The 57,671-nt window shown below is 46.2% G+C and carries 43 protein-coding genes and 1 riboswitch (2 of these 44 cut by a window edge); of the genes, 12 read left to right on the forward strand and 31 right to left on the reverse strand.

Features of this window, described 5'->3' with window-relative positions; translation table 11 throughout:
• The 11 genes from MHI14_RS17675 to MHI14_RS17725 form a co-directional block, all read right to left on the reverse strand.
• Nucleotides 1-118, reverse strand: the start of a protein-coding gene (locus MHI14_RS17675; protein ID WP_341130905.1) for a DUF5107 domain-containing protein. It extends 3,221 nt beyond the left edge of the window; 118 of the gene's 3,339 nt are visible here — the first part of the coding sequence; the start codon lies at nt 116-118; the stop codon falls past the left edge of the window.
• Between the two features lie 173 nt (nt 119-291).
• Nucleotides 292-1,002, reverse strand: coding sequence for a trehalose operon repressor (treR, locus tag MHI14_RS17680; RefSeq protein WP_091031114.1), 711 nt, complete (start codon nt 1,000-1,002; stop codon nt 292-294).
• Nucleotides 1,003-1,129: 127 nt separating this feature from the next.
• The gene (locus tag MHI14_RS17685; RefSeq protein ID WP_341130906.1) at nt 1,130-8,635 is read right to left on the reverse strand and encodes a fibronectin type III domain-containing protein; all 7,506 of its coding nucleotides are present in this window, start codon (nt 8,633-8,635) and stop codon (nt 1,130-1,132) included.
• 155 nt (nt 8,636-8,790) lie between these two features.
• The gene (locus tag MHI14_RS17690; RefSeq protein ID WP_133384569.1) at nt 8,791-9,813 is read right to left on the reverse strand and encodes an SDR family oxidoreductase; all 1,023 of its coding nucleotides are present in this window, start codon (nt 9,811-9,813) and stop codon (nt 8,791-8,793) included.
• 97 nt (nt 9,814-9,910) lie between these two features.
• Entirely contained in the window at nt 9,911-10,336 is a 426-nt protein-coding gene (locus tag MHI14_RS17695) for a cupredoxin domain-containing protein (RefSeq protein WP_165980157.1), read from the reverse strand.
• A 205-nt stretch (nt 10,337-10,541) separates the two neighbouring features.
• Nucleotides 10,542-11,501, reverse strand: coding sequence for an EamA family transporter (locus MHI14_RS17700; protein WP_341130907.1), 960 nt, complete (start codon nt 11,499-11,501; stop codon nt 10,542-10,544).
• A gap of 107 nt (nt 11,502-11,608) precedes the next feature.
• A riboswitch (purine riboswitch) is annotated at nt 11,609-11,719 on the reverse strand.
• A gap of 147 nt (nt 11,720-11,866) precedes the next feature.
• Entirely contained in the window at nt 11,867-14,086 is a 2,220-nt protein-coding gene (locus tag MHI14_RS17705) for a DEAD/DEAH box helicase (RefSeq protein WP_341130908.1), read from the reverse strand.
• The gene (locus MHI14_RS17710; protein ID WP_091031127.1) at nt 14,083-15,426 is read right to left on the reverse strand and encodes an ATP-binding protein; all 1,344 of its coding nucleotides are present in this window, start codon (nt 15,424-15,426) and stop codon (nt 14,083-14,085) included. Before MHI14_RS17710 ends, MHI14_RS17705 begins: the two co-directional genes overlap by 4 nt.
• Nucleotides 15,427-15,432: 6 nt before the next feature.
• The gene (locus MHI14_RS17715) at nt 15,433-17,010 is read right to left on the reverse strand and encodes a TerB N-terminal domain-containing protein (RefSeq protein WP_249910870.1); all 1,578 of its coding nucleotides are present in this window, start codon (nt 17,008-17,010) and stop codon (nt 15,433-15,435) included.
• 210 nt (nt 17,011-17,220) lie between these two features.
• Nucleotides 17,221-19,761 (reverse strand): diguanylate cyclase domain-containing protein, encoded by a 2,541-nt coding sequence (locus tag MHI14_RS17720; protein WP_341130909.1) that lies wholly within the window; start codon nt 19,759-19,761, stop codon nt 17,221-17,223.
• Nucleotides 19,762-19,885: 124 nt separating this feature from the next.
• Nucleotides 19,886-20,482 (reverse strand): biliverdin-producing heme oxygenase, encoded by a 597-nt coding sequence (locus MHI14_RS17725; protein ID WP_133384566.1) that lies wholly within the window; start codon nt 20,480-20,482, stop codon nt 19,886-19,888.
• A 349-nt stretch (nt 20,483-20,831) separates the two neighbouring features.
• Between MHI14_RS17725 and MHI14_RS17730 the strand changes: the two genes are divergently transcribed.
• From MHI14_RS17730 to MHI14_RS17745, 4 genes are all read left to right on the forward strand, one after another.
• Complete coding sequence (locus tag MHI14_RS17730) at nt 20,832-21,629, forward strand: Nif3-like dinuclear metal center hexameric protein (RefSeq protein ID WP_341130910.1); 798 nt, start codon at nt 20,832-20,834, stop codon at nt 21,627-21,629.
• Nucleotides 21,630-22,148: 519 nt separating this feature from the next.
• Nucleotides 22,149-22,574: a DMT family transporter gene (locus MHI14_RS17735; protein ID WP_017688761.1), complete on the forward strand. Its 426-nt coding sequence runs from the start codon at nt 22,149-22,151 to the stop codon at nt 22,572-22,574.
• 35 nt (nt 22,575-22,609) lie between these two features.
• Nucleotides 22,610-23,308, forward strand: a complete 699-nt coding sequence (locus tag MHI14_RS17740) for a Crp/Fnr family transcriptional regulator (RefSeq protein ID WP_341130911.1) — start codon at nt 22,610-22,612, stop codon at nt 23,306-23,308.
• A 14-nt stretch (nt 23,309-23,322) separates the two neighbouring features.
• Complete coding sequence (locus MHI14_RS17745; protein WP_341130912.1) at nt 23,323-23,829, forward strand: DMT family transporter; 507 nt, start codon at nt 23,323-23,325, stop codon at nt 23,827-23,829.
• An 81-nt stretch (nt 23,830-23,910) separates the two neighbouring features.
• Here MHI14_RS17745 and MHI14_RS17750 read toward each other — a convergent pair whose 3' ends face one another.
• The 4 genes from MHI14_RS17750 to MHI14_RS17765 all read right to left on the reverse strand — a co-directional run bounded on the left by MHI14_RS17750 (nt 23,911) and on the right by MHI14_RS17765 (nt 29,127).
• Entirely contained in the window at nt 23,911-24,630 is a 720-nt protein-coding gene (locus MHI14_RS17750) for a YebC/PmpR family DNA-binding transcriptional regulator (protein WP_249911804.1), read from the reverse strand.
• A 278-nt stretch (nt 24,631-24,908) separates the two neighbouring features.
• Nucleotides 24,909-26,630 (reverse strand): assimilatory sulfite reductase (NADPH) hemoprotein subunit, encoded by a 1,722-nt coding sequence (cysI, locus tag MHI14_RS17755; protein ID WP_341130913.1) that lies wholly within the window; start codon nt 26,628-26,630, stop codon nt 24,909-24,911.
• Between the two features lie 53 nt (nt 26,631-26,683).
• Complete coding sequence (locus MHI14_RS17760) at nt 26,684-28,519, reverse strand: assimilatory sulfite reductase (NADPH) flavoprotein subunit (protein ID WP_341130914.1); 1,836 nt, start codon at nt 28,517-28,519, stop codon at nt 26,684-26,686.
• A gap of 218 nt (nt 28,520-28,737) precedes the next feature.
• A complete protein-coding gene (locus MHI14_RS17765) occupies nt 28,738-29,127 on the reverse strand; it encodes a winged helix-turn-helix transcriptional regulator (RefSeq protein WP_133384562.1) in 390 nt (129 codons plus the stop codon).
• Between the two features lie 177 nt (nt 29,128-29,304).
• Here MHI14_RS17765 and MHI14_RS17770 point away from each other — a divergent pair, with 177 nt between their 5' ends.
• Nucleotides 29,305-29,865 carry an NAD(P)H oxidoreductase gene (locus MHI14_RS17770; protein WP_133384561.1) on the forward strand — a complete coding sequence of 187 codons (561 nt, stop codon included), beginning with the start codon at nt 29,305-29,307 and terminating at the stop codon, nt 29,863-29,865.
• A 191-nt stretch (nt 29,866-30,056) separates the two neighbouring features.
• Here MHI14_RS17770 and MHI14_RS17775 read toward each other — a convergent pair whose 3' ends face one another.
• Together MHI14_RS17775 and MHI14_RS17780 are read right to left on the reverse strand one after the other, a co-directional pair.
• Complete coding sequence (locus MHI14_RS17775) at nt 30,057-35,261, reverse strand: S-layer homology domain-containing protein (RefSeq protein WP_341130915.1); 5,205 nt, start codon at nt 35,259-35,261, stop codon at nt 30,057-30,059.
• 474 nt (nt 35,262-35,735) lie between these two features.
• Nucleotides 35,736-37,292 (reverse strand): ABC-F family ATP-binding cassette domain-containing protein, encoded by a 1,557-nt coding sequence (locus tag MHI14_RS17780; RefSeq protein WP_017688769.1) that lies wholly within the window; start codon nt 37,290-37,292, stop codon nt 35,736-35,738.
• A 197-nt stretch (nt 37,293-37,489) separates the two neighbouring features.
• Here MHI14_RS17780 and MHI14_RS17785 point away from each other — a divergent pair, with 197 nt between their 5' ends.
• Complete coding sequence (locus tag MHI14_RS17785) at nt 37,490-37,963, forward strand: SET domain-containing protein (RefSeq protein WP_091031152.1); 474 nt, start codon at nt 37,490-37,492, stop codon at nt 37,961-37,963.
• A 231-nt stretch (nt 37,964-38,194) separates the two neighbouring features.
• On the opposite strand, the gene MHI14_RS17790 is transcribed toward MHI14_RS17785, so the two are convergent.
• The 7 genes from MHI14_RS17790 to MHI14_RS17820 all read right to left on the reverse strand — a co-directional run bounded on the left by MHI14_RS17790 (nt 38,195) and on the right by MHI14_RS17820 (nt 44,977).
• Nucleotides 38,195-38,815, reverse strand: a complete 621-nt coding sequence (locus MHI14_RS17790; RefSeq protein ID WP_341130916.1) for a DUF1349 domain-containing protein — start codon at nt 38,813-38,815, stop codon at nt 38,195-38,197.
• 45 nt (nt 38,816-38,860) lie between these two features.
• Nucleotides 38,861-40,207 carry a dihydrolipoyl dehydrogenase family protein gene (locus tag MHI14_RS17795; protein WP_341130917.1) on the reverse strand — a complete coding sequence of 449 codons (1,347 nt, stop codon included), beginning with the start codon at nt 40,205-40,207 and terminating at the stop codon, nt 38,861-38,863.
• 50 nt (nt 40,208-40,257) lie between these two features.
• Nucleotides 40,258-41,772: an osmoprotectant update ABC transporter permease/substrate-binding subunit OpuFB gene (gene opuFB, locus MHI14_RS17800; RefSeq protein WP_341130918.1), complete on the reverse strand. Its 1,515-nt coding sequence runs from the start codon at nt 41,770-41,772 to the stop codon at nt 40,258-40,260.
• The gene (locus MHI14_RS17805) at nt 41,765-42,739 is read right to left on the reverse strand and encodes an ABC transporter ATP-binding protein (protein ID WP_289392284.1); all 975 of its coding nucleotides are present in this window, start codon (nt 42,737-42,739) and stop codon (nt 41,765-41,767) included. Before MHI14_RS17805 ends, opuFB begins: the two co-directional genes overlap by 8 nt.
• Before the next feature lie 224 nt (nt 42,740-42,963).
• Nucleotides 42,964-43,824, reverse strand: a complete 861-nt coding sequence (locus MHI14_RS17810; protein WP_341130919.1) for an ergot alkaloid biosynthesis protein — start codon at nt 43,822-43,824, stop codon at nt 42,964-42,966.
• Complete coding sequence (locus MHI14_RS17815; RefSeq protein ID WP_249910883.1) at nt 43,811-44,260, reverse strand: nuclear transport factor 2 family protein; 450 nt, start codon at nt 44,258-44,260, stop codon at nt 43,811-43,813. The genes MHI14_RS17810 and MHI14_RS17815 overlap by 14 nt, the downstream gene beginning before the upstream one ends.
• 132 nt (nt 44,261-44,392) lie before the next feature.
• Entirely contained in the window at nt 44,393-44,977 is a 585-nt protein-coding gene (locus MHI14_RS17820; RefSeq protein WP_076327883.1) for a TetR/AcrR family transcriptional regulator, read from the reverse strand.
• Between the two features lie 167 nt (nt 44,978-45,144).
• Here MHI14_RS17820 and MHI14_RS17825 point away from each other — a divergent pair, with 167 nt between their 5' ends.
• The 4 genes from MHI14_RS17825 to MHI14_RS17840 all read left to right on the forward strand — a co-directional run bounded on the left by MHI14_RS17825 (nt 45,145) and on the right by MHI14_RS17840 (nt 47,871).
• A complete protein-coding gene (locus MHI14_RS17825) occupies nt 45,145-45,474 on the forward strand; it encodes an iron-sulfur cluster biosynthesis family protein (RefSeq protein ID WP_341130920.1) in 330 nt (109 codons plus the stop codon).
• Nucleotides 45,475-45,960: 486 nt separating this feature from the next.
• Nucleotides 45,961-46,734 carry a M15 family metallopeptidase gene (locus MHI14_RS17830; RefSeq protein ID WP_341130921.1) on the forward strand — a complete coding sequence of 258 codons (774 nt, stop codon included), beginning with the start codon at nt 45,961-45,963 and terminating at the stop codon, nt 46,732-46,734.
• Between the two features lie 66 nt (nt 46,735-46,800).
• Complete coding sequence (locus MHI14_RS17835; RefSeq protein WP_341130922.1) at nt 46,801-46,971, forward strand: hypothetical protein; 171 nt, start codon at nt 46,801-46,803, stop codon at nt 46,969-46,971.
• A gap of 267 nt (nt 46,972-47,238) precedes the next feature.
• A complete protein-coding gene (locus tag MHI14_RS17840) occupies nt 47,239-47,871 on the forward strand; it encodes a nitroreductase family protein (RefSeq protein ID WP_076214767.1) in 633 nt (210 codons plus the stop codon).
• A 48-nt stretch (nt 47,872-47,919) separates the two neighbouring features.
• Here the strand turns inward: MHI14_RS17840 and MHI14_RS17845 are convergent, their stop codons facing one another.
• On the reverse strand, nt 47,920-49,080 hold the full coding sequence (locus MHI14_RS17845) for a leucine-rich repeat domain-containing protein (protein ID WP_341130923.1): 1,161 nt from the start codon (nt 49,078-49,080) through the stop codon (nt 47,920-47,922).
• A 165-nt stretch (nt 49,081-49,245) separates the two neighbouring features.
• On the opposite strand from MHI14_RS17845, the gene MHI14_RS17850 reads away from it, so the two are divergent.
• Complete coding sequence (locus MHI14_RS17850) at nt 49,246-49,704, forward strand: AraC family transcriptional regulator (protein ID WP_133384551.1); 459 nt, start codon at nt 49,246-49,248, stop codon at nt 49,702-49,704.
• A gap of 318 nt (nt 49,705-50,022) precedes the next feature.
• Here MHI14_RS17850 and MHI14_RS17855 read toward each other — a convergent pair whose 3' ends face one another.
• The 3 genes from MHI14_RS17855 to MHI14_RS17865 all read right to left on the reverse strand — a co-directional run bounded on the left by MHI14_RS17855 (nt 50,023) and on the right by MHI14_RS17865 (nt 54,358).
• Entirely contained in the window at nt 50,023-51,267 is a 1,245-nt protein-coding gene (locus MHI14_RS17855; RefSeq protein WP_289392273.1) for an aminopeptidase, read from the reverse strand.
• Between the two features lie 229 nt (nt 51,268-51,496).
• Nucleotides 51,497-53,089, reverse strand: a complete 1,593-nt coding sequence (gene mbcS, locus MHI14_RS17860; protein WP_341130924.1) for an acyl-CoA synthetase MbcS — start codon at nt 53,087-53,089, stop codon at nt 51,497-51,499.
• A 264-nt stretch (nt 53,090-53,353) separates the two neighbouring features.
• Nucleotides 53,354-54,358: an aldo/keto reductase gene (locus MHI14_RS17865; RefSeq protein ID WP_091031170.1), complete on the reverse strand. Its 1,005-nt coding sequence runs from the start codon at nt 54,356-54,358 to the stop codon at nt 53,354-53,356.
• 201 nt (nt 54,359-54,559) lie between these two features.
• Between MHI14_RS17865 and MHI14_RS17870 the strand changes: the two genes are divergently transcribed.
• Entirely contained in the window at nt 54,560-55,405 is an 846-nt protein-coding gene (locus tag MHI14_RS17870; RefSeq protein ID WP_341130925.1) for an AraC family transcriptional regulator, read from the forward strand.
• Between the two features lie 69 nt (nt 55,406-55,474).
• On the opposite strand, the gene MHI14_RS17875 is transcribed toward MHI14_RS17870, so the two are convergent.
• The 3 genes in view from MHI14_RS17875 to MHI14_RS17885 are tightly spaced (at most 35 nt apart) and all read right to left on the reverse strand, a layout consistent with a single transcriptional unit that may run on beyond the window.
• Nucleotides 55,475-55,873 (reverse strand): Asp23/Gls24 family envelope stress response protein, encoded by a 399-nt coding sequence (locus MHI14_RS17875; RefSeq protein ID WP_047842725.1) that lies wholly within the window; start codon nt 55,871-55,873, stop codon nt 55,475-55,477.
• A gap of 29 nt (nt 55,874-55,902) precedes the next feature.
• The gene (locus tag MHI14_RS17880) at nt 55,903-56,982 is read right to left on the reverse strand and encodes an AI-2E family transporter (protein WP_091031174.1); all 1,080 of its coding nucleotides are present in this window, start codon (nt 56,980-56,982) and stop codon (nt 55,903-55,905) included.
• A gap of 35 nt (nt 56,983-57,017) precedes the next feature.
• Nucleotides 57,018-57,671: the end of a sensor histidine kinase gene (locus MHI14_RS17885; RefSeq protein WP_091031231.1), read on the reverse strand. Its footprint extends 804 nt past the window's final position; the window shows 654 of its 1,458 coding nt (coding positions 805-1,458); its start codon lies beyond the right edge, outside the window; it ends in the stop codon at nt 57,018-57,020.

A 57,671-nucleotide genomic window follows, 5' to 3' on the forward strand; every position in this document is an offset into this window, starting at 1 on the left:
GGTAGATTCTCTTTTCAAGAAACATCGGATTTTTGTCCGGTTTACCTGTACCATAGGTTGGAATATCTCTGGTTTCTTCCCATATGCGAACATTTGATGTCGCTGTCACGTGATTCAATTCGCTCACTCCTCGGCCTCGTATATATTGTGATCATACGCTCCGACATGCAGGAAGAACATTGACATTAAGCGGTTCTTGATGGACGATCTTCGGATTCCCATATAACCAAAGAGAGTACCTATCCACTGAATAATGCAGTGAAAGGTACTCTCTGATCGTTCTTGATTAACTTATCTGCGACGCGCAAAATCCACAAATCTGAACTTGTCCGGTCGATGCCTCGATTCCGTATACTGAAATTGACTGGCATCCTCCAGGTACACTTGGCTCCTCACCACAACCACATTATGGAACCCTTCAAGGTCAAGCAGTTCCCTGTCCTCAGCGGTGGGTTCTTCCACCAAAATCTCTTTTTTGGCAAACGAAATGGAAAGCCCCAGCTCTTGCTCAATGTACTCATAGATGGAATCATTACAGATCTCTTTACTGAGCCCAGGAACAAGCCGCTGGCTAATGTAATCTTTGTCCAGTATGACATGCTCTCCATCCACTTTGCGAACACGTCTGATCGCCCAGACCTGTTCATTCAGACCAAAGTTAATATTCTTATGCAACGCCTGATCCACTTGTTGCTCCTCGAAAACCTTCACATACGTTTGAGCGCGATGTCCCATTTTTTTGGCTAATTCCTTGAAGCTAACTAGACCTGAGATGGGAAAATCGATCTTGCGTATGTCCAGTACAATCGAGCCCTTGCCTTGAATCTTCTGAATGTAACCTTCTTCGTACAACATTTTCAATGCTTTGCGAATAGTCTCTCGAGACGTTTGATAACTTTCCGATAGATCCAGTTCCGATTGAAGCAGCGTCCCTGCCTCAATCTCTCCGGTCCGAATACGATCTGCAATATCTTCATATATCCGGATAAATTTATTATTCATTATTCATCACCATTGTTCATTACCCTTTTTTTATCATATTGGCAACCATTATAGCATTAAAAACCAATCAAGCGGTAATGTCGTTACTAGCGATGCTTGCAGTATCACATGTAAGAATCAATTCAATTTAGATATGACGATCAAACGCTGACGCTTTCTTCACTTGATCTGTACGGTTCTCATCCATGACTTGAATCAGCTTATTTAAGCGGAAGATCAGCGCTGCAGCTTCGGATCTGCTCAAATGCTGCATGGGACGGAAGCTGCCATCTTCATATCCGGTAATCATGTACAAACCCGCAAGTTCCTGCACTTCTTCTTGGGCCCAATATGATACATCAGTCTGGTCGGTAAACGCTCTTGGGGAAGTAAGCGGTTCCGGTCTGATTTTACGAACAACATTTGCTATAATCTTAGATGCCTGTTCACGTGTTACCAGTGCATACGGAGCGAATTTGCCGTTCCCCATCCCTTGAACCATCTCATGATGAACGGCTGCCTTAATCTCAGGAGCGAACCAATCATCATCGTTTACATCCTGAAATCCATGGTGTTCATTAACCATTGTGTCCACCCCCATCAAACGCACGATCAATGCGGTGAACTCTGCACGCGTGATCGGACGGCGTGGTTCGAAGCGAGTTTCACTTACACCTTGAATGATATTTTGTTCCGCCAGCCAGGTGATCTGGTCTTTATTGAATGTTTGGCTGATATCAATAAATTTGATATTTTTTTTCGCAGGTAACTCAGGTTGCTCATCAGAAGGTTCAGGTTGTGAACTCACCTCATCGGCTTTTACCGAAGTACCTGCTGGATTTGAAGCTGTACCACTACCGCTCCAAGCGGATGGTGGATACGGAAAAGTCATGGCTGCGGCCCGTTTGCTTTCACTTTTCTCACCTGCTGAATTCTCCGTCCATACTTCCACCTCATAATGCTGCTCGGCATTCAGCCCTGACCATACATGACTACGCTCGGTGCCACGGTAGATCTCACGATCTTTATGGGTGATCACAATCACCTCATTCATGGAATCCAGTTCCCAAGTTAGCTTAATCGTATTAGTACCTTGCGCTATGGCTGCTACTGTCAGTTCCTCGGAAGGCAACGTCTCGAATTCCGGAACCTGGAGTGCCTCACCCTCCCCTGCCTCATTAAATGGAATGATTGCAAAGTCAGTATAACGCTCTGCACTGATTAATTCAGACACATGTATTGATGTCTCCGTTGTTGTTCCCACAAGCTCTTCATTTCGATAGATTCGATAACCCGCAGCACCGGGAATCAGTTCCCATACGATGTCTGCACCATACATGGAACGTCCCTCTACTACAGGAGGTGAAGCAGCACTACCGGGCAAAGTCATTGCATGAAGGTAATAACCACCATCACTACTGCCCGACGCATTCATGGTCTTCACTGTATAGGTATAGTTCACGCCCGGTTCAAGTCCCTTGTCGTCATAGAACAGTTCATCTGCAGGAACACGAGCAACCTCCACACCGTCACGCTCAATGATGAACTGCTCGGCACCTTCGACCCGGCTCTGTTCCAATATAAGACGAATGTGGTCCTTCGCCGAATGATACTCCACTTTGACCGGAGCTGCTGGCTTGGTCAGGACAGAATACATGAGCTTCTCCGATGTATCTCCCTGATCATTCTCTGTGTAGATTTGAATCGGGTACTGCTTACCTGCATCCAGTTGATCAATAATAAACTCTTTTTGTTTGCCTCGGTATACTTCTGTACCATCCAGCAATACAACAAATGTTTCGTTCCCAAATGGGAAGTCCCATTCCAGTTTGGCGTGATCTGTCTCGGGGTATATCTTCATTTCCAGTGAATCCACATGAGGCACGGTGTAAAAAGGAGTCACGGTCATTGGGCTTCCTGAACCAGCCGTATTATAAGGAATAATCTGTACCTGATCATATCGGGTTGCACTCTCCAAATGAGTTAATTTCACCTCTGTGATATCCCCTTCTTCTATAGTGGTGAACATCTGATCTCCGATACGTATGGTATATCCCTCCGCCCCTTGTACCTTAGGCCAAGAGATCAATCCCTCCTTTTCCCCAATCATGCTTGCATGTAAAGGTTCATTAATGGTCGCGGGCAACGTGCGCAAGTGAACTTCGAAACCGGAATCACTCTCCCCCGTTGCATTTGATGTTTTGATGGTATACGTGTAATGCTCGCCTGGTGTCAGTCCATTATCTTCAAATGAAGCTTGATCTGCTGGAACCTTAGCGACTTCAACACCATCCCGCATAATGACGAATTGCTCTGCTCCCCGTGTGGAGCTTCCAGTCAGGTCCAGTACCGCAGTCTGATCTGTGATGTGTGTTATGCCTGCCGTCTGAGGTGAGATGGGCTTCGTTAAAACCTGAATCTGAATAGGTTCAGACCGATGACCATCTTCATTAATCGCAACAAGTTCGAATTCATACACTGTGCCATCCAGCATGCTATTGAGATGTACAGACGGTTCAGACACGCTCTGTACATCTCCCGTTATCCGATTACGAATCTCATATGCAGCCGCTCCCTTAACAACATCCCAAGCCAGATCCACCGCATGTGTTCCGGCTTTCACTGTTATACTTTCTGCAACCAATGGCAACGTTTGAGTCATTACACTGAAAGTAAGCGGCCCACTCGTTCCACTCGCATTGACTGCCCGAATTACATAAGTGTATTTCGTTCCTGGCGACAGATCCTTGTCTACAAATTGGGTTTCACTAGAATCCATCTGAGCGATCTCTCTTCCATCCCGTTCAATGACATAATGATCTGCCCCTTGGACACCAGTGTTACTGAAATCCAGACCTAGGCTGTTTTTTGCCACATCATATACTGCAACCTTAGCGGGTTTCTCAGGCAAAGTCAGTAGAGATACATCCGTCGCTTCAGAACGAGTCCCCTGTCTGTTTGTCGCCCATAGTTGATAGCGATGCCACGTTCCATCCTGGAGTCCTGTAATCGTTGCTTCATTCTCCATTCCCCTATAAATCTCCTTGCCATTCTGCTCAATCACGTATTCAGCGGCACCTTCCACGACAGACCAAGAAACTTTTGCACGATGAACTCCTGGATCAACAAGTACTTCGGCAGGCGGCGCAGGTTTGGACAATTGAATGAGCTGAGCTGTTTCACCTGATCCAGAAGCATTCACAGCCTGAACTTCCAAAGCGTACTCTGTACCTGGCAACAATTCCTCAGCCGTGTAGGCCAGTTCTGATGTTCTGCCCACTTCTGTTCCATTGATTTTCACAATATAGAGATTCGCCGTATCTACAGCTTGCCATGCAAGTCCCATACTTGTCTCATCAGTCGATGTGACATTTAGTCCTTCCGGCCTGCTAGGTAGCGTAAGAATTGTACTACTGGTGGATGCACCGTACCCGGCAGCATTGCCCGCCTGTACTTCATAGGTATACTCACGACTGCTTGACAGGTGGTGAACTGCGAGTTGTGTATCTGATATCTCATGGCTCTGTCCATCGATGACCACCCGATATTTCGTTGCCCCAACGACAGGCTCCCAGCTCAAGATTGCTCCCTGTTCAGTTACTTGAACAACGTGAAGTCCCGATGGGCTCTCCGGTAGCGTTGTTCCTGATACCGAACTGCGCATCCCTTGTCCACTTCCGTTCACCGCTTGAACAGCCAGTTGATATGATGTTCCCGAATCCAGGCTCGCAAAGACCCATTCTTGGGTTCCGACAGGAACCGTTCCGGACTTCTCTCCATTCAACCATAACTCATAACGATCGGCTCCTCGTACTGCATCCCAATTCAGACGAAGGCTCGTTGTGGAAGCATCCGATACGTGTAAGCTGGTCACCTGCCCAGGTAACGTCTTGAACAAAGGTAATCCTGCCAAGGGCCCTGGTCCTGTCTCGTTTCCGGCAATTAACGCATAGCTGTACTCCGTGCCACTATCCAGACCTGAATCCAGATACTCCGTCTGCTCTCCTTCATATATAGCTGTTCCATCACGAGAAAGACCATAATATGTTGCAGAAGTCACCGTATCCCACGTTAATGAAATATCATGCTCCCGAATCTGAACGGCCATAAACTCACCGGGCATTGCCGGCAGTGTGAGAAATCCGGTCCTACTGCTACCACCTGCGCCACTTTCATTCATTGCCGTTACCGAAATGTTATGAATGGTTCCTGGAACGAGGTTGCTGACGTAGGGAAGGCTACCCGGATCAGATACCGTCTGATCAAATACGGTGGCACCGTCCGAAGTAGTCGCGATGATGCGGTAAGCATCTGCTCCTCGTACTGAATCAAATTGAATTTCGGCCAAATTGGGTTGCGAATCTACTTTTCGAACGCGCAACGTTCCGGGAGCTGCCGGGATAGTTAATACTTGAGCGATTACTGCATCACTTACTCCGGTATGGTTTCTCACTCTAACTTCATATTCATAGACCTGACCACCACTTAGAGAGTGATCGATTATACTGTGGTTAGGATAATCCAGTGTCCATGACTGTCCTGTTGTTTTATTCGTTATCTCATACTGATATCCATCGGTATACCTTTCCCCAGTTGGCAAATCCACTGTAAGTTCAGCTGAAGTCTCAGCGATCTGTGTCGTTTTCACATGAGTCGGTTGCTGGGGCTTGCGTTGAATATGGTAAGGTGATGATGTTGTCTCATATGTATTCCCTGCTCTGTCCATGGTTTTCGCATGGATGTACCATATACCTTCCGATTCGATGGATATTTTATGCTGGTCAGAGCGGGCTTCAAGCCAATGCTCCGGTGATTCTGCACTGTTCGTAACTTGATAGAATCGTTCCAGTTCCTGAATGCCTGAGTGGGCGTCGGCATACTGAATGGTAGTGGATATATCCATGTCCGTCCAGCCATGTCCGTTCGGAGCAAATGTTATCGTTGGAGCCATCTGATCCACATAGGCGATTCGACTCACTTCCTTGCTCACATTACCAACGGTATCTCTTGCTCGGGCCCGAATGGTGGTAGCGCCGTTTGTACTAACTGTACCGCTACTTCCTGTCATATACGGGGCATCATTCATGCTGTATTCATAGGATATCGCTTGTTCATCCACACTTCCAGCGATAGTGAATTGCACATGTTCTTTACTCCATCCAGAAGGACTTAAACTAATCACCGGCTCGGTTGGAGCTGTCTTGTCAATTCGAACTGTAGCCTGAGCGGATGTGCTTATATTGCCTACACGGTCAATTGAGCGTGCATATACGATCGTTTCTCCCTCATCGGTAACCGTCACTTCACCCGTATAATCGATCCAGGGACCTTCTTTGTTAAGTCGATATTGACTCTTGGCAAGCCCACTGCCCGCATCTTCACCACTGTTTATCGCAAAAGTTACATCCTGATTCGTCCAATCCTCTTCACTTAACGTAATCGTTGGTTGCTCAGGCCCAGTCTTGTCGATTCTGGCTGTTGCCGAAGTGGAAGCACTGACATTGGCGGCCCGATCAACACTTTGTGCGTAAATCTCGGTTATCCCTTCTTCACTGAGTGTAAGAGGGGTCTTGTAGTCTATCCATTCTCCCTCGCTTCCCAGCTTATACTGTGTCAGACCAATGCCACTTGCTTCGTCCGTACCTTCCGTTAATGTCACGATTACCGCCGCTTTTGTCCATTCGGGCGGATTCAACGAGATAACAGGTGGCGTTGGTGCCGTCCGATCTACCCTGGCTGTCACAGCCGTTTCCTGTCCTGTATTACCAAACGCATCAATACTGCGTGCCATAACAGTTGTGTTGCCTTCACTGCTTACGGTAAACGGAGTACTGTATTCACGCCATTCTCCTGTCGGACCGACTTTAACTTCAGTCTTTTGAGTTCCGCTCAAGGCATCTTTTCCCTCTTCAACCGTAACGAGAACATCTTCCTTGGTCCATGAGGATGGAGTGACTGTAACAGACGGAGCAGTTGGACCCGTCGTATCTTTAATCATCTCTCCAGCGGATATAAACGGGGTCTGTATCCCTTCACCATTCAGTGCCGCCACAAAAACTTCATATTTTCCGTCCGCGAGTCCGGTCAGGGCAAACGCTGTACGTGTGGAAGTTGTTGTTCCCGTTGCAAGGACTTGCCCGCCTGGACTGCGTATTTCCGTTTTATAATGCGTACCTGCAGGATTTCCATTATTACTCCAACTCGCTGTAACGGAGTTGCCTGATTGTGTTACAGCCGCAGCAGCGGGTGGATTGGCCAGTGTATACTTGGAAGCTGGACTGGAGTAACCCGTATAGGAACCACTTGAATTTTTGGCCCGTACGGCAAAAGAATAACTGGTATTCGGAGTAAGCCCAATCACCTGCCGACTGTTTGATGTACCTGTGTCCACGATCTGATTTGTCGTCATATTCTTCAGTTCATACGTAACGGATGCATCATTCGCCTTCTTATCCCAATTCACCGTCAAGCTATTAGGGTTAACCAATGTATATGTCGGCGTTCCGGGCACAACAAAACTTCTTACCGTAAAGTTAACGGTGCCTGCTGAGGACACCCCACCTTTGTCATCCATGACCCATACTTGTAATGTGTGTGTGCCATCTGGCAGGGTGTCAGGCAAAGTGTAATTGGTGTTGAAAGACTGATTAGAACCCGTTGCGGTCATCTGGGTCAGAATGTTCTCGGACCCACCATCTATGGACCATTTCACGGTCAACTGGTCGCCTACATCCGTATCTCGCGTTGTACCAGAGATCTGAAGTTGCTCGCCTTTGTAATAGGTTTGACCCGAAGAGGGTGCTGTTAAGGTAAATGAAGGTGGAGCATTTTTGGGGCCAATCCCCACAATGGTTGAAAATTTGCGTGAAGCCTGATTTGCTGTTGACTTGGCGTCCCACCAAAATTGTGCAGCTGTATCACTCGCCGTAACGGTCTGGCCTGGAGTGAACGCTGAAGGTGAAGACCCTCCCGTGAGCTGGGCGCTGTCTGGACTGCTGTACTGGCCCATATATATACGATCTGCATTCACAACATTGTACGTATTGGCATAAAAAGCCGTGACCTGAACACCGCCGCTGTAATTGCGCCATCCATTCTCGATGACTTCAAACGGAGATGCATCATTGCCATTCACCATCGTATCCCAATAAAATGTTCCACCCAAATTCAGTGCCGTTCCACTACGATTGATAGCTTCCAGTTCAACCTTCATGTACCCACCTTGTGAGGTAGCATTAACGATAGATACACGCAAAATATATTCCACATTGTCCTTTTGCCGGGACATTTCAATCACATTATTGTTAATTCGGTAATAATTCAATGGCAACGTTTTGAAGTTCACGGGTGATCCATTATGGTCGATAATCGTAGATACATTCCCTGTATCGCCACCGTAAAATACATTTGTGTTTGGTAGTAATACAATTCTGTATTTGCCATCACTGTTCATCTCTACTTTCACCTTGGATGACTGTACAGCCTTCATGCTGGACGTGTCGGATACAATCCCGATTGTTTCAACCGTTTCAGCCATTACCGTGGCTGCACCCCATTCAAGCAACAGGGCTTGAGGTGATAATAACGCAAATGCCAGTACCACTTTGGTTAACTGTTCCGCTTGTTTCTTCACACGTTTTCCTGATTTCTTCAACGTCTACTCTCCTTTTTGGCACACAAAAAAGGGAGGCCCCCCAACAAAGGAACGATGTCCTAAGTTGGGGTGCCTCCCCTAACAAGTGTCATTTTTTCTTGATTATAACGATTAAGCGCATGAATGTAAACACTTGATCATGAACGCCTTACTTCTCATTTCTCATCTCTGATCTTTAATAACGCTTCGTCCAGTGCGCCAACGACCTTGTCACACCATACATCAAATTCCGGATCTTCGGTCTGTAATTCAGGATGGGCCAGTATGTGCTCAATCGTACTTCGAATACCCTGATCGGCTCTTGTCGTTGCTACAAATTCCGGAACAAGCCGCTTCAGCTTACTGTTGTCAAACACAACGGTATTGGCTTTGTCCCCCAGCAAACCGCCGCGAAGATCCTGGTCACTGCATGCTGCCAAGAACTCGGAGGGTACATGTACCGCATGAAGCTTAACTCCCAACACACCGGCGATAATCTCATGAATCTGATTCCAGGTGACGGATTCGTCCGAGGTGATATGTACCGATTCACCAATGGCATGGATATTTCCCATAAGCCCGATAAACCCTTTGGCAAAATCAGTATTGTGCGTAATGGTCCACAGTGAGGTGCCATCTCCATGGATGATAACGGGTTTGCCTTCACGTATACGCTTGATAACCTGCCAGCTGCCTTGAGCACCATGAACACCGAGAGGTACCGATTTGTCACCATACGTATGGCTCGGACGCACGATGGTCACAGGGAATCCGTGCTCGCGGTATTGTTTCATCAGATAGTCTTCACAGGCAATCTTGTTGCGAGAATACTCCCAGTATGGATTCGATAAGGGCGTACCTTCCGTGATCCGGTAATCAGCCAGAGGAGTCTGATACGCTGATGCTGAACTTATAAAAATAAACTGCTTTGTTTTATCCTTGAACAAACGGTAATCTCTCTCCAATTGAGACGGTACAAAAGCGATAAAGTCTGCCACAACATCAAATTCCAGATCAGCTATCAGTTCCGCTACACGTGGCTCGTCATTAATATCCGCTTGAAGTACGTTGACTTCCTTAGGTAAGTCATGGTTATGATTGCCTCGATTAATCAGATACAGTTCACAGCCTTGCCGTGCAAGCATCTCCGTAATGGCCGTACTGATGGTGCCTGTCCCTCCAATAAATAGCGCTTTCATTTTCGCCACCTCCTGATCGATTTCACCCACTTTCTCATGATATCACGCACCAAAAAAAGGAGCAAAGCTCGGTGACCCGAAACCTTGCTCCTTCTGCTTATACGACCTTAATCGTTGCGTATATCATATACATACCGCAGTGAATCTCATATTCTCCCTTTGGCAGATCTTTATCGACGGTATAATAATTAGGTCCCTTTTGCATGTATAGATCCATGCCAAGCTTTTGTGATCCGACTGATTTGACATGTGTCACCGACCGGGTCAGAATAAAGTTGATTTTGGTTGGTACGCCAGCTTTCACCTCGATAACGTCTGGTCCAAAACCATCGTTACTTACGTCCACATCAATGACTTCATATCCCTTCAAATCCTCCGCTGTCTCGGCTTGTGCAGTTACAGCACTTCCAGATCCCGGGGATAAGTCTTTGCCCATAAAATAAACCAAAAATGATCCAAGCAGTACAACAACGGTCAGACCCAGTGTTAACCAAGGCCATGTTTTTCCAAACCAGCTTTTCATATAAACACTCCTCATTCGATGTCCCATCAATATTCAATCAACAGACGGATGTATTCTTTAAGCATACCTGATTCGCATGACAATGAAAATGACCCCTCTGGGCTATTGTGGTTGAGCCGTATTCCTTCAATAAAAAAAGCCTGATTTCTCAGGCTTTACTACGGTTATTCCCGTTAAGGCTTCCCAATATCCCTTTTCGTATAACTCAGGAATAGATCGGTTTACTGCGACTGCGACTTCGTCTCATACGTAATTTATACAACTCTGGCAGGGCTACACCAATGAGCACAATAATAACTCCGAACCATTGCAATCCGCTGACATGCTCATGGAGCACGATTGAGGATAACAATACTGCAATTGGAAGCTCCACTGCACCCAGAATTCCGGCCATGTCACCACCAATATGCGGAACGCCGATAGCGAACAATACTGGTGGAATGAAGGCCCCGAAGAATCCAAGCAGCAATCCAAATACAAGCAACTGGCTCCAGATCAATCCGTTAAAGAGGAATGTCGGCGGGAACAAAATGCACAGGAGGATCAAACCGCCTGTAACCATCCACGCACTGCGGAAGGCTGGATGCGCTGAAGGAACCGCTTTACCGCTGAACAAGACAAACAGGGAATAACTTACGGCTGCCATTAGTCCAAGAGCAATACCCAGACCGTTGAACTCACCCAATCCTTGTTCCAGGAAACCCGCTGCCAGTAAGGTTCCACCAAACAGAATGATCAACGTCAGGAACGTGACTTTGTCTGGACGTTGACGTTTGCTAATCGCCTGAATCAATACGCTAATCCATGTGAACTGGAACAACAGGATAATAGCAAGTGAAGCAGGGATATAACGCAAAGACTGATAATACACGAGACCTGTAATTACCGTTGGTGTTCCGGCAGCCATCAATAACAGACGTTGTTTCCACGTCAACCGTTTGAATACCTGTGCCACGGCTCCTGATGTTTTGCCATTTGCCTGTGACTTGCGTTTGGTTCTAAATCTTGTGTATAGCGCCAGCATCCAGGAAAGAAGAAAACCCGTTATCAGCTGTGTTCCGACAACCTCTCCAAGTTTATATCCTTCGCCATACGCCAGAACCACAATCGTGGATAATATGCCATAACTCATCGCTCCCGCGAGAACGGACAGATAATATTTCATTTGTGAATAAACCTCCTGATGATAAGAAAAATACGCCCGCATGTTGGTTCATGCCAAGGTCACAGACACCATCTAAATGCAAAAAATCCTAACTACGAGCAAGGAATACATTGATTCCTTGGCATCGTAGTTAGGAAGTATAGGCTTCCCGTAGAGACCCTCGCCCTGTGTACACTTTCGGCCTGCGAGGTTATACGAAATGATATATGCAATTTGATGTAATTCGTGTGTGACGACTTTTCATATATTACATGGGAGGTGAGATGGTGTCAACCCTATTCCGCATAAAAAGTTAAACTACATTATTACACCGAGTCGCTTCGATTGCTGTACCATTCTTCACACACACTGATTACGTAAAAACGTCATGTCCGATTGGAGCTTGAGAAGTCCCACTCCAATGTTTGCTGTAAACCTTCCTTCAATCCATCCAGATCCAGCCCATCCACGGCAAAAGCCTCACGGATCAAAGGCGGCGCGACGAATTCATCATACTTGCCCAGATAAGGCGCTTCATCTTCAGCCAGTAACGCAGATGCGTCTTCGGCCGTCCGACACTCACTCATAATCTCGGCTAACAATGTTCGTTCATCGATCTTGCCGGACACCACAAAATAATAGGGCTCCATGGGCACAACCGAACGCAAGGCAAGTTTCTTGGACAGATTATGCTTCATCAGGCGCTCCAGTGTACGGAATGATTTACTTCCCACCCAAGGAAGAACGTACATCGAATCTCCCCCTGCCGGAATGACAACCTGCTTCAACAGTCCACTTTCACGAGCTAAGCGGCGTGCCCGTTCAAGTCGATTGACGGCTTGTGGTGACAGGTAGGGATAGATCACTGAGTCGGACAACACTTCACGCATTTTCTGTACCACCGACGTATGAATATCTCCTCCCGCTCCAAGCCATAGCGTATCTACTTTACCTTTTGCAGACTTCACATACACAGCCTTGTGCTTATGATCGACCTCTTCCACTTTCCACAGTTTACCTGCGAGCGAGAAGCAATAGCCAGGTGGGGGTACGGTTGTAATCGAACCAATCTCTTCCGAGCCGTTCAGCACTTTATGTTCCTCATCGTCCTTAAACACCGCGTAGAAGCGATAATTATTCACGATTTTTTCACCTGTCAGACCGATAATCAATGTTCGATCTTCTGTCCATTGCAGGTGATCCGTCTCAATGAGGTAATTCAGGAAAACCTGATATTGATCAGGTCTTATCAACGCAAAGGGAGCCAGCGAAAGGATGGCTTCTGCAAGATCTCTCGGCTCCGCCTCCCCCATACTTTTCAACATGCTCATCGTCTGATGATAAAGTACACCTATGGGCATTTTGCGGGCTTCAAGCGGCTCGACCCACTTGGTTTTTACATATAGTTCGATAACAGCAATCGCACGCATCAACGTCCACGGCATACGTGCTGGCAATTGCGCTTCCTCATCCTCTTCCTCCGGACATACAAAAAGCATCTCTGATGCCATGTCCTCTCGTCTTCCTGAACGTCCCAGACGCTGTACAAAGCTGGACGCACTATACGGTGCACCAAGCTGAACCACACGTTCCAGTTCGCCCAGATCGATGCCCAGTTCAAGCGTGACCGTTGCCGCAGCAACCGCGGGCCCTGATCCAGTGCGTAGGGCAGCTTCCGTCTCTTCCCTCAGCATGGCGGAGATACTTCCATGATGAACATGGAACACATCACGTTCCTCCCTGCGAGCCGCGACCCGCCGCATCTCAAGAATGGTGACTTCTGCATCGGTACGGCTGTTGGTGAAGATCAACGCTTTTTTACGATGTGTGCTCTCATAAATGAAGTCGTAGTAGGCTTTGCGTGCGTTATGAAGCTGCTCCGCCTGCTCCTCGTCCTGCGCATCTGGAAAAGAGAAATGTTCCACCCGCAGTCGCAGCTTGCGACCGCCCGGGGAAGAGACTACATCCACCCCCTGCTGCGTTCCGGCAGCAAGCCAAGATGTAGCCGCATCATAGTCACTAAGTGTAGCGGACAAGCCCACTCTTCGCGGTGCACTGCCAGCCATACGCTCGATTCTGGCAAGTTCGCTGAGTACTTGAATGCCCCGATCCGCTCCCATGAAAGCATGCACCTCATCGATGATGACATATCGCAAGTCATGAAACAGCGCCGGGATTGCATTCGGTCGATTCATGAGCAGACCTTCCAGCGATTCTGGCGTTATCTGGAGCACACCGGACGGATTTTTCATCAGTTTTGTTTTCTCCGCCTGAGGCACATCCCCGTGCCAATGCCAAACCGGAATATTTCCTTCGGATAACAGATCCTTAAGACGTTCGAATTGGTCGTTAATCAGGGCTTTCAGCGGTCCAATGTACAAAATGCCAACCGATTTTGAAGGCCGTTCATACAGCTCGGTCAATGCAGGAAAAAAAGCCGCCTCCGTTTTGCCGGAGGCTGTGCCTGCCGCAATCAGCATATGATGCGGAGTATGAAAACAGATATTGCAGGCCTCAATCTGAGCAGGCCGAAGCGATTCCCATCTTTTTTTATATATAAATTCCTGAACGAATGGTGCCAATCGATAGAACGGATTCTCACTCATAATTCAAACTCCGCCAGGAAATCGTCCAGATCATCCGTATTTGCGGAAGCATCTGGCCCTTTATCCGTTTCCTGAGGTTTGACAGCCCGCTCGCCAAGTAATTGAGTATATGTCACTTCGGGATTCTGGTGGAGCGTATGCAGTACATCCATAAAGTCCCGTACCACTTCACGCGTGGTCAGCAATTCATCCGCCCCCAGTCGATTCACCGCCGTTTGCATAAAATCAACCAATTGTTCATCCGTCAGACTTGCACTGTATCCAAAATGCAGGGCATGAATCTGCCGCAGCTTCTGGAGCAGAATTAGAATCTCTTCATGCGATAACATCGCCAGCTTCAGGATCGGGCCCGTATAATTTGCATACGCTTTGGCTGCATAACGACCATCAATAAGCCTGGAGCGAAGCGCTTCATAGCTGTATAGTCCACGCCGTTCATCCTCCACAAATTGCGGCGTACCGCCCACAAATATGCCCAGGTGCTCTGCCTTGCCCTGCATCGTATCATTAAACATCGTCAGCAATTTCTCATAGTTGCTTTGACGTGAGACGCTGTTTGTAATTTTGTACAGATTCACCGCTTCATCAATGAACAACAGTAATCCTTTGTAACCAATGCGCGCTGTGAATTCAGACCATAATTTGAAGTAGTCATACCAGTTGTCATCGTCAATGATTACACCAACAGCCAGTTCTTTTTTTGCTTCCGTTTTGGTTGCAAATTCTCCTCGAAGCCAGCGAAGTGCCGCCTGTTTGCGATCATCATCAGCGAGCTTGTACCCATTCCAATAGGAAGCCAGTACCTTGGCAAAATCAAAGCCGTGAACCAGATTCTGCATCTCTCCCGTCACCGCATAGATCTGCTTCTCTACTTCCAGCGGCAGAGCCGGATCATCCGGGCGCAGGTTCTGACTTTGCATCGTGGATTGTTGCAACCCGGCGATCCATTTTTGCAAAATCGGCTCCAATGCTCCCCCATCCGGGCGTGTGCGTGTAGACAGACGAGTCATCAGTTCGCGGTATGTGGCAAGTCCCTGACCTTTGGTACCCACCAATCGTCGCTCTGGTGACAGATCGGCATCTGCCACAACAAATTCGCGATCCATCGCATAATTACGAATCATCTGCAAAAGAAAGCTTTTACCGCTGCCGTAACGACCCGTAATGAGTTTAAACGCTGCTCCACCCTCCGCAATATTGTCCATATCCCGCAAAATGGCTTCCACTTCCGGTTTCCGGCCAACGGCAATCTGCTCCAGTCCAATTCTCGGGACAACACCAGCTGTCAATGAATTTACAAGTGCAGTGGTCAGCCGCTTTGGTATTTTAAGTTCTGTCACTGAATATCACCTCTTCACATGTTCGAACACATCTATATAATCAGGAGCAATCCGATCAGCATCAATCAGAAGATCACCGATCGTTTCCATAGCCACATCATTAATTTCATCCAGCAGAAGCGTAGGCATCGTTCCATATTGCTCAGCCAGACGCATCAGCTCCGTATCTGGACTTGCACCAAGTAGAACATGAATCGTTTGTACCTGCTGAGGGGATAGTTCCTTGGCAAAAAGCAGCCATTCTTCATCCAGATCAGCCTCAGCAGACTCGTCCCACTGCAACTCAATCGATTCTGCTGACACTCTTGTTGCAATCTCTACTGCAGATGGATCTGGCTCCATCGAATCTTCAGTTGGAGCGATATCATCCCTTGCTTCCAGTGCATCGAATGGATTACTTGTAACATTTGCGTTGTTAACCTCTTCATCCTTCACTTCAGAAGGGTGATCATCCTCAATTGTAAGTGCCAATCGCACATACTCACTTTCCTGCTGTAACGATGCCAATTTCTCTGTATCAATCCGAATCATCGGTTGTTCCACAGACTCCGCCTGCTCGATCGCATATGCTCTGTCCAGGTAACGCTCAATCAGATTCGCAAGTTCGGGTTCAAGAGTCTGTCCTCGCAATCGACCTCTGAATCCGAGCAGTTCACGAAGTTTATTTTCAGTACATCGATAGATCCGCGTAACCATCTGCACAAATTCAGCCTGTTCACCTATGGGTATATATCTGAAAGATACCGATCTTCCATAGATCGAATCATCATAGACTGCTTTGCGAAACAGAATGCGCTCCATGGTGCGTTCATCGTTAGGTTCACACTCAGGCAACAGTCCAACTTGTCGCGTACGTTCCAGGTACGAATCAACCAAGGCCATGACGCGCGGGATGTACTGCTCCATCACTTCTTTGCCGCCATCTCTATAAAATTTACTGAGTGTAATATCGTAATCATAGTATCTTTGCAGCATATTCAGCGAGATATCCGATACCTTATCCTGTAAAATACGTTGCAGCTCCCTATCCAGCATCTCTGCTGGCAGGTATCCGCCCGAAAGGCCCATGACCTCGGATAAGAACATCTCCATCTGATGGACCAGCACATAATCGACCATCCACTCTTGCATATATATATTTAATTGGGGCAACCGTTCACGGTAGTTCACCCATAGCTGCTTCAATTGATCATAACCATCCTGAGGATTCTGCCAGCCAATGCCGTTAATTAACTCGTAGATATGAACAAATAGATAGGACAGATCGGTATCCGGGTATCTCCCCTGACGTACTTCCTTCCTCCAAAACATATACCACTTGCGCTGGGCTTCATTCATCACGCCATACGTTGGCCAGTAACTCATAAAGGGAACCCACGGGGATACATCACCCTCCATCTCTGCCCACTGCTTTGCTTCCTCCACAAAACGTTTCTCTGAGGATAATATGCCTCCACGATGCTGCATCGTATCATGTGCAGACTGCACAATGGTTGAACGATCAGGAACCGGAACTGCTGCTGTTTCAGGTTCTTCACTCAGATCTATCTCCATAAATTCCAATTGTCTTGAGTTGTCTTTCATAGAACGTTATCTCACCCTCCTCCAAGACAGAATACGAACAAGTGTATCCATAGGGATCATTATATCATTTGTCCTGTGTCTGCGGTGACGAAATTTAGACATTCTTGGACACAAAAAAGAAGGCATTTCTGCCCTCTTTTCATCATGTATTTTTAACTTTTTCACAAATAATGAAAGTATCGTTTCAAATCGAACGTTGCACAGGCGTAATTACACGACAATTGCCCGATTTTTCCCTTCACTTTTGGCTTGTACCAACGCCCGACTGGCTTTTTCGATCAGATCGGATGCATTGGAATGCTCATCTGGCACCATTACTGCACCACCGACACTAACTGTGACGATTCCACTCGGACCGGATGATTCCCTTTGAATCTGGAGAGCCAGCACGTGCTGTCTAATCTCTTCAGCAAGTTCTCCTGCATAATCAGACGTTGTGCTCTTCAATTTTAACATGAATGTGCCTCCACGAAGACGAGAGATCAAGGCATGATGCTGTTCGCTAACCACCGTAAGCACCTCACCGATCCATTGCAGACACAGGTCGCCTCCTTGAAGGCCGTATGCTGCATTATACGAACGGAAATCATCAATATCTATAATGAGCAGTCCCAGACTGCACTTTTCCTGTAAACAGTCATCCCAGTCAGCTTGAAGCTGTGACTTGAACACCGTCTGAATCGGCATATCCGTTAACGGATCTGTCGTCAGATAGTTCTGAAGCTGGCTCGTTGTTTCAGTGTAATTGTCCTGTTCATGGTGGGACGCGCCGCTGTGCAATAGGACCATCACAGAAGGTTTACCCGCGTGCGTAACAGAAGCAAGTGTAATTTCAAGCAACAATGAGGTACCTGCCGCTGTGGTGAAATAGGACTGGCTGGTAATCAAACTTGTGTTATTGTGCTTTAATTCCTCAAAATTCTGTTGTAACGTCACTCTCGTTTGCTCAGGTACAAACGCCCTGAAATCCTTGCCCATCAGGTCTTTGGAACTCTCGAACCCGAGCAGCTCGGCAGCCTTCGTATTACAGTAGATAATCTGACCGTCAGTCAAAGTAAAAAATGCCACGGGCGAGTAATCCATTAACTGCAAATAACGCTGTTCATTTTGTCGCAAAATACGAGCATTCTGCAGCGCCTGTTCTTCGGCCTGAACCAACTGGTTCTCTGTCTGCCGACGTACAATGGTTTTGAGTAAAGGTAACACGCTAAGCTCTTTGGATGTCCAAGGATACGAAGTTGATTTCACAACCTCACGCCATTTCTCGAATGATTTACGCGGAGATAACCGCATGCCATCATCTGTCTTTAACACTGCCTTCGCGGGGTCACCCGCCCAATCGACAACCTGTACGACCTCAGGTCGGAACCAGAGCATGTAGTTATGCTGTCCAGGCGAAATGGCAACATAAATAACCCCGGAAGCCTTATCCTGATAAGCTTTGGATGTTTCATACTCTGCACTCAGTTTCGACGTATGATAACTATAATCCTCGGACTTTCCTGCAAGCCAACCTGCCAGTTCACGAATCTGTCCACTGTTTGGCGTTTCACCATACAACAACAACTTGTCCTGGTAACAGATTGCTGCTCCGGCAGCACCCATCAGATTCAGCACCGTCTCTTCTTCTCCCTGTAATTCCTCAAGTACTCGGGCAGGACTTGTGTTACCGATAAAAATGTTGGCAATTCGTGAAGCGGCTTCACGTGATTGAATCTCCGATTGATAATCATCGAGTTGCTGACGCTGAAACAATTCATTCGAGAAGAACGCGCCTAGGAAATTGCACAGATTCCGTACGCGATGGGGCACATATCTAGCCGAATAATGATGGCATGTAATGAGTCCCCACAGCTGATTGTTATGAATGAGAGAGATCGTTACAGTCGCACCTACACCCATATTATGCAAATATTCGATATGAAGCGGAGATACACTGCGCAGAACCGAAAGACTCAAATTCAGCGGTTTGCCAGTAAGCGGTTGAAGCGTAGGCACAATCTCCACGGGTTTATAATTGACATTCACAATGGTTCGCAACCAATTGCGAAGATACAATTCCCGAGCCTGCTTGGGAATATCCGAAGCCGGATAGTGATGGCCAAGGAATGGTTCGAGTTCTTGTTCACGCGCTTCAGCAATTACTTTACCATTCCATTGCTCGTCAAACTCATAGATCATCACTCGGTCATAACCGAGCATTTCCTTCACATGTTCAGCCGCAATCTGACTTGCTTCCACGCGACTATCTGTACTTTTGATCCGACCGAAGAATCGGGATATCCACTCAAAGTCGGTAGTCTCCACGCCCTCTTTTTCATAAAAAGGCTCAATCTCCAGAATGAGCAGCCCTTCACTTTCATGAAGAACAGAGGAGAAGACCCGGTTCTCACCGGATACCTTAATGGTCAGATCCATGTAATGCAAATCAGAGGTTACATCCGCATTGAAGCTGCTACCCAACAGTTTGCTTACTTCTTCCTTACCAATCAGATTTTCCAAAGGCATGCCCAGAACATCCTCATAGGCAATACCCAGATGGTCCTCCGTATTTTGGCTACACTGAACAATGGTTGGCGTAAGACTGGTATTAATGGCCAAAAGAACACCATGAGGTTGAATAAAGCCGGGGATATGAATTGGTTCTTTATCACAGTTATTCAGATCTATCGGATCATTTGTGTATGTTCCCTGATGAAGCAACGTGCGGTTCAACAAATTTTGTTCTTTCTTGGACTTCGGTTCGGCCATGGCCAGGAAAATCCCCTCTCATGATGTTATATAAGTTGGAATGATTAGTTCAACTTATATAGATACCTATATAAAATATGAAAAAAGTCCGCCCTACAGGCGTTCAGGTTGATGAAAAGGGATGTTACTTGTCCGTATTAATCCACTGATCCAGCAGTCGGAATGTCTCTGATGCACTGTGTACCATGTTGTCATGATCTTCTGGAGTGCTGATGGACTGCTGCAACAAACCCATAAACTCGCTCCATCTTGTTCTAGTCTCTGTACCGTAGGCATTGAAATATTCCAATCCACGATCAGCTTCAATGGACAGGAACTGCGACAAACGTTTGGTCATGATCTGTCCACCGTTCGTGGACCCCTCAATTACATACAGGTATCCAAACAAACGGGCAGGTGTCGAAATATCCGGAAGTTCTTTGCAAAGTGGAAGTTGGCTGATTTCTTCTTCACTTGCACCAAGATTGCGCAGATCTTTCTCCAGTAGTCCAGCCTTGCCTCTAATCTCGATATCCAATCCCGTACTTCCCCAGAAAGGCTGCTGTACAGCCTGATCCTCCAGCGGTTTGAGGAATCCATAAAACTTTTCTAAATATGTTTTATATTCTTCTATAGTCACAGTTTGATTCATAATGGCTTTTGCATAAGGGTTCTGTTCTACTTGTCTGTGGTAATGAGCTGTCTCGCTCTTCAGACGTTCCATAATATTTGTTGCTGTCATCGTAGTTATCCCCTTTCACAATCTGTTCTGTTGTTGCATATGAGTGCTTATCCTCAATCGAATCTCAGTATATATTTGAAATAGAAACCGGTTTGTTGCAAACAGCTCCATTTAAATGCAATAAAGACTCTATGTAAGTATACTTATTCTTGTTTGAGAAAACTATACGAATCCAACATCTGTACATAGTTAACACTTTTCTCCGTTGTTATCTTACCTAACTGTTATCTGCATGTTTTAGTATTAACCGAAAACCATAAAAATGACCCCTATAATCTGGAAGACAGTAGATTTCAGATGTCAACATGGTACACTGTTTTTATATCCTGTCATTGGAGGAATGCATTCTATGGATCTTACTGTTCAAGACGTTGTACTTCATCTCGTAGATAACATTGCACTGCCGGAAAACACGGTGGATCAGCTCATTACTGGCTCACTTGATCGTAAGGTCACAGGAATTATCATAGCTTTTATGCCCACACAATATGTGATTGAACAAGCCATACAGCAAGGTGCTAACTTAATCATTGCGCATGAATCTCCGTTTTATAACCATCACAGTCATACCGATTGGCTTGCAAATGATTCGGTTTATATGGACAAAAGAAAGTTGATCGACGAAGCAGGCATTTCCATCTATCGATGTCATGATATCATCCACCGCTTCCAACCGGATGGCATTACCGAAGGACTGATTCAGGCCTTGGAGTGGTCCTCTTATGTGGAGCAACGAATACCAGAAGCAGACATCCTTTCTTTTCCGGAAGGAAGCACCGTTGAAGCTATTGCTCACCATATGAAAAGTTCCCTGGGCATAGAATATGTACGCATAGCAGGCAATGCGGAAATAGTCTGTAGACGCGCAGCGGTACTGGTAGGTTTTCGTGGTAATGGACATGTGACGATTCCCTTGATTCAGAATGAGCAATTGGATCTCATCATCGCGGGTGAAGGATTCGAATGGGAGACACCGGAATATATCCGTGATGCTGTGCAACAAGGCAAGTCCAAGGCACTGATCATGATGGGGCATGCAGAGAGCGAGGCTTCGGGAATGAAGCTATTAGCAGACAGGTTGGCAGAACGTTTTCCCGAGTTGTCTGTTCGTTTTGTAAACGAGAAGCCTGTGTACACTGTGATCTAGTAGGATCATTGGATTTGTACGGAGAGGATCTTCTAGCTGATTGCATCTAATCTCATTGCCTGTCCTACCCTGGAGCTTTGGATACTTTCTATGCTCCGGGGTACGCTCGGCAGACTCTCGTTTCAGTTCTTGGATAGCTAACGAACCTGACACACTCTATTTAGCAAATATTTGCAGATTATTTAAAATAACGAATCGTAGACACCCTATTCCTCCATTCCCCCTGTTTTATAGCCACTTTCTACCCGACATAGCCCATTTAACGTTGCTAAGATTCCTTAGATTTCTCAATTCAATCGAATCAGTACAATAAGGTGTCACTGGTTCGTTAGATTATGATAAAAAATGAGTACTGAGCACATATGCCGCGCATCTCTTCATGCCCCTTCTGGATTTACCGAGTTCTTTATAGTACTCTAAATGCTGTGACTTCAAATCTCAGGACATTTGTCCTTGGCGTTCAGAGTTAATTTGTCATTTAATAATAGAAGTCGAAGTGATTGAATAAGGAGCGTACATATGAGAGGAATTATTTTTGCATTACTGGGCGGCGCGTGTATCACGCTCCAAGGGGTTGCCAATACTCGGATTAGCACCGACATGGGCACATGGCAGGCCGCTACGATTACACAACTGACAGGATTCATCTTAGCTGCGCTGATCCTGATGTTTGTTAGAGACACCAACCTTCAAGGACTCAAACAAGTAAAACCCATGTACCTGGCCGGAGGTGCTTTTGGCGCCGTCATTATTTTTAGCGAAGTAACGGCAATTCAGCAAATTGGAGTTACATTCACGATCTCGGCCCTGCTCATTGCTCAGCTGTTCCTGACTTTTCTGGTGGATAGTAACGGATGGTTCGGCGTGGTGAAACAAAAGATGAAACTGCCTCAATTTCTGGGCATTGCCTTGATGATCACGGGCGTTATCATTATGAAACTGTAGCTTTTTCGAGAATATAGTCGGGGGTGAATAACAGCGTGCAAGAGATCCATAACGAGCAACAATTAATGCAGTATCTGAAGCAATATCAACTCGAAACTGTATTTCACGAGCCCCTGCGTACACATATGACGTTATGCCATTTCGAGAAGTGTAAATTGATCTGTCGTGAAGGGGAAACTTCCCAATATTTGTACGTACTGGTGGAGGGGAAAATCAAAATTTTCACCACCTCCGCTCAGGACAAAACGCTGGTGCTTTGTTTCAAAACACCGCTTGAAGTTGTCGGTGACATAGAGTATGTCCGTGAAAGCGATATTGTTAATACGGTTCAGGCAGTGTCACCTGTGGTGATGCTTCGCATTCATTATCAATGGCTCGCTGAGCTTGCCAGCGATTATGCACCTTTGCTTAAATTTTTGCTCAAAATCATCTCACACAAATTCTACATTGACTCGAACTTTTCCAATTTCAACCTGATGTACCCGGTGGAGGTTCGTCTAGCCAGTTACCTGCTCTCCATCTCAACAGAGGAAGCCGGCAGTATCGTTCACGAAGAGCTGGACGCATTCAATCTGACTGACATCGCGAATCTGATCGGCACCAGTTACCGACACCTGAACAGGGTCATCCAGAAACTCTGTGCAGACGGATTAATCGAACGACATCAAGGATTGATTATGATCAAGGATCGAGCGGGTCTACGTGAAATAGCAGGTCACAATATTTATGAATAAGGAGTTCAACAACCATGTTAATTACAGGAATTTCGCTTGCATTGCTGGCAGGTGCACTTGTCAGTCTGCAAACGATTTTTAATAGCAAAGTCAATGAACGCACCGGTTCATGGTCCACAACAACGCTGGTGCTTTTCACCGGATTCATCGCTTCGTTCCTCATCTCTCTTCTAGTGGAGGGCAAGAATACATTCAGCTTTCAGCATATGCAACCCTGGTACTGGCTCAGTGGAGCCATCGGCGTTGGTGTAGTCTTCTGTCTCGTGCAAGGCATGAAGTTACTTGGTCCCACGTATGCCATCTCGATCGTGCTAACATCTCAATTGAGTTTTGCACTCCTATTTGATTCCATGGGATGGCTCGGTCTGGAGCAAATTCCTTTTTCGTGGAATCAACTGCTCGGAGTACTTGTGATTGTAGGCGGAATTGTGTTATTCAAGTTCGGTGGGGGTAAATCGGAAAAATCAGATCCGGCAGATGCATCTGACAAGTCACCCGGCTCCCTGCAATCCAACTCCTAAAATAACCAAAAAAAGAGTGTCCCCCAATCCCGCTGATTGGATAGACACTCTTTTTTGCAATCAAACCACGTATCGTACAGCTTACTCTGCAAACTCTACGTTATGGTAAACCTGTTGAACATCTTCAAGGTCCTCAAGCGCATCGATCAGTTTCTCGAACTGAGCTTGTGCATCCTCTGGAAGTTCAATATGGTTTTGAGCCAGCATCGTCAGCTCGGCTACTGTGAACTCAGTAATACCCGCAGCTTTGAATGCTTCTTGTACAGCGTGGAATTGATCCGGTTCTGCATATACAATTACAGCATCGTCTTCGTCCACGATATCACGTACATCCACATCTGCTTCAAGCAAAAGTTCCAGTACTTCCTCGGAGTTTTTGCCTTCTATACCAATAACCGCTGTTGGATCAAACATGTAAGCAACAGAACCGCTGACACCCATGTTACCAGCGTTTTTGTTAAACGCAGAGCGCACTTCCGGCGCTGTACGATTTACATTGTTGGTGAGTGCATCAACGATGACCATCGCACCATTCGGTCCGAAGCCTTCATAACGCAACTCTTCATAGTTCTCATCCCCGCTGCCTTTAGCTTTTTCCATCGCACGATCAATAATGGCTTTGGGTACATTATACGTTTTGGCACGTTCCAGCACGACTTTCAGTGCACGGTTCGCTTCCGGGTCCGGTTCGCCCTTTTTGGCAGCTACATAGATCTCAACCCCGAATTTAGCGTAGACCCGGCTCGTGTTTGCATCTTTTGAAGCTTTCTTTTCCTTGATATTATTCCACTTACGACCCATATCGTTTCCGCTCACTTTCAACATGTAATCTGCTTTCTACTATGCCATTATATCTTGTTGAGCGTACTTCAACAAGTTAATACCCACGAAAAAATGGGAGTAACTGCGGTGATTATCCATCTCCATTTGAAGATTAGCCTCAGTTTATCCTCTTATAAATCTCTCAGCAGCAACTAACGTTACCTCTATTCACTCCATATATAACAAACAAGAAGCACCCCATAAGGAATGCTTCCGTCCCTAAATCTGTCCTAACTTCGTTCATCTGACTCGGTCAATTAAGCGTGGAATTGTCGACCATCCAACACTTCAGGAACATAGCCCGCACGAATGACAAAGTCTCCGAAATGTTCACCTTCATAGCGCTCTTTGGCATATTGGTTCACCATTGGAGTCAACGTGTCCAGAATCTCGGCTTCCCCAATGTTTTCTTTGTACAGCTTATTCAGACGATGTCCGGTGAAGCTGCCACCAAGATACATATTGTATTTCCCTGGTGCTTTACCGATAAATGAAATCTCAGCCAGCATCGGTCTTGCGCATCCATTCGGGCAACCCGTCATCCGAATGACAATTTCTTCGTCTCTCAGCCCCGCTTCGTCCAGTACAGGCTCCAGTTTGTCGATCAGGGACGGCAAGTAACGTTCGGACTCAGCCATCGCAAGACCGCAGGTTGGAAGCGCAACACAAGCCATCGAACTTCTGCGCAGCGCAGAGTAATGTGCTCCATCCGTCAGGTTATACTGCTGAATGAGTGCTTCAATCTTTTTCTTCTTCTGGCTGCTAATATTACCGATGATCAGATTTTGATTGGCAGTCAGACGGAAATCACCCGTGTGCACTTTGGCAATTTCACGTAAACCAGTCATGAGCGGATATCCATCAACATCCTTTACACGACCATTCTGAATGAACAGCGTGTAATGCCATCTGCCATTATTACCTTTTACCCAACCATATCGATCTCCGTTCGTCTCAAAATGATACGGACGTGCCGCATCCAGTTTCCATCCCAAACGACTGGTCAGCTCACCAACAAACCACTCTACACCACGGTCGTCCAGCGTATATTTGAAACGAGCATGTTTACGAACTGCACGATCTCCATAATCACGCTGAATCATAACTGTTTTCTCTGCAACATCAATCATTTGCTCCGGAGTACAGAAACCAATGACTTTGGACACCTGAGGATAGGTTTTGGCGTCACCATGAGACATCCCCATGCCACCGCCAACGGAAACGTTGAAGCCTTGCAGCTTGCCGTTCTCCACAATAGCAATAAAGCCAAGATCTTGTGAATAGACGTCCACATCATTGGATGGTGGTACAGCAATACCGATCTTGAACTTCCGTGGCAAATACACTTTGCCATAGATTGGTTCAACTTCTTCGTCGGAGTCCTGGGAATCAATCACTTTCTCTCCGTCAAGCCACAGCTCATGATAAGCCCGGGTGCGAGGGTCCAGATGATTGCTCACCTGACATGCCCACTCGTACACTTCAGCATGCACATCGGATTGATTCGGATTCGGGTTACACATCACGTTACGGTTTACGTCACCACATGCAGCCAGTGTGCTTAACAACGAATCGTTTACTTCGCGAATGGTGTTCTTAAGATCCCACTTCAGTACGCCATGCAGTTGGAAAGACTGACGTGTGGTCAGACGAATCGTCTCATTGGCATATTTATGCGCTACCCTATCCATCATCAACCACTGCTCCGGGGTTACAATTCCACCGGAAGCACGTACACGCAACATGAATTGGTACGCAGGCTCCAGCTTGGATTTGTGACGCTCATTACGCAGGTCGCGATCGTCCTGCATATAACTGCCGTGGTGTTTCATCAGACGGTTGTCGTCCTCTGGAATTGCACCCGTGATGCGATCAGCCAACGTTTCGGTCAGACTTCCGCGCAAGTAATCACTTTTGATCTTTATATCTTCCACATCGCTATTCATGCGCTGTGGGTTAAGTAAGTTATTATAAACCATGCTGCTTTCTCCTCTCGTCTCTGCGGGATGGTGCAATCCGGCTGGGCCGGTAATTAATAGACGTCCCGCTGATAACGTTTCTCCTGCTGTAACCGTGTCAGATATTCCGATGCCTGCTCAGGCGATAAACCGCCTTCTTGTTCAAGAATCGTGGTGAGCGCAGCATGCACATCATGTGCCATTTTTTTCTCGTCACCACAGATATATACGCTTGCACCTTCCTGAAGCCACTGGTACAGTTCTTTGCTGTGTTCCAGCATGCGATGTTGTACATACACTTTCTGTTCCGTATCACGTGAGAAGGCTACATCCATCTTCGTGAGCACACCATCTTTGAGCCAACGTTGCCACTCCGTCTGGTACAAGAAGTCAGTGGCGAAATGCTGATCTCCGTAGAACAGCCATGTCTTGCCCTCTGCTCCTGTTTCTTCACGCTCACCAAGGAAAGATCTGAACGGCGCTACACCTGTACCTGGGCCAACCATGATGATCGGTGTATCCGGGTTCTCAGGAAGCTTGAAATTCGGGTTATGCTGTATATATACAGGCAAGGTGTCGCCAGCTTCGATTCGTTCAGCCAGATGTACCGAGCATACACCATAACGTTCTCTGCCACGCGCTTCATAACGTACCGAGCGAACGGTAAGATGAACTTCATCCGGGAAAGACTTCGAACTACTCGCTATCGAATACAGACGTGCCGGAATTTTGCGAAGAACAGCTACAAATTCTGCAGCAGGAATCCCTTTCAGATTATAATCCTGAACCAGATCCAGCAGATCACAGCTATTCATGACTGTGCGGAATTCGGAATCATCTGCGAGTAACGTTGTCAGGCCACTCTCAGGATTCAGTTTCGCAAGTTGTTCCACGACCGGTTTCGTCACAGCTGTAATTTCAAAATAACGCAGCAACGCTTCATGCACAGATGCCTGATCCCCGTTTTTATTCACGGTCACGCGCTCATCGGCATTCCATCCCATGGCTGCAATCAATTCATCAACAAGGCGCGGGTGATTCTCAGGGAATACCCCAAGGCTGTCACCAGGCTCGTAATCCAGGCTGGAGCCTTCCAAAGACAACTCAATGTGGCGTGTTTCACGGTCCGATCCTCTGCCATTCAGATTGAGATTCTCCAACACTTCAGCTTTGAATGGGTTCGTGCGATCATATTCGGACTCCCCGCCGCTCACCGCAGCTGTAACAGCCTCAGTGGTTACCGTGCTCGCAGTAGCAGAAGTACTGCTTAAAGAAGCCAGTACTTCATTCATCCACTCCGCAGCCGGTTCATCAAAATCAACATCACAGTCCACGCGTGGTACAAGGGCTGTACCACCCAACTCCTGCAATCGTTTATCGAAGTCCTTACCTGTCTGACAAAAGAACTCATAGGAGGTATCTCCCAGAGCCAACACCGAGTAACGAAGTCCTTCAAGCTTCGGAGCCCGTTTGCTGTTCAGGAATTCATGCAGCGGAATCGCATTATCTGGTGGTTCGCCTTCGCCATGCGTACTGACGATAATGAGGAGATTTTCAATTTTCTTGAGTCCGTTCGGTTTGAAATCTCCCATCGATGACAACGTTACCTGAAGACCTTGCTCTTCAAGTTTCTTGGCCAGCTTTTTCGATAGGCCACTGGAATTCCCGGTTTGTGAACCAAAAAGCACGGTAACTTCCCGGGATACTGGCGGAGCACTGACAGGTGCAATACCTGTAGTTGGTGCAGCCTGTACCAGGTTAGCTGGAGCCGCTATTGTCGCGCTTGCCTGAATTGCTGCAATATATCCGCTCAACCAAGTACGTTGTCCATCGGTCAATGTAGGAATAAGACGATTAAGCAGTTCAACTTGTTCTTGATTAAAAGGGCTGTTTGTCACTTGAAGTTCCACTGTTTGCCACCTCGCGCATTGCTTCGATTTTAATTCCGACTAAAATCATCACATTAATTTAATTTCTTCTCTCTAAAACCTAACACACCGGGTGTTGAGGGTCAATTTCAATGATTTTATAGCATTTATCAGTTTCGCTGATAAAGGACAAAAAACAACAAAAACCCTCCTTTTCAAATCATGGACGGTTTTGTTTTAATTTTAATTTGGCGGCCAGCTCAAGTTGAAGTTGAAAGTGGAATATAGTCACTAAAATCATTTCCTAGGACTCTGCTTTTATCTCCGTATACTCTGTCCAAGTGATTTTCTCCCCACAGACATATGCGGTCAATGATGTCCTGTAGTGTCAAGCCGTACTCTGTCAGCTCATACTCTACCTTGGGCGGAATCTGAGGATGAATGATCCGATGGATGATTTCATTCTTTTCCAGTTCACGCAGCTGTTGGGTTAGGACCTTCTGGGTAATGCCAGGAATGGCTCTGCGAAGTTCACTTGTTCGTTTTTTACCTGATATCAGCTGATGCAGAATAAGAATCCTCCATTTTCCACCGACCAGTTCCAGCATCGCCTGCACGCCACTCTCATATTTTTTCATTTCTTGTTCCATTTGTACTCCCCCATAATTCACATATATGTATATCCGTTATTAAAAGTAACCGAAGAACCCCAAAGTATCTACAGCACTCTCAGGTGCGTACTTCTCAAGGAGATGTCATGAAACTTATAATAACATTGGTCAGAATGTTTAACCAAAATAAAAAGAAAAAAGGATGGTTACTCCTACATGAAAGTTAAACTGGTCGTTACTCACCCAAGACAGGATTCCCTAACATTTGCCGTGATGAATCGTTTTATAGAAGGTATGCAGGAGAATTCCCATGAAATCGATATCCTCGATCTATATCATGACGGATTCGATCCCCTATATCGTGTAGAAGATGAGCGAGACTGGCAAAATCCCGATAAACAGCATTCCCCTGTGATTCGCAAAGAGCTGGATCGTGTGCTTGCGGCTGATGCCATTGTATTTGTTTTCCCGATCTGGTGGTACAACGTTCCCTCCATGCTCAAAGCTTATCTGGACAAGGTATGGAACATGGGGCTGCTGAACAAGGCAAACTCCAAAAAGGCACTGTGGATTGCACTAGCCGGAGGGACAGAGGCTTCATTCCATAAATACGACTATTACAACATGATTTCCAATTACCTGAATAACGGGATCGCGGGTTATGCAAGAATGCAGGAATCCCGAGTTGAATTCCTCTATGAAACCATTTCAGAATCCAAAGAACATATCGAAAGCTTGCTGGAGCAAGCATACCAAATCGGCAAACATTACAATTAACAATTCGCAAAAATTACAGATAACATTCATTTAAATCACAGATAACAACTGTAAAACGACATGAAGCTACATGTTCGTTGAGTAAATTACTTTTCACCCATGGCTGGCATATAATTAAGAAGGCTTACTCCAACCTGTGTCCGAGGTCAAAGTAAGCCTTCTTTTTCACACGCTACGATTCTGGTGTATCATCATTTCTTCCATACCAGTTTACTCATCATCGCATATAACAACGTAGCCGATTCGGCTCGGGTCGCTTCGGCAAGAGGTTTCACCTCACCGTTGTACCCGTGGGCGATGCCCAGATCCACAAGTAATGCCACACTATCCCGGGCATAAGAGCGAATCTCGGAAGCATCACGGAAGCGAGTAAGGTTATCTGTTCCAGCCTTCTCGGAGTCAACCAGTCCAGCCGCTGTAAGAGCTCTCACCGTCAACGTCATCATCTCTTGACGAGTGATCGTGGACTCTGGCAAGAAGCGCCCGTCACCGGTACCACTGGTGATACCTAGCGAACGCGCAGCTGTAACTGCTTCGTAGTACGGAGCCTTTTCGTTTACATCAGAGAATGCATTCCCGGAAGAAGCATTCAAACCCAGCGCAGTCATCAACCATTGCATGTATTGGCCGCGGGTCATCTCCTCTTTTGGATGTAACTGCGTGGAAGCACCGCTTGCCTCAGCATCAATTACTCCTCGGACAGCCAAAGCCTCCATTGCTTTCTTGGCCCACTGCACTTCTGCAAGATCTGCGAATGTCTGCTCCACAGGCACAACAGCATAATTTCCTGTGAGTGATGTTACAGAAAATACAAGCTGCCCGCTGTTTAAATCGTAGTAACTTTGCGGCAATGGGGTTGCCACACCGTTCGCGCCGATGGCAAATGCTACAATCCGATCCTGCTGAGCATTTTGTGATGATCGGAAAGGCAGACGAAGTATTAACTGGCTTTCCGATGGCCATGGTTGACCATCCAGTTGAAGTTCAAGCTGGACTCCATACTGCGTGCCAAGCTGATCTGCGACTGTTTTTGGTAACTCCGTTCTGACCAATCGGATTGATGCAACCTCATCACCAACGGCATCCTTCGTTAATAGTGTCGCAGGAAGCTCCAACATCCCCAGCTCTGTAACAATGTTGAACACATGTGACTCACCCTGATCTATTAACGCAGAGGCAGGCAGAGATACTTCATATGCTGTTGCTCCCGAAACCGGCTTCAGCCGGAGTTCGACCAAGCGCTGACCCGCATCAATTGAAGGGGCAACTCTAAAAGCCTCTTTAATCGTTGAAACATCCACGTTGGACTGCACTACACCCTTCTGGTCAGACTGTCCCTGCAACTCCAGAACTGAACGGTCTTTCTCCGGTTTAGGCTGTGGTGCAGCATTCTCTGCACTTGGGCTTCCACTTCCTGATTGTCCGCCATTGTTGCCTGAACCAGAACTATTTCCTGAATTCCCACCGGAATTGCCGCCTGGATTACCGCCCGAACCAGGGTCCGTACCTCCAGGGGAAGGAACAGATGCAAGCACCTTCACCGTCAACGGTACAGTCAGGGCTCTACTATCGTCAGAAGTTCGAGTAATTTCCAACTCCAATGTTACTGTTGTTTCCTTAGATGGTGGGATAATCGTTCCATCGGTTTGAATGACGGACGGTACCGAACTGGAAGCGATCTTCACAGTGAAACCTTGTGGCACGGATGGTAACTTCAGTTTTTTTGCACCTGCGGAAGGCTGTTCCAGTGCCGTAATCCCTGTTGCTACATCGGCAGCGCTCTGCTGAGCCGTGTGCACCTGATAAGCGGAAGATACACCTCTCAAGGATTGTCCCGTCGCATCAAAAGCTTCCACTTTGTAATAATATTCCGTGCCGGGGTCCAGTTCACTGTCCGTGTACTCCCGTCCATTGCCGCTATAGACCACCTTGTACTCACCTTGCTCACGATCTGAGCGGTAGAGCTTGTAGCTTGCTGCACCAAGATGAGCATCCCAGTGAAGCGTTGCGCTTGTTGAATCCAACGCATCAGCATTAAGGCCAGCACTATCATTTGCAGGTGGTACAGCGTCAGGTTTAACGATCATAATCCAACTAATCATCGGGTCCTGCGATGCCGTATTGCGCACGGTCAACTCCAGCTTGTTGTCCGACACGCTGATGCCTTTGTGGGCTCTAACGCTGGCAGGCGTAAAAGTAACTGCACCGGTATTGGTGCCATTGATGATGAAATTTGCTCTGCGCGATGTATTGGTCCACGGATCGTTGAATCCGGCGTACACATCGTATGTCCCGTTTGGCACATCAAATCTATAGGTTAAGTCCGTGCCTTTAGGTGAATTGCTGACATTGCCACCGTTCAGATAACGTACGGTCGAGAATATATCTCCGCCATTTGAACCGGATGACAGTGCATCTGCGCTGGTATACCCCCAATTGCGACCCTCTGCCGGAGCGTACATCTGGTCCGCCGTTCCCGGGTTGGCAAGTGTTCCTTTCATATAGGCACCCATGAGATTGTAATCAGCCGTTTCGTAACCTCCGCTATTCACAAAATATAGTGCATTCTCTGGAATGACGTTTACACGAACCGCCTGCTTTTTGTTGTTATATTCCGGTGTCGTTACCTGCAACGTAAGCGGTCCTGGCTTAGCAAAATCTTCTGCCGTCATGGACCGGTTATCAATCGTCCATACTGCTGGCGTTGATACCAGTGCTCCATCCTCGCGCACATTCAATGTTGTTGGCAGGGATGGTACTTTGCCTAGCGCCACGGCTTCTGGCAACGGATCAGTAATATCTACCTTGCCCATCGAATTCAGCAGATCAGGTGTCCAACTGTTATACCACTTGATCGCAATATCCGAGCCTATTCCAAACTCAATTGGCAAGAACACGTATTTTGCAGCGTCATTTGAGAAATTGCCACCATTCCACGTATCCCCCACGTATATGAACTTGCCTTTTTCCGGATCGACCGGAATGACGGATGTGGTCTGTGTGCCAAATGCCTTGCCTGGATCGGGATCACTCGGCAACGTGCGCACAAACGGATTGGTCTGCGTTGACCACGGGCCAAAAATGTTATCCGCCACCGTCACTTTGTTTTCGTTAGGGGCCCAGCCGGAAGCTCCGGAAGTCAAAATATAATATTTTCCCTGATACTTAAACATCGCCGGTGCTTCGCGTTGCCCTCCCGGGAACACCCGCACGTAATCTACGCCGTATTGCGCCTGATAGGTGGAATCTCGTAAAGGATTGCCTTTGTCATCCGTTCGTCCTTCCTTATGCCACCCTGTTACGTCACTGTAGTCTTCATTCAGTTTGGAGATATACAGCGTCAGGTTTTCCTCACTGGAGTAGATCAGATAACCGGTGCCGTCATCGTCCTTAAACAACGTCATGTCACGGGCCATGCCCTTATCGCTTGGGAAATAATCTTTCTCCCCTTCGGGAGCTCTGTCCATCCGGTAACTCCTCTGATACACAAAAGGCCCTGTTGGAGAGTCGCTGATCGCATAACCGGCCCTCGCCTTACCATAATTCGCATTATCGTTATAGGGGTCCTTGTCGCCGTCCATGTGGGCCCACATCACGTATTTTTTCGTTTTGTCGTTGTAGATGACCTTTGGTCGTTCAATGATCCGTCCTTTGCGAATATCTGCCCAGATATCCACGCGGTCCTCACGCCCCGCATACAATTTGGAGATCAACGGGTCATTGTCAAAATCATCCATGGATTGAAGTGTTGTTAGCGCCATGCCTTCATCCGTCCAATTCATCAGATCCTTGGATGAATACACACGCACACCAACAGCTGGCCAGCCGCCCTTATGATATTCGCCATACCAGTAATAGGTCTCCGTCTGTTCATCATAGAAAAACCCAGCCCCATGCGCATCAATCGGTTTCCCGTCCAGATCTGGCCACAATTGCCCTGGTGTAATGCTTGTGCGAACTGTGGCAACACCCAACGGTGCGGATGCTGGAGAAGTTACGCCGTCCACGGTCGCCTGGATGATGTAAAAATATCCTGTGCCCATCGTCAGACCGCTATCGTTAAACGTGTTTTCATTGCCACTATAGACCTGCTGATACGTACCCGTAGCACTGGTAGACCTCGAGAGTGTATACGTTACATCAGATCCAGGCAAGACATTCCACCCCAGAGAGATTGATGTGTCCGTCACAGCTGTGGCAACGAATTCTGCTGGAGAGTCAATGGAGTATGTCGTGGCTTCTGCAACAGTGGGCGCTGACTCACCAGCTGCATTAAAGGCCGTCACACGATAGCTGTAGCTAGCGCCGGGCTCAAGCTCCTGGTCTGTATAAGTAAACCCTTTCCCTTCGTATATCTGCTCATACTGGTCACTGCCAGCTTCGGCCCGAACCACGCGATAACCCGTTGACTTGTCCACGGCGGACCAAGATAGCTTCACGCTCGTTGCGTTGAGTGCTTCGGCCTTTAATTCGCCAGGAGCCTGTGGTGCCGCCGCAGTCGTCCGAACTTCGAGAGGAGCAGTCCATAATGATTCAGTTAGGCCTCCGTATTCATAAGCGAGCTTGTAATAATACACCGTATCCCCGCTTAATCCTACATCCGTATGTTCCAAAGATCCGGTACTGGTTACCAGAGAATAACCGCCTTCAGGCGTAGAGGAACGGTACAGGCGATAGGCTGATGCACCTACGATTTCAGACCATTGCAGTGAAACCGAAGACGCCGTCTGCTCCGCAATGGAGAGCTGAATATCGTTCCCAGGCGGCTGCTCCGCAATGATCACGTCATCTGCATGTACCGACTGCCACTTATTCCGAATGCCCACGGTACCTGACCCGTATGTAGTATCGACCAGATCAAATACTAACCGATCGGAGCCGTTTTCTGCGATATATCCGCGAATGTTGGTACCTGATAACACCACTTTAAGTGTGTACCATGTATTTTTGGCAAACGCATAATCCACCGTTTTCAAAGTAGTATCTGTTCCGTTCACCCTTTTGGAGAAAACGAGTTTATTATTGGGAACCTGCATTTGAAAATAGTAAAAGTTGCTCTTATCCTGAAACCGCGGCAATATTCCCGGATACCCCTGACCGGCTCCCGTGTAAAAGCGCATGGACACGGTCATGTCCGACATGGAGTCTCCAGTAGAAATGATGCCTTCATTGGTATCGCTCTGGAAAAGCGTGGAGTTGGACGCATCTGTCAGGTCAGAAATCACTTCCCAGTTGCCTGAGCTTACGTTCCACGCAGGTGATTCCGTGTAATCCCCATCCGAAAAATCGTCCTGCAGCAACGTGGCGGGTATACTGTTCAGATCGGCATACGCCTTACTCGGCAGCAACAACGGTCCGGAAGACAGCGCAAGTGTTGCAGATAACATAAATATCATGGGTTTCCTGAGTTTATCCAATGTTCATTCTCTCCTTTGGCGTGAAAGATGAAAGCATGGTTCTTGAATACGCGGTGTTGTTGTTCAGCCTATCCTCAGCAACCAGTGGTCAGTAACGAGCGTTTGTCCACCTCCTTATTTTAATGAAACCGGTTTCATTGAAGTGCAAAAAAAGACCCGTCTTCCCTTCTAAGTGCAATGATACCCATACGGAATACCGTGTTTTCTTTGCCCCTATGCAGTGAAACAGGTTTTTAGTATATAAATGTAATCGCTTTCCTGAATTATATTATTGCCTTATTCAAGCTGTCAACTGTGAATTGGGCTCAAACATTTTTCGTTAAAACCACGCAAAAAAAGCGCGAGTTCTGCCTGTTTTGCAAGCAAAATTCGCGCCTTTTCTCACCCTTCGAGCTTGTTCGCAAGCTCGCACGTGATTCGTAATCAAAAGCGGACTTTTTGAACAACCTCTAATTAGAATACTTTCGTGGTCCACGACTCACAGTTCCAAGTCTCCGTAACTACATCACGGTAGAATTCCGGTTCATGGGAGATCAGAAGAATACTGCCTTTGTAAGCCTTGAGCGCACGTTTCAACTCTTCCTTGGCATCAACGTCCAGATGGTTCGTCGGCTCATCGAGTACAAGCAGGTTGGTTTCGTTATTGATCAGCTTACAGAGACGCACTTTGGCTTTCTCGCCACCACTTAGTACAGCTACCTTGCTCTCAATGTGTTTTGTAGTCAAACCACATTTTGCAAGTGCAGCACGCACCTCGAATTGGGTATAGGAAGGGAACTCCTGCCAGATCTCTTCAATACACGTATTGTAGTTGGCATCCTTCATCTCTTGCTGGAAGTAACCAATCTCCAGATGTTCACCGCGTTGAACGGTTCCTTCCAGAGCCTGAATTTCACCCAGAATACTGCGCATCAGGGTTGTTTTACCGATTCCGTTCGCACCAACAAGGGCGATTTTCTGTCCGCGCTCCATACGCAGATCCAGTGGTCTGGATAACGGTTCGTTGTATCCAATTACAAGACCTTTGGTTTCAAAAATGAGCTTGCCGGATGTCCTTGCATCACGGAAATTGAACTGCGGTTTCGGTTTCTCCTTGGCGATCTCGATGACATCCATCTTGTCGAGTTTCTTCTGTCTGGACATCGCCATATTACGTGTAGCAACACTTGCTTTATTCCGCGCTACAAAATCCTTGAGGTCAGCAATCTCTTGTTGTTGGCGCTTGTAAGCCGACTCCAGCTGCTGTTTTCTCATCTCATGCACTTCCTGGAAATGATCATAATCGCCCACATAACGAGTTAGATTCTGGTTCTCCATGTGATAGATCAAGTTGATTACACTGTTCAGGAACGGAATATCGTGAGAAATGAGGATAAATGCATTCTCATATTCCTGCAAATAACGTTTCAGCCATTCGATATGCAATTCATCCAAATAGTTCGTAGGCTCATCGAGGAGCAAAATATCGGGTTTTTCCAGCAGCAGCTTGGCAAGCAGTACTTTGGTACGCTGTCCACCACTCAGGTCATTGACGTCTTTATCCAGACCGATATCCGTCAGACCCAGACCACGTGCGGTTTCATCCACTTTGGCATCGATCATGTAGAAATCCTGGTTTGTCAGTGTATCCTGAATCGTACCCACATCTTCAAGAAGTTGTTCGAGTTCCTCCGGGGTAACATCGCCCATTTTGCCATACATATCATTCATTTCCTGTTCCATGTCAAACAAATACTGGAACGCGCCGCGAAGTACGTCACGGATCGATTGGCCTTTGTTTAATACAGCATGCTGGTCCAGATAACCAACACGCATCCGTTTGGACCACTCCACCTTGCCTTCATCCGGCTGAAGTTTTCCTGTAATAATGTTCATGAAGGTGGATTTACCTTCACCATTAGCCCCGATCAGACCAATATGTTCGCCCTTCAAGAGGCGGAATGAAACGTCGTTAAAGATAGCACGGTCACCAAAACCGTGACTTAATTTTTCTACATTTAATATGCTCATTCATGACACCTTTTCTATATAGACTTAATTCTTTGTATATTATAAGCGTTATATCCTGCACAACTCAACGCCATATTAAAAAATATTGCACCTTTTTGTCTGAAATTTGCCTTATATGAAAGTATGGGTTAAAATTTTGCCTTAACGAATTACTACTATATAGAACGGAGCTCTTCGAAGAGCATCAGGTGAACAATATGATTGAAGTGAAACAATCCAAGTTGGGTGATGGTGGTGAGTTTAACCGCGGGGTATTTGCTACCGTAGATATTGCCAAGGGAACGCTTATCCATCAGGCACCCGTTGTGCCTTACCCAAATGAAGATCATGAGCATGTCGAAAAAACGATTTTGGAAGATTACGTGTTCGAATACGGGGCGAATCATACCGCCATTCTGCTGGGTTACGGCAGTCTAATTAACCACTCCTATGAACCTAACGCTACTTATGATATCAATTTTGATAACCACACCTTTGACTTCTACGCGTATACAGATATCAAAGCTGGCGAAGAAATCGTGATCAATTACAACGGTGAGGAAGACAGTATGGACCCGTTATGGTTCCTGGACGATTACGAGGAGCGTATGCTGGAGTTCAATAAGTCCAATGATGATGAGGGTGAAAAAGAGACCGAACCCCAGTCCCTGGATACGGACACGAGTAAATAAACGTTAAACTCAAGTAAAGTTCGCAAGCACTCTGTTGTATGTGCGAAAAGAACTCACTGACTCCGGTGAATGATGAAATGAGTAACTGGAGACTCTTCACAGTCCAAAGTTTAAACACAAAAAATAAGCAAGTCCTCCGTTAATGGAAAACTTGCTTATTTGTGTTGTCTTCGTTTCTAAGCCAGATACACCTATTCATGTTTCATTGTTTATCGTGCATCTTAACTTGTTTTAATCCGTAATCGGCGGATCTGTATGCAAGTCTTGATCGGGTGTCGTGGATCTCCACTTGGTAAATGCTACCTCGAACCCTGCACGCTTCGGTGAACACAAAAATGGACCTGCATGTTTGTTCGTCGGATAGGCAAACCGTGCAACCCGAATCGTACGCCAAGGATGCTCATCTGTGCGAGCACGAATGACAACGGCCTCGTTACTGTAGGAGGCTCTAATTGTTACGATTCGTCCACCCCACTCTGGCACAGGAGAGAGTGACCAATCGGAATACGTATCCGTCACGACGGCTCCAACATGTGCCACGCCATCATTGACCTCAACTCCGGCCTTGATCCATTGGTCTTCTCCGTACCATAACATTAGTCCCGCCTGATCATATAATTCGGTGAATGAGCTTAGATCAAACGATACCTCAATCGCTTCCGTTCCGTCCCATGGAGCAAGCATGGCATGTCCATCCCGATGACAGAACCCGTAGAATGTGTTCTCCCAGAAGTCACTGCCTTCCCGAGCTTCCACAACGAAACGATCCCCATCCATCCGTGCAGCAACGGGTTCCTTAGTCCACTTGCCTTCATGAAGCCCAATAAAATCCGTTGACATCGTTGTTTTCATCCTTCCTTCCGTCCCAAAGGGGAGTTCATCCTCACTTCATCACTTCTAAATTAAAGAACCCAGGTCCGATGCAGCAGTAGGATATGCAAAATTCATGGTGTTTAACTGATCGATAGTCAGATTGAACTGAATCGCCATTGCAAAAAGGTTGATCAATTCTTCTGTTTTGCTCCCGAGCACATGCGCACCCAGAATACGTCCGGTTGATTTATCGATCACCACTTTGGCCATGGCAAATTTTTCATGAGTTCGCTTGTAAGTATACCATTTCGACATATCATTTACCTGCACCTCGTAGCCCTCTTTCTTGGCTTGTTCCGTGCTCATACCTACAGCTCCAAGGGCAGGGACAGTAAACACAATGGAAGGCATCACTTTATAATTAGGTTTGTGTTGATTTCCCTCCAACAAATTAAACGATACAGCCCGGGATTCCTGACCTGCTAACGGGGTTAAAGGCAACCCTTTTGTATCAGTTACATCGCCAGCAGCATACACTCTCGGATTACTTTCACTTTGCAAGTACTCGTTCACCATAATCCCTTTTTTGCTGTAGCTGACGTTGGCTCTCTCCAATTCCAGCCCATCCACATTAGGAACACGCCCGGCTCCATGAACGACAAGTCCGCACTGCCACTGGTGATCTGCACCATTACGTGTGCCATGAACGACATAGGCGTTCCCCTCTTGCCGTATGGACTTCACCTCCGCGTTCAAGTGAACATGAATGCCGATCTCTTTTGATTTTTGCAACAAACATTCTACCAGCTCCGCATCAAACGACTTCAGAGGCTGTTCACTCCGATGCAGGATGTGGACTTCCGTCCCGGCTCTGGCCGCAATATGCGCAAACTCAAATGCAATGTATCCACCGCCTACCAGAACTAATCGATCCGGCAGCTGTTTCAGATCCAGAAAGTCATCACTATATATAAGATGCTCTGAGCCCTCAATCTCAAGTGGCGCAGGTCTTGCACCGGTAGCAATCAGGATGTGTTTGCCATGGAGCACTTCTTCTCCCACTTGAATATGATTTTCATCGACAAATGAAGCTTTACCATGAAACGTATCCATTCCGGCCTGTTTGAATTGATCTTCACTTGCTCTAGGTATGCTTTCGGTAAAGGTGCGTTTAAAGGCCATAAGTTCAGACCAGTTGATGGTCGCCTGTCCCTGAATTCCTTTCCCTTGCATCCGTTCATTCCAGTCAATCAGCTCAGCCGCTCCAGCCAGCACTTTCTTGGGATCACAGCCACGCAGTGCACACGTTCCGCCGAACTCACGTTCATCAATTACAGCGATTTTCCAGCCAGCTTCAGCGCAACGGGTGATTACAGAGCTTGCCGCGCTTCCTGTGCCAATCGCAATCAAGTCATAAGTTTCTTGTGTCATCATGGTTCCTCCTCATCCTTTTGGTACATCTATTGCAGGGATGCCTGAAGTTACAGCAATCCAGCCTGTTTAAGGTACTCTGCTGCAACCTGTTCAGGATTCGCTCCCTCTACGTTCACGTCATAGTTCATCTGACGCATCTCATCATCCGTAATTTTGCCAGCAAGCTGATTCAGCACCTCAACCAGTTGTGGATATTGATCTGCCGTTTCTTGACGAAGCATCGGCGCGCCTTGATACGGCGGGAATAACTCCTGATCATCCTCCAGCACAACAAGTTCATATTGTCTCAACTCACTATCTGTGGAGTAGGCATCTACGAGGTTGATATCGCCACGTTGAACAGCACCATAGCGAAGCTTCGGTTCCATTGTCGCAACGTTTGGAAATTCAATCCCATACTTCTTCTGAATGCCTAGGTAACCGTCTTCCCGATCCGAGAATTCCAGCGTAAATCCTGCCTTCATCTGCTGTTCCACCGGTTTGAGATCCGAAATGGTCTTGAGATTGTATTGATCTGCGATGCTCTTTGGAACGGCCAACGTATACGTATTGTTGTAATCCATAGGGTTCAGCAGCACCATGTTGAACTGGCTCAGCATTCCATCTCTTGCCTGTTCGTACACCTCTGTCCGATCGGTACTCACTGCCGTTTCCTTCATGAATTCGGAGATGGCTGTCCCAGTGAATTCAGGATAGATATCAATATCACCCGACTTGAGTGCATTGAAAAGGAATGGCGTTTTGCCTAATCCGGGTTTTAGTTCAACGGTCAGGTCTGTATCTTTTTCAATCAGCAATTTATACATGTTAATTAGAATCTCCGGTTCAGCTCCCAGTTTGCCAGCAATCACGAGATCCTTCTGTCCACCACGTGCCACGAAGGGAATGGTAATCACAAGTATCGCGATAAGAGCCAGCGAACCCAAGGTAACCAATGTTTTCTTGAAGGATAACCGCTGGAATTGACGCAATAGTACATCAAACAAAATAGCCAGCAATGCGGCCGGAATGGCTCCAAGGATGATCAGTGCCGTATCGTTCCGATCAATGCCCAGCAAGATTAATGCACCCAAACCTCCTGCGCCAATCAAAGCAGCAAGTGTCGCCGTTCCTACAATCAGGACCATCGCGGTCCGAATTCCGGCCATAATGACAGGCATCGCCAGTGGCAGTTCCACTTTGATTAGACGTTGCCAACTATTCATGCCCATCGCATTCGCCGCTTCCACCATGGAAGGATCAACTTCGGATATGCCTGTGTACGTGTTCCGGAGTACCGGAAGCAGCGCATACACCACCAGTGCAATGATTGCAGGAAGGGTACCTATGCCGAATAAAGGGATTAGCAATCCGAGAAGCGCCAAGGAAGGTATCGTCTGCAACACAGCTGTGACCCCGATAATTGGTTCAGCCACTCTTGGTTTGCGAGTAAGGTATATACCAAGCGGAATCGCGATGAGGACAGCAAAGAACAATGCGATAAATGAGATCTGAATATGTTCGAGCAGAGCAGACAACAACTGACCTTTGCGCTCACTGAACACCTCCGCGAATCTACTCATGTCCTTCACCTCGTTCCTGTAACTGACCAGACCAGTATTTCATCAGATCAACTCGACTGATCTCGCCAATAATCTGGCGGTTACGTTCAACCAACAGATGGTCATGGGAAGCCATGATATCAACTAATTCTGTTAACGTAATGGATACGGGAACGGCGGTTTTGGCTGATTTTGGTACATGACCCGGTGAGAGTGGTGACATGATGGATTCCAGATCAAAATCAGATTGTGAACTCGTATCGGTGTTAGGACTTCCAACAAATTCACGTACGAAATCATTAGCTGGCTGTTGGATCAGTTCTTCCGGGGTGCCTACCTGCAAAACCTGTCCATCCTTCATAATGCAGATGCGATCCCCCAGCTTCAGCGCTTCCTGAATATCATGAGTAACAAATACAATTGTTTTTTTCATCTGACGCTGGATATCCAGAATATCGTCCTGCAATTTCTCCCGACTCATTGGATCGAGTGCACTGAACGGTTCATCCATCAAAACTATCTCGGGATCAGCAGCGAGTGCACGCAACACACCAATTCTCTGCTGTTGTCCTCCGGATAACTCGGACGGTTTACGCTCACTGTACGTATCTCCGTGCAAACCCACCATGTCCAGTAACGTATGTACACGCTCCTTGATTTGATCTGACTTCCATTTTCGCAGTTCAGGAACAACCGCAATATTTTCGGCAATTGTCATATGCGGGAATAGTGCAATCTGTTGCAGCACATATCCGATATTCCAGCGCAATTCGTGAATGTTGTATTCATCGATTGGGCGTTCATTAATGCGCACTGTTCCATCTGTTCGTTCAATCAGGCGATTGATCATTTTGAGCATGGTGGTTTTGCCACATCCACTCGGACCAATCATGACAAACAGTTCTCCCTTGTTAATGTTGAGGTTAACCTGACGTAAAGCCGTTGTTCCATCAGGATATTGTTTCGATACATTTTCGAACTGAATCATTCGCTCTCTTCGCCCCTTTATCTACTAGGGCGTGTCTCAGACACGCCCTAACATTCATCCTCATCTATTTCCCCAAAAGTGTGTTCGTATAATCACTGCTTTTCCGTGGTGTCCCTGGTTAGGGAGAGATCCATATTTGAATCAACGATGTCAACAAGCTGGTAGACATGCAAAAAGACGGGCACTAGGCACCGTCTTCTCATGATATGAAAATATTTCTTCCATTATTTCCATACTTCCATATGATTTTGAATAAATTGCTCGAATGAAATCGGGTTATTCCCCGTTATTTTTGTCACCGTATCTGTCGTTTGATCTTCTCTCCCCTCCTCCCGGATAGGCACATCCAGTCCTGCGAGGGCAGCAGCGTATTCTTCTGACATTCCTGCGCGAATCATGCTGTTCCTCAATTCATCGTCGGACAAAGATTCATGCTGGATGGACTGACCCAGTACACGGCTCAAGACGTCTGCAACCTGTCCATAGGACAACGACTCCGGCCCTGTAATGATATGCTCCGTATTATGAGGAACAACATCTGTCAGAGCACGGAACGCAACTGCCGCGATATCATCTGCACTAACAAATCCAATTTTCCCGTCACCCGTAGCACTGTATATTTTCCCGAGTTGCTTCGTCGTCTCCCGATGCGGTCCCTCCGTAAAGTTCTCCATAAAATAGGATGGCTGCAATACAGTCCACTCAGGAGCATGGGCTTTTAAATACTGATGTACTTTGCCAAAAATAGGACCATCTTCATCAATTGAAGCACTGCCAAGCAAGACAAATCGCTTAATCCCACTCCACAATGCTTCCTTGATGAACGGAATCATGACGTCTTCTGGGGTCATGTCCATGACTGGCACGACAAGATACACCTGATTCACATTTTTCAGCGCTAGCGCATATGTCTCGGAATCATACCAATCAAAATAGACATAGTTATCATCAGAGCCAGAAAGAGATGGTTTAGTTCTTCCTGCCAAACGCACCGGATAATGATGCTTTTGAAGTATGGCCGCAACACGGCTTCCTGTCTTACCATTAGCCCCTGTAATAAGTGTCAACGGTTTATCTTTGATCATGCTTGTTACCTCCTAAGTCCGATTTGAGTACGACCATTGGATTCCAATAGTCTTTATAATGTGTAATTTTCCCATTAGAGTGGCTCACTACAGAGATGTAAGTTTGGTTGTATGGCTGACCTGTAACTAATGAACGCCCTTTACAAGTAAATTCAGCCACAAACTGTTGTTTCGTGGAATCAGCCAAGATCACTGGTTCAGAAAACTGCTGGATTTCAATCATCCCCAGTAGATTATGAAGATGATTCGTAATTGCAGCTTTTCCTTCCAGTTTCTGAGGATATCCTGCTGGTGCATATGGGAATTCGAAGATAGCTTCAGATGTATATAACTCCAACCATTGTTCCAGTTTTCCATCCAGTAGCAATTTAGTGAATCCATGCATAATCCGATGAGGTATACTATTGCCCGCTTCCAACTGCTGAGATTGTGTCATCCTTATTTCCTCCTTCAGTTTGTTTCGCGTTCTTTTTCCAGACCAATCGGTCTATAATAGTCAAAAAATAAACGCCCTAAGCGTTCATTTTCAAAAAAAGATAAAGAATCCTTACTCAAATCATGTAAAACGCTAATCCATAGCCCTTAGGGTCATCTGTACAAAATCTCGCAGGGCTTCTGCGCTTGCACCACTTTTCGCCGTAAAGGTCAATGAGAGTCGGGAATAATTCAGAAAACGGGCAAGCCCGGGCAATTCTTCCTCTGCGTGCCTCAGTTCGCCACTCCTCTGGCCTCGTAACAGCGCAGTATGAAAAACATCTTCCATTTGTTGGTTAGTGGTTTGAATAAAGGCCGCGATTTCGTGATTTTGTGGTGCCTGTTCAACCGCGCTATTAATGATGAAACATTCATTACGACGTTCGTTGTCTGTCAACACGTTAACCGCTTCGTTGAACAACTCGGTCACGCCTTGCCTCACACTTGTGCATTCGTTTAATAGTTTGATCCCCGCCTCTGTCTTCTGCTGAATATAGAATTTAAGGGCAGAGACAAATAAATCATGTTTAGTTCCGTAGGTGTCATACAGGCTTTGCCGCGCAATGCCAAGTTCACTCAGCAGTAAGCTCAGAGATGTACCTTCATAACCGTACGCTCCAAATACAGACGTTGCTTTTCTTAGAACGGTCTCCGTGTCAAACTCCTTGGCTCTTCCCAATTGCAGACCTCACCTCCCTATTCATTAAATAAAGAATACCTTTTCCAGACTGATCAGTCAAGAAAATAAATGCTTTGATTTTTGACAAAGTGGTATAATGTGAATAGAAGCTGAATGAATTCTTATACCACTTACAACCATGACCACATATAAAGGAGTGTACCTATATGTATATTCAAATTACAGATTTGGCTGCAAAACGATTGACGGAAAGCCTGAATGACCAACCCGGATATTTCAAAGTGATCTATGACTTGGAAGGTTGCGGATGCAACGGAGTTATCGCTATTATCATTGTTGATGAACTTGCAGCTCTCGACGCGCAGATTGAAACCAATCTGGTTCCGTTCTATGTTGATCCGAAGCAGCAGCTGAACCTAGAACAACACATGAAGCTGGATACGGAAGAAAATTATCCTTCTTTCAAATTAAGCAGTGATTCTGGTGTGCTCAGCGCCAACGTTCGCGTTCGTGACACCCGTGCAGTAACAGCGTGAAGCTCCAGTGTATCTGACGCCTGCATGTTGTAATACAGTCTCCAGCATACTTGAAGTAATCTAGTATTATCTCTCTTCACATCAAAAGCCGTTGCATCTAATGCAACGGCTTTTTCATGTATACTGCCTCTACGAGAGTTGCAAAAAGAATATTTTATATAAATTGAACTTAACATTTACACGAAACGGAGAGGACAGAAAGAACCTGAAGAAACGAAGTGTTCGCCTAAAAGCTTTCTGAAAGAAAGCTGCATCGGAAGCATACGCTATCCTAAGATTTTCACCATTATAAAATTGAATCAAAAAATCTGGGGATAACAGCGATCGTAAGGTTGTTCTGTCATCGAAGTGGCAAGGTAAATACCCTCTAGTTAGATTTTATAGCAAACTTTGTTTACAACTCGGAAACAATTGGAGAACCTATGGATATAATCCTCTAGTATACTCGGTATATAGATTCATATATTCCGAGGAGGAACACACATCATGAAATCTTTTACTCGTAAATCCATCATATCTACAATTCTCGTAGGCTCTGTTGTAGCAGGTTCTGCATTTACTACGTTTCCCATCACTTCAAGCCTGAATCCCGTCGCGACTGCGGCAAGCTCCAGCTTCACTCAATTTCTGCATGATAATGCACCTGGTCGCACGATCAAAACGATTAAAAATGTGGCAACTGTGACCAATGTGTCCAGCACAGTTGTACTTGTCAATAAAAAGAGAAATCTGCCTTCAACTTATGCACCACAAGATTTGGTTGTACCTAATATTCCTTTTAGCTTCTCAGGTTCCAGTCCGAAGAAACAAATGCGTAAAGTAGCTGCAACCGCGATTGAAAAATTATTTGCGGCTGCCAAAAAAGACGGCATCGATATCAAAGCGGTGTCTGGCTATCGCTCTTATGCGACCCAGAAATCAATCTTTGACCGTAATGCCAGCATCAAAGGTGAAGCTGTTGCCAATAAAACAAGTGCTCGGCCAGGACAAAGCGAACATCAGACTGGTCTAGCCATGGATATCTCCAGCGCTTCGGCTGGTTATGATCTTCAGCAAAGCTTTGGCAACACCAAAGAAGGCAAATGGCTGAAAGCCAATGCCCACAAGTACGGATTCATCATCCGTTATGGCAAAGATCAGGAGAAATTGACTGGTTACTCCTATGAGCCATGGCATGTACGTTATGTAGGGGTATATATTGCTGGTGAGATTACCAACCAGAAACTTACGCTCGAGCAGTATTTGGAACGTGCCAAATAAGGCAGGTTTGAACCCAAAGCTTCGACAGTTATTAGATCAGATAAAAGATGCGTGACTATAGATAACATGGCTGAAGGAGAAGATGGGGCCGCAACTGGCCCTCTCCTGCTTCAGTCTTTCATTTACCCACTTCATCATGTCCCAACGATTCTTCTAAAGACCAGTGGCAGTCTCTTCAGACCTTCTGTTCCAGCCCAAGAGCCTACTCCAGCAAGTATTGCATTATGGCACAAATAAAGTGCGACATTGTACACGATAGGGCCTAGAATAATCTCCACTACTACAAAACGTTTTAACGTCGATGATTGGATCACATATACCCGAAATTCATGAGGGTCATGTCCTCCCATATACCTTGCGATCAATGCTTTCATGAATCACCTCTAGTGTTTTATTTTAGCGTATGGCAGACAATCCTTGTCTTATTCTAAAATAATACTTACATAAAGTAACTAAGTGTGTTATAGTCAGTTTATAAATCATACATAAGCGAGGGAAACTACCATGAGTGAGTTGGAGAATCTAGTCAAAAACCGTAGATCGGCCGTTATTTTTGAAGAAGGAATTGAAATTTCGGATTCGGAACTGCAAGAAATGTTTGCCCTGAACAAATTTGCACCATCTGCCTTTAACCTGCAACACACGCACTATCTTGTGATTAAAGACGAGGAACAGAAAGAGAAAGTCTATGAAGCTTCCCAGCAATATAAGGTAAAAACAGCTTCTGCGGTCATCGTGGTATTGGGCGACGTCAACGCGCATCATCATATCCGAACTATTAACGAAGGCTTGTTGAACCTGGGCGCTCTTACTCCGTTCCAATACGAGCAGGAATCCCAAAGTGTCACTGAATTTTACGAATCTCGGGGCAGATTCTTCCAACGTGAGGATGCGATTCGCAATGCCAGCCTGTCTGCCATGCAATTGATGTTGATCGCTCAGGATCGCGGTTGGGACACTTGTCCAATGATTGGCTTTGACTCGGAAGAACTGCAACGGAGTTTGGAAATCCCTAACCATTACGTACCGGTTATGCTGATCACCATTGGCAAAAAGTCGGAAGCCAAACAGCGCCCACGCGGTTACCGTAAACCGATTAACGAATATGTTAGCTTCAACAAAATGCACGCTGAATAACATAAAAGTAGTTAAATGACAAAGCAAAAAAGCCACGATCTCGTGGCTTTAATACGTTTCATAGATCAACGTATCCAACATGTGAAATTCATCGTCAAACTCCGCATATATGTACAGTCGACCAGCTGGTGTATCCCCCGCATCATAACCCAATCGGAAATATTGATCTCCCTGAAATTCTGCATCAGCCAAAATCAATGCATTGATATCTTCGTCCGGATGAGCCTCGGCAATGGTTCTGAGCGCCTGCTCACCAAGCATGTCCCACCGTTTCCACGTCTCTTCCATATATGGGGATAAGGCTTCCATCTCTGTCTTGGTTGAAACCTGTGCAGTGACTACCAGTTCTTTATCCTGAATATGTAAGTGCATCTGATAGTTGGACATCGATGCGTCATACTGAAACACACCCATCCCCTGAACTTCATGATCGGATTCAAAAATCAGATTGTCTGCATATTGCAGTCTCTCCAGCTTGGGATTAGCGCTATAATCCAACTTGGTTAATTTGTTCTCGGAACAGTACAACTCTCTTAGTTGTACGTTATTGCGAATATCCAGCTCCCTTATATGGTTGTTAAAACAACGGACACTTTCTAAAACCATATTTGAACGAAAATCCAACTGTTTGATATGATTGTGATTACAGCGAAGTTCAATCAAGTTTGGACAACCTGTTACATCAAGTTTCAGCATGTAATTGTTGGCGCAATCAAGTCGCCGCAGTTGCTTATTCTGTTCAAGTTCAAGTGAGAAAAGAGCGTTATAACTGCAACTAAGTTCCTCCAACTGCTCAAGGTGCTCCGAAGCCAGCTCCGACAACATATTCCAATGACACTCCACCGTTATAAGTTTGGAATTATAAGAAAGATCTAATTTTCGAAGTCGATTAAAACTGCAATCCAGCACCTGCAATTCCGAATTGGAACGGAGGTCCAGTGTAAGAAGCTGATTCTCTCTGCAACGTAACGTCCTCAGCTTGTGATTCTGAGTAAGATCCAGACCTGTCAATTGATTATAGGCACAATCCAGCTCTTGAAGACCCCTGAAATACTCGATTCCATCAAGATTGCTAATATTGTGATTGGAAAGTTGCAATATCTCAACCTCACAAACGTCACTCTCCTGAATGAAATCCCGCTGATCACAAAAACGATCCAACACAACTTGCCTGAAACGTTCATCCGTGAAGGCATAAGTAATATCCATGTCTAACGCCTCCCCCTCTCGTTTTGCTCTATGGAACAGTCTTCCAACATATTATCCCTATTCTATGAGTTTCGTCGCCGGGATTCAACAATTACTTAAGCAAATTCTTTTATACCATGTTAGCATCCAACATGTAAGAGAAATCGTACAGAGAGGAAGATTTTCATGGAAATGTATATCGAAAACCTCCCGTCATATCGTCTCGCCTATGTTCGACAGGTTGGTCCTTACGGTCCAGCCAATGCTCAAGCGATGAATACGCTGAAACAATGGGCAGACAAAAACCAATTGCTTCATGAATCAGCAACATTACTAGGCATACCCCAAGATGACCCAACTACCACACCGCCCGAAAAATGTAGATATGATGCCTGTATTGTTATCACTGAATCTGAACGTCTGGAAGATGAGTTTGTTGAGATTGGCGAGCTATCAGGTGGAGATTATCTCATCTGTAAGGTGAGACATACGGCAGAAGCTATTCAGCAGACATGGAACATCATCATCCCTCATTTACAAACAAGTGGTTATCTGATGGACAACAAGCCGGTTATAGAACGATATCGTTGGGCACTGCTCAATCAGCATTATTGCGAAATATGTGTGCCTGTAAGACCCGTGTAATCCACGTTACGAGGAAACAAAAAAAAGTGACTTCAGATTGAAGTCACTTTCTTGTTTAATACTATTACTTTTACTATTTAAGTTGAACTAATCATTTACACGATAACGGAGAGGACAGAAAAAACCTGAAAAAGCGAAGCGTTCGCCTAAAAGCTTTCTGAAAGAAAGCTGCATCGGAAGCATATGCTATCCCCGGATTTTTCCCTTGAGAAAAGGGAATCAAAAAAATCTGGGGATAACAGCGACTGGAAGGTTATTCTGTCATCGTAGTGTCAGTGTAAATAATCTTTAGTTCAACTTAGATAACTAGATTAGAAATTAAAATGCCCAGTTGCCTTTACGGAATACCGGCTCGATTGTACCATCCTGTAACTCACCATCGATATCCAGCTCTGCGGAACCGATCATGAAATCAACGTGGGTCAAGCTCACATTGCACTCATGCTTCAGCAACTCTTCGTTCGACATCGTTGTGCCATCTTTCATGTTGAATGGATATGCACTGCCCACAGCCAAATGGCAGGATGCATTTTCATCAATACCCGTATTGTAGAAAATGCGATTCAGGTTGGAGATCGGGGAGTCATGTGGTACGAGTGCCACTTCACCCAGATAACGTGCTCCTTCATCGGTGGCAAACAGGTTCTTCAAATGCTCTTCACCGGATGCTGCCGTAAAAGCTACAACCTGTCCATCCTTGAATGTGATTCTCATCTGGTCTACCAGTTGTCCATTCAGGTTCAAAGGCATGGTGCTGCTGACATATCCATTCACTCCACTGCGCTTAGGCATGGTGAATACTTCTTCAGTTGGCATATTCGCGACCGTGTATACACCTTGTTTATTTTCGCTACCACCGCCACCCCAGATGTGGTTGTGGACCAATTCAATTTTCAGGTCTGTACCTGGCGCACGGTAATGCAGGCTCTTATAGTTCTTTTTATTCAGGAGATCACTCATGGTATTCAGGGTATCCAGATGTTCTCTCCAATTTTGTACGGCGTCTCCGCCATCTACACGGTTCATTTTGAAGATGGTTTCCCACATCACGTCGATTCGGTCTTCTTCCGGGATGTCGGCAAACACTTTGTTCGCCCAAGCCTTGGTCGGTGCTTTGATCAGACACCAGCTAATTTCATGATTACGTGTATACTTAGCATATCCCCGACGTGCATGTGCAGCTGCCTTAGTAGCACGGGAAACACTATCGGAGTCAATTCCGTTATACAGTTCAGGATCTGGAACTTTGATCGTCAGGGTAGCGCCGCCTGCTTCTGCAAACTTCTCCATCATATCCGCTTTCCACGCTGGATAATAGTCAAAGCTGTCATTGGAACCATGTTCAAAACGACTGCGGGTAATGTTGTCGTCATCGAAGTCCACTTGTACATAGTTTGCACCAGCCGCATAGGCTTTTTGCACAATCAGACGTGTGAATTCAAGCGTTTCGATGGGAGCAGTGACGAGCAGATCCTGTCCTTTTTGAATATTCACGCCAACTTTAACAACTAGTTCTGCGTATTGTTCCAATGACTTTTCAAAGGTTTGTTCAAATTGACTCATGGTTGTGTTCACTCCGTTTCATATATTAGTAGCATCGGTTTGCAATGACTTGGGATCTGTTGAGTGGCCGTTACAGCGAAGGATCGTACTTTAGATCGTCGTTGTCCTCAAATTTTCTTCATCGTATTTTTCAAAGGTTAAAATTTGGAGACAAATACGAACGCTATCGCTTCTGCAGTATCGATTCCTTCTCTTTCACTACGCATAATCATTCGTTACCTAATCTCATTTAACCATTTCGTTTTTCTTGTTCGCGTAACTCAATCCTGCGGATTTTACCAGAGTTGGTCTTCGGAAGATCCGTAACAAATTCGATCTTACGTGGATATTTATAAGGTGCTGTGATTTCCTTGACGTGGTGCTGCAATTCACGCATCAGTTCTGGTGAAGCCAGCGAATCATCTCGCAGTACGACAAATGCTTTCACCACATTACCGCGGATCTCATCCGGACTTGCAACCACCGCACATTCCTTCACGCTGGCGTGTTTCATGAGTGCTTCTTCCACCTCGAATGGTCCAATCGTGTAACCCGAACTGATGATGATATCATCACTGCGGCCTTCAAACCAGAAGTAACCTTCTTCGTCTTTACGTGCACGGTCCCCTGTTACAAAATAATCGCCACGCTGACTGGCTTCCTTCCGTCCCTCATCCTGATAATAGGACTTGAACAAAGCTGGCATCTCTTTGTGTACCGCGATATCTCCTACTTCACCCGCAGGAACAGGTTGTCCCTCTTCGTCAATAATTTCAATCAATCCAGGTGTAATCGACTGACCCATAGAGCCAATGCGTACAGGCGCATCCTTGAGACTGCCGATTAACAACGTGCTCTCGGTCTGTCCATATCCGTCTCGAATAGTCAGGTCGAAGTGACGCTGGAAGATTTCAATGACTTCCTGATTGAGCGGTTCGCCCGCTGAAACAGCACTGCGCAGATGGGACAGGTCATAATGTCCAAGATCATCGGCTTTGGCCATCAACCGATATTCCGTTGGTGTACAGCAAAGGACATTAATCTGATGTTCCTGCATCAGTTCCAGATAACGCTTGGGCTGGAATGATCCATTGTAGACCAGGCCAGTCGCGCCTCTTCCGAGTACCGACAGGAACGGGCTCCAGATCCATTTTTGCCAGCCAGGTGCAGCCGTTGCCCACACGGTATCTGAAGGTTGAATATCCAGCCATAATGAAGAAGCGATTCGCAGGTGAGCATATCCCCAACCGTGGCTATGTACAACTCCTTTGGGATTACCAGTTGTGCCCGAAGTATAAGCAAGAATAGCTGTATCATCACGGTGTGTTTCCACCGCAGCCATCTCATCGGGTTGATTCTGCATTAACTCATGCACATTAACCCAGCCTTCAGCAGGTACGCCAACTTCGCCATTAGGTGATGCCACAATTCGATGTGCCAGTGATGGCAGATCCGCGTCCATCTTTTCCACTTCCGAGGTCGTCTCGGACCATACAATAACAGCCCGCGCCTCAGAGTGACGCAGACGATATTCCAGATCTTTGGCCCGTAACATCTCGGAGGAAGGAATAACGGCAATCCCCAATTTCAGACAAGCAATGTAAATGACATAGGCAATTATCCGGCGTGGTACCATGACCAACACCCGGTCACCCTTCTCCAGTCCAAGTTCACGCAAACCTCCAGCAAGACGATTCGCCTGCTTGAATAAATCACCATACGTAATCTCTTCCAATTCTCGTTGATCGCTGAGCCATCTAAGTGCAATCCGGTCTGATGGATGATTCTCCATCTCGGATGTCAGGTTATAGCTTTCAGGCGAAATCCACTGTTCAAAGTTCAAATGGAGCCTCTCCTTCGTAGTTCAAATGTATAGCTTCTATATATTATACCCTAAATCCTAGGACCAGGTGCTATGAACTAGGCTCATTCCAAAAAAATAAACATAGGTCAATTAATGAACTATTATAATAGATCTTATCCTATAAAGAAAATGACATATACAAAATGGCGCCCTCCTGATAATCAGGTAGGCGCCATTTCATTCTTAATTTATATTAAATTAATTTTACCTAACTATAATTTTCACACAGCTATACTGTGTATGTTACCACGGATAATTACCCATTCCGTCCAAAATACTTTCGATCTCATTCAACTCTTCCGTTGTCAGATCCGCTGCCTGGAGGGCAGCCACGTTTTCTTCAATCTGGGACACACGGCTTGCACCAATCAGTGCTGAGGTTACACGGTTACCGCGCAAGATCCAGTTCAGAGCCAGTTGGGAGATCGTCTGCCCTCTTCGCTCGGCAACTGCCTGAAGCGCATCGAACTTGGCAATCCGTTCGTCCGTGTATGCTTCTTTTTTCAAATTGCCTGTTGGATTGGCGCGTTCTTCCTTGATCTTATCGACATATTTATTCGTCAACTGACCGCGGCCGAGTGGACAGAACGCAATGGAACCTACGCCCTGCTCATCCAGTACGTCTTGCAAACCGTCTTCAATCCAGCGATTCAGCATCGAGTAGTTTGGCTGATGAACCAGACACGGCGTACCCAGACGACGGAGAATGGTTACCGCTTCTTGCGTCTGTTCTGCATTATAATTGGACAAGCCCACATACAGAGCTTTACCTTGCCGCACGATGTGATCCAGTGCCGTCATCGTTTCTTCCAACGGTGTATCCGGATCTGGACGGTGATGATAGAAAATGTCCACATAGTCCAGCCCCATCCGACCAAGACTTTGATCCAGACTGGCAATCAGGTTTTTGCGGGAACCCCATTCGCCGTAAGGTCCACTCCACATATGGTAACCTGCCTTCGACGAAATGAGCAGTTCATCCCGGTAAGGACGCAGATGTTTTTTGTAAATCACACCAAAGTTCTCTTCCGCTGATCCTGGAGGTGGACCATAGTTATTCGCCAGATCGAAATGATTAATTCCGAGGTCAAAGGCACGTAAAATCATTTCTTCCTGAATATCCAATGTGCGGTTGCCACCAAAGTTCTGCCATAAACCCAGCGCAATTTGCGGCAGTCTGATTCCGGATTTGCCGGAACGTACATATTTCATCTCATCATATCGTTGTTCACTCGCAGTATAGGGCATCGTTATTCTCACTTTCCTGTAAAGTTTGTTGAATTCCTTTTCATCTTAGACATTTTCCTGGAAAAACGATATGGCATTTCACTTTGAACATATGTAATAATGATTGTTATCTATATAAACTAGTCTTAAATTATTCATCTTTCACACTAATTAATATGTTAAAATGCAAGATGAGACGAAATCGTACAGGAGTGAATACCCTTGATTACGTATATGTTCAAGAACAATCATTTTCAGGAGCTTCAGCTCCTTCATTATGGCACGGAAGCCTGTACACCTGGTCACCACTTTGGCCCTGCCATGCGAGACTATTATAAAATTCATTATATTTTGAATGGCAAAGGCACCTTCGAAGTTGGTGGCAAAACGTATACCCTGCACAAAGGTCAAGGTTTTCTGATTGTTCCGCATTCCGTCGTGCATTACGAAGCAGATCAGGATGATCCATGGGAATACAGCTGGGTTGCTTTTCAAGGCAGCAATAGTTCTTCCTTTTTACAGCAGGCCTGTCTGTCCGAGCATCACCCGATTTTTGAGCTGGGTAATGAGGATGACGAGATGCGATCCTGCCTGCACCGAATGATCAATTCTCGCAATACCCACAAAGGCTGGGAGATTAGCATGACTGGTTTGCTGTATCAATTCTTCTCCATTTTGATTGATCAGGCCAATTCAGATCATCTTCAATCCATACAGGATTATTCGAAGGAAACGTACGTAACGCAGGTAATGGACTTCATTGAAATGAACTATGCCAATGCCATTACTGTTCAATCCATCGCGGCCCATGTCGGTTTGCAGCGCAGTTACCTGTGCTCTCTCTTCAAAGACAAGATGGGAAGCAGTATTCAGTCGTATCTGGTCCATTATCGGATGCGCAGGGCAGCCGAACTGACGCTTGATCCCGGTCTGACCATTGGTGATATTGCCCGTTCTGTGGGCTACACCGATCAATTGCTTTTCTCCAAAATGTTCAAAAAAGTGATGGGTGAAGCGCCCACCTACTACCGGAAACATAAAACAGCACCCTCCCAGTTAAGTTGTTAATTGGGAAGGTGCTGTTTTTGTTAATCGCTTAACCTTACTATCGTTATTCCTTACATTCTTTTCATTGGTTTATACCGTCTCCGGCATGGATATGCCAACAACTTGCACTTTGATTTCATCGACCATGACGCCTGCTAATTGTTCTACAGCCTGTTGAACATTATGTTGAAGTTCACGGCAGACCTCGTGCATCTTGTTGCCATATTGAATGTTGATGCGCAGCTGGATGGTTGCCTGATCGTCTTTGACATGTACGTCAATCCCTTTTTGCAGGCTCTTGCCGCTGATACTCTTGGCAATCCCTTCAGTCAGTCCAACCGACATGGAGGATACGCCAGCCGTTGATTGAGCGGCCATCCCCACGATCTTGGATAACACATCGTTCGAGATGTGAATGGTACCCATTTGAACAGATTGAGGTGCGATATATTCAGGTTCATTGTATTGTTTTTCGATAATTTCAGACATGTGCTCCACTCCTTCGAATAATTTAAATTCTATGCATTCTGCCATTTGTCCTTGAAGAACATGTTATAGATTCGAACCAGAAGAATTTTAACGATCATATAAACCGGGATAATAATCAGGATGGCAATAATTCCACCCAGGTCCCCTGCACCCAAGACCAGAATAATCGTCGTTAACGGGTGAATATCCAGCTTTTTGCCGAATACGTACGGTGCAACCAGGTTGTCCTGAATCTGCTGAGCGACGAGAATAATAATCAGAGACCAGATGGCAACCGATGGTGATACCACGAGACCCATGATCACAATAGGCACGGACGACACAATCGCTCCGATAAATGGAACAAAGTTCATGATGACCGCGATTACCGTGAGCAGTAATGCGTACGGCAGTCCAATGATCAGGAAACCGATATACATCAGTACACCCAGCGCCAGATTTACCAAGACTCGACCTACAATAAAACCACTCAGCGCCTGATCAATCTCAAGTACAACTTCACGGCTGTCATTTTGGAAACGTTTTGGAGCGATATGTGCCAGTTTACGACCAAATTTCTCGCCTTGTAACAGCATATAGAACAAAAGGATCGGTAGTGTAAACAAGATGATCGCAAAACTGGAAACGAGTGAGAAGAATCCACTTACATAGTTGGTTACAAAGTTAAATCCTTTGTTGATATACTCCGTGATCTGGGAGAAAGGTGTCGAGCCCTCAGGGAACAAGGCCTGTATGGCACCATTTTGCTCCAGCTCTCTCAGCTGTTCACTTAATGAATTAATTAGACTTGGTGCGTTATCAACCAGATTGATCAGTTGCTCACGTAACGATGGCCATAAACCAATGATGAAGAACACTCCCAGAATAGCAATAACCAGATAGATTAGCAAAATACTTAGCGTGCGATTTATTTTCTTTTTCTCCATATAATTCACAAGCGGTCTGAGCAGATAATAAAAGAACACCGACAACATCATCGGCACGGTAATGACCGTGATCATGGTGACGAGCGGCTGAAAGATGAAGCTCACACGTGATAATAAATAGATATTAACCAATATCAGCGCCAGTGCAATACTGAACCGGACAAACGTATTTACTTTGAACAAAATATTTCCCTCCACATGGACATTTCTTCTCTTATTTAATTTGGAATCTCAATGGTAAACACGGTGGTCTCTCGCCCACGCCGGGAAAGGATCAGCCGTCCACCCATTTTCTCCGTATTACGTCGTGCGATGGACAAACCAAGTCCGGTGCCTCCGGTCGCTGTCCGCGCCTCATCCCCTCGTACAAACGGGTCAAAGATCGTTGACCATAGTTCTTGAGGTATGCCCACTCCGTTATCTGCCACCTCTATCACCACATGGGTATGAAGCGGAATGAGTTCGACGCGCAGTTCTGTCCCGAGTGGATTATAAGACAGAGCATTGGTGATCAGATTCTGAATGACTCTGGATAACAGCTCCGGATCATACCTCGCGTAGATCTCCTGATCAGGAACAAGTACATGGAGGACAAACTGTTTCTGTTCAATCTCCCCATAGGTATCTGCCATAATCTCGCGCACGAATTCTCCAATCTCTCTTCTCTGAATATGCATGCGAAAATCGGGCGAATCCACCTTGAGCAGCTCCAGCATATTCTGTATCATGCGTGCAACTTGAACAGACTTGTTATAGATGTATCCCAGATATCTTTGCTGCCTGTCCTTGTCCTCTCCACGTCCTTCCACCAAAGCCTGCGCATATCCCTGTATAGATGTTATCGGTGTCTTCAGATCATGTGATAAATCTAC

This window comes from Paenibacillus sp. FSL K6-2393 (genome assembly GCF_038002545.1).
GTDB lineage: Bacteria > Bacillota > Bacilli > Paenibacillales > Paenibacillaceae > Paenibacillus.

Excerpts from the sequence above, each read along its gene's own strand:
- treR (WP_091031114.1), bottom strand. The coding sequence starts at position 1,002 with ATGAATAATAAATTTATCCGGATATATGAAGATATTGCAGATCGTATT.
- MHI14_RS17690 (WP_133384569.1), bottom strand. The coding sequence starts at position 9,813 with ATGAAAGCGCTATTTATTGGAGGGACAGGCACCATCAGTACGGCCATT.
- MHI14_RS17695 (WP_165980157.1), bottom strand. The coding sequence starts at position 10,336 with ATGAAAAGCTGGTTTGGAAAAACATGGCCTTGGTTAACACTGGGTCTG.
- MHI14_RS17700 (WP_341130907.1), bottom strand. The coding sequence starts at position 11,501 with ATGAAATATTATCTGTCCGTTCTCGCGGGAGCGATGAGTTATGGCATA.
- MHI14_RS17705 (WP_341130908.1), bottom strand. The coding sequence starts at position 14,086 with ATGAGTGAGAATCCGTTCTATCGATTGGCACCATTCGTTCAGGAATTT.
- MHI14_RS17715 (WP_249910870.1), bottom strand. The coding sequence starts at position 17,010 with ATGAAAGACAACTCAAGACAATTGGAATTTATGGAGATAGATCTGAGT.
- MHI14_RS17720 (WP_341130909.1), bottom strand. The coding sequence starts at position 19,761 with ATGGCCGAACCGAAGTCCAAGAAAGAACAAAATTTGTTGAACCGCACG.
- MHI14_RS17725 (WP_133384566.1), bottom strand. The coding sequence starts at position 20,482 with ATGACAGCAACAAATATTATGGAACGTCTGAAGAGCGAGACAGCTCAT.
- MHI14_RS17730 (WP_341130910.1), top strand. The coding sequence starts at position 20,832 with ATGGATCTTACTGTTCAAGACGTTGTACTTCATCTCGTAGATAACATT.
- MHI14_RS17735 (WP_017688761.1), top strand. The coding sequence starts at position 22,149 with ATGAGAGGAATTATTTTTGCATTACTGGGCGGCGCGTGTATCACGCTC.
- MHI14_RS17745 (WP_341130912.1), top strand. The coding sequence starts at position 23,323 with ATGTTAATTACAGGAATTTCGCTTGCATTGCTGGCAGGTGCACTTGTC.
- MHI14_RS17750 (WP_249911804.1), bottom strand. The coding sequence starts at position 24,630 with ATGGGTCGTAAGTGGAATAATATCAAGGAAAAGAAAGCTTCAAAAGAT.
- cysI (WP_341130913.1), bottom strand. The coding sequence starts at position 26,630 with ATGGTTTATAATAACTTACTTAACCCACAGCGCATGAATAGCGATGTG.
- MHI14_RS17765 (WP_133384562.1), bottom strand. The coding sequence starts at position 29,127 with ATGGAACAAGAAATGAAAAAATATGAGAGTGGCGTGCAGGCGATGCTG.
- MHI14_RS17770 (WP_133384561.1), top strand. The coding sequence starts at position 29,305 with ATGAAAGTTAAACTGGTCGTTACTCACCCAAGACAGGATTCCCTAACA.
- MHI14_RS17775 (WP_341130915.1), bottom strand. The coding sequence starts at position 35,261 with ATGATATTTATGTTATCTGCAACACTTGCGCTGTCTTCCGGACCGTTG.
- MHI14_RS17780 (WP_017688769.1), bottom strand. The coding sequence starts at position 37,292 with ATGAGCATATTAAATGTAGAAAAATTAAGTCACGGTTTTGGTGACCGT.
- MHI14_RS17785 (WP_091031152.1), top strand. The coding sequence starts at position 37,490 with ATGATTGAAGTGAAACAATCCAAGTTGGGTGATGGTGGTGAGTTTAAC.
- MHI14_RS17790 (WP_341130916.1), bottom strand. The coding sequence starts at position 38,815 with ATGAAAACAACGATGTCAACGGATTTTATTGGGCTTCATGAAGGCAAG.
- MHI14_RS17795 (WP_341130917.1), bottom strand. The coding sequence starts at position 40,207 with ATGACACAAGAAACTTATGACTTGATTGCGATTGGCACAGGAAGCGCG.
- opuFB (WP_341130918.1), bottom strand. The coding sequence starts at position 41,772 with ATGAGTAGATTCGCGGAGGTGTTCAGTGAGCGCAAAGGTCAGTTGTTG.
- MHI14_RS17805 (WP_289392284.1), bottom strand. The coding sequence starts at position 42,739 with ATGATTCAGTTCGAAAATGTATCGAAACAATATCCTGATGGAACAACG.
- MHI14_RS17810 (WP_341130919.1), bottom strand. The coding sequence starts at position 43,824 with ATGATCAAAGATAAACCGTTGACACTTATTACAGGGGCTAATGGTAAG.
- MHI14_RS17815 (WP_249910883.1), bottom strand. The coding sequence starts at position 44,260 with ATGACACAATCTCAGCAGTTGGAAGCGGGCAATAGTATACCTCATCGG.
- MHI14_RS17825 (WP_341130920.1), top strand. The coding sequence starts at position 45,145 with ATGTATATTCAAATTACAGATTTGGCTGCAAAACGATTGACGGAAAGC.
- MHI14_RS17830 (WP_341130921.1), top strand. The coding sequence starts at position 45,961 with ATGAAATCTTTTACTCGTAAATCCATCATATCTACAATTCTCGTAGGC.
- MHI14_RS17835 (WP_341130922.1), top strand. The coding sequence starts at position 46,801 with ATGGCTGAAGGAGAAGATGGGGCCGCAACTGGCCCTCTCCTGCTTCAG.
- MHI14_RS17840 (WP_076214767.1), top strand. The coding sequence starts at position 47,239 with ATGAGTGAGTTGGAGAATCTAGTCAAAAACCGTAGATCGGCCGTTATT.
- MHI14_RS17845 (WP_341130923.1), bottom strand. The coding sequence starts at position 49,080 with ATGGATATTACTTATGCCTTCACGGATGAACGTTTCAGGCAAGTTGTG.
- MHI14_RS17850 (WP_133384551.1), top strand. The coding sequence starts at position 49,246 with ATGGAAATGTATATCGAAAACCTCCCGTCATATCGTCTCGCCTATGTT.
- MHI14_RS17855 (WP_289392273.1), bottom strand. The coding sequence starts at position 51,267 with ATGAGTCAATTTGAACAAACCTTTGAAAAGTCATTGGAACAATACGCA.
- MHI14_RS17865 (WP_091031170.1), bottom strand. The coding sequence starts at position 54,358 with ATGCCCTATACTGCGAGTGAACAACGATATGATGAGATGAAATATGTA.
- MHI14_RS17875 (WP_047842725.1), bottom strand. The coding sequence starts at position 55,873 with ATGTCTGAAATTATCGAAAAACAATACAATGAACCTGAATATATCGCA.